At 64.1% G+C, this 57,671-nt stretch carries 53 protein-coding genes and 1 pseudogene (2 of these 54 running past the window's edge); 40 read left to right on the top strand and 14 right to left on the bottom strand.

Going from position 1 to position 57,671, the window contains the following annotated elements; all coding sequences use genetic code 11:
• The 9 genes from B7E02_RS06820 to B7E02_RS06860 all read left to right on the top strand — a co-directional run.
• Positions 1-2,221, top strand: the 3' portion of a protein-coding gene (locus B7E02_RS06820; protein WP_080794209.1) for a hypothetical protein. Its footprint begins 1,157 nt before the window's first position; the window shows 2,221 of its 3,378 coding nt (coding positions 1,158-3,378); its start codon lies off the left edge, out of view; its stop codon occupies positions 2,219-2,221.
• A gap of 100 nt (positions 2,222-2,321) precedes the next feature.
• The gene (gene ftsY, locus B7E02_RS06825; RefSeq protein ID WP_080794211.1) at positions 2,322-3,887 is read left to right on the top strand and encodes a signal recognition particle-docking protein FtsY; all 1,566 of its coding nucleotides are present in this window, start codon (positions 2,322-2,324) and stop codon (positions 3,885-3,887) included.
• 254 nt (positions 3,888-4,141) lie between these two features.
• Positions 4,142-5,347, top strand: coding sequence for an IS110 family RNA-guided transposase (locus tag B7E02_RS06830; protein WP_080794035.1), 1,206 nt, complete (start codon positions 4,142-4,144; stop codon positions 5,345-5,347).
• Between the two features lie 399 nt (positions 5,348-5,746).
• On the top strand, positions 5,747-7,063 hold the full coding sequence (locus tag B7E02_RS06835; RefSeq protein WP_080794213.1) for an ammonium transporter: 1,317 nt from the start codon (positions 5,747-5,749) through the stop codon (positions 7,061-7,063).
• A gap of 41 nt (positions 7,064-7,104) precedes the next feature.
• A complete protein-coding gene (gene glnK, locus B7E02_RS06840; protein ID WP_080794214.1) occupies positions 7,105-7,443 on the top strand; it encodes a P-II family nitrogen regulator GlnK in 339 nt (112 codons plus the stop codon).
• Positions 7,444-7,489: 46 nt separating this feature from the next.
• Positions 7,490-9,568, top strand: a complete 2,079-nt coding sequence (locus B7E02_RS06845) for a [protein-PII] uridylyltransferase (RefSeq protein ID WP_080794217.1) — start codon at positions 7,490-7,492, stop codon at positions 9,566-9,568.
• A 98-nt stretch (positions 9,569-9,666) separates the two neighbouring features.
• On the top strand, positions 9,667-11,265 hold the full coding sequence (gene ffh, locus B7E02_RS06850; protein WP_080794219.1) for a signal recognition particle protein: 1,599 nt from the start codon (positions 9,667-9,669) through the stop codon (positions 11,263-11,265).
• Between the two features lie 86 nt (positions 11,266-11,351).
• Positions 11,352-12,209: an ABC transporter ATP-binding protein gene (locus B7E02_RS06855; RefSeq protein ID WP_080794221.1), complete on the top strand. Its 858-nt coding sequence runs from the start codon at positions 11,352-11,354 to the stop codon at positions 12,207-12,209.
• Positions 12,206-13,075, top strand: coding sequence for an ABC transporter permease (locus B7E02_RS06860; protein ID WP_080794223.1), 870 nt, complete (start codon positions 12,206-12,208; stop codon positions 13,073-13,075). The genes B7E02_RS06855 and B7E02_RS06860 overlap by 4 nt, the downstream gene beginning before the upstream one ends.
• On the opposite strand, the gene B7E02_RS06865 is transcribed toward B7E02_RS06860, so the two are convergent.
• Entirely contained in the window at positions 13,072-13,548 is a 477-nt protein-coding gene (locus B7E02_RS06865) for an ankyrin repeat domain-containing protein (protein WP_080794501.1), read from the bottom strand. The two genes, B7E02_RS06860 and B7E02_RS06865, sit on opposite strands and share 4 nt — an antisense overlap.
• 287 nt (positions 13,549-13,835) lie before the next feature.
• On the opposite strand from B7E02_RS06865, the gene rpsP reads away from it, so the two are divergent.
• Positions 13,836-14,351 carry a 30S ribosomal protein S16 gene (rpsP, locus tag B7E02_RS06870; protein WP_080794225.1) on the top strand — a complete coding sequence of 172 codons (516 nt, stop codon included), beginning with the start codon at positions 13,836-13,838 and terminating at the stop codon, positions 14,349-14,351.
• A 55-nt stretch (positions 14,352-14,406) separates the two neighbouring features.
• Here the strand turns inward: rpsP and B7E02_RS06875 are convergent, their stop codons facing one another.
• Genes B7E02_RS06875 through B7E02_RS06885 form a run of 3 tightly spaced genes read right to left on the bottom strand, consistent with a single transcriptional unit; the run spans position 14,407 to position 15,553 of the window.
• Positions 14,407-14,751 (bottom strand): cupin domain-containing protein, encoded by a 345-nt coding sequence (locus B7E02_RS06875; RefSeq protein WP_080794227.1) that lies wholly within the window; start codon positions 14,749-14,751, stop codon positions 14,407-14,409.
• Positions 14,748-15,104, bottom strand: coding sequence for a cupin domain-containing protein (locus B7E02_RS06880; protein WP_080794229.1), 357 nt, complete (start codon positions 15,102-15,104; stop codon positions 14,748-14,750). The genes B7E02_RS06875 and B7E02_RS06880 overlap by 4 nt, the downstream gene beginning before the upstream one ends.
• Positions 15,101-15,553, bottom strand: a complete 453-nt coding sequence (locus tag B7E02_RS06885) for a hypothetical protein (RefSeq protein ID WP_143336669.1) — start codon at positions 15,551-15,553, stop codon at positions 15,101-15,103. Before B7E02_RS06885 ends, B7E02_RS06880 begins: the two co-directional genes overlap by 4 nt.
• A 90-nt stretch (positions 15,554-15,643) precedes the next feature.
• Here B7E02_RS06885 and rimM point away from each other — a divergent pair, with 90 nt between their 5' ends.
• Positions 15,644-16,159, top strand: a complete 516-nt coding sequence (gene rimM / locus B7E02_RS06890; RefSeq protein WP_080794233.1) for a ribosome maturation factor RimM — start codon at positions 15,644-15,646, stop codon at positions 16,157-16,159.
• 16 nt (positions 16,160-16,175) lie between these two features.
• On the opposite strand, the gene B7E02_RS06895 is transcribed toward rimM, so the two are convergent.
• Positions 16,176-16,799: a DUF4232 domain-containing protein gene (locus B7E02_RS06895; RefSeq protein WP_080794503.1), complete on the bottom strand. Its 624-nt coding sequence runs from the start codon at positions 16,797-16,799 to the stop codon at positions 16,176-16,178.
• Positions 16,800-16,873: 74 nt separating this feature from the next.
• Between B7E02_RS06895 and trmD the strand changes: the two are divergent.
• From trmD to B7E02_RS06915, 4 genes and pseudogenes are all read left to right on the top strand, one after another.
• Positions 16,874-17,765, top strand: a pseudogene (trmD, locus tag B7E02_RS06900) (tRNA (guanosine(37)-N1)-methyltransferase TrmD).
• A gap of 51 nt (positions 17,766-17,816) precedes the next feature.
• Complete coding sequence (locus B7E02_RS06905) at positions 17,817-18,506, top strand: DedA family protein (RefSeq protein ID WP_080794236.1); 690 nt, start codon at positions 17,817-17,819, stop codon at positions 18,504-18,506.
• A complete protein-coding gene (locus B7E02_RS06910) occupies positions 18,499-18,870 on the top strand; it encodes a hypothetical protein (protein ID WP_080794238.1) in 372 nt (123 codons plus the stop codon). The genes B7E02_RS06905 and B7E02_RS06910 overlap by 8 nt, the downstream gene beginning before the upstream one ends.
• Positions 18,871-18,908: 38 nt before the next feature.
• Positions 18,909-21,194 carry a Tex family protein gene (locus B7E02_RS06915; protein ID WP_080794239.1) on the top strand — a complete coding sequence of 762 codons (2,286 nt, stop codon included), beginning with the start codon at positions 18,909-18,911 and terminating at the stop codon, positions 21,192-21,194.
• Here B7E02_RS06915 and B7E02_RS06920 read toward each other — a convergent pair.
• Positions 21,172-21,702: a GNAT family N-acetyltransferase gene (locus B7E02_RS06920; protein WP_245802184.1), complete on the bottom strand. Its 531-nt coding sequence runs from the start codon at positions 21,700-21,702 to the stop codon at positions 21,172-21,174. The genes B7E02_RS06915 and B7E02_RS06920 overlap by 23 nt on opposite strands.
• Before the next feature lie 270 nt (positions 21,703-21,972).
• Here B7E02_RS06920 and rplS point away from each other — a divergent pair, with 270 nt between their 5' ends.
• Positions 21,973-22,314, top strand: a complete 342-nt coding sequence (rplS, locus tag B7E02_RS06925; RefSeq protein WP_080794241.1) for a 50S ribosomal protein L19 — start codon at positions 21,973-21,975, stop codon at positions 22,312-22,314.
• 112 nt (positions 22,315-22,426) lie between these two features.
• On the opposite strand, the gene B7E02_RS06930 is transcribed toward rplS, so the two are convergent.
• Together B7E02_RS06930 and B7E02_RS06935 are read right to left on the bottom strand one after the other, a co-directional pair.
• Positions 22,427-23,605, bottom strand: coding sequence for an HNH endonuclease signature motif containing protein (locus B7E02_RS06930; protein ID WP_080794242.1), 1,179 nt, complete (start codon positions 23,603-23,605; stop codon positions 22,427-22,429).
• A gap of 179 nt (positions 23,606-23,784) precedes the next feature.
• Positions 23,785-25,533, bottom strand: coding sequence for an ABC transporter ATP-binding protein (locus B7E02_RS06935; RefSeq protein ID WP_245802185.1), 1,749 nt, complete (start codon positions 25,531-25,533; stop codon positions 23,785-23,787).
• 78 nt (positions 25,534-25,611) lie between these two features.
• Between B7E02_RS06935 and lepB the strand changes: the two genes are divergently transcribed.
• The 7 genes from lepB to B7E02_RS06970 all read left to right on the top strand — a co-directional run bounded on the left by lepB (position 25,612) and on the right by B7E02_RS06970 (position 31,689).
• Positions 25,612-26,391: a signal peptidase I gene (lepB, locus tag B7E02_RS06940; protein WP_080794244.1), complete on the top strand. Its 780-nt coding sequence runs from the start codon at positions 25,612-25,614 to the stop codon at positions 26,389-26,391.
• Positions 26,392-26,433: 42 nt separating this feature from the next.
• On the top strand, positions 26,434-27,084 hold the full coding sequence (locus tag B7E02_RS06945; RefSeq protein ID WP_080794508.1) for a ribonuclease HII: 651 nt from the start codon (positions 26,434-26,436) through the stop codon (positions 27,082-27,084).
• On the top strand, positions 27,081-27,386 hold the full coding sequence (locus tag B7E02_RS06950) for a DUF2469 domain-containing protein (RefSeq protein WP_080794246.1): 306 nt from the start codon (positions 27,081-27,083) through the stop codon (positions 27,384-27,386). The genes B7E02_RS06945 and B7E02_RS06950 overlap by 4 nt, the downstream gene beginning before the upstream one ends.
• A gap of 146 nt (positions 27,387-27,532) precedes the next feature.
• On the top strand, positions 27,533-27,901 hold the full coding sequence (locus B7E02_RS06955) for a YraN family protein (RefSeq protein ID WP_080794248.1): 369 nt from the start codon (positions 27,533-27,535) through the stop codon (positions 27,899-27,901).
• Entirely contained in the window at positions 27,891-29,411 is a 1,521-nt protein-coding gene (locus B7E02_RS06960; protein ID WP_080794250.1) for a YifB family Mg chelatase-like AAA ATPase, read from the top strand. Before B7E02_RS06955 ends, B7E02_RS06960 begins: the two co-directional genes overlap by 11 nt.
• Complete coding sequence (gene dprA, locus B7E02_RS06965) at positions 29,408-30,598, top strand: DNA-processing protein DprA (RefSeq protein ID WP_080794253.1); 1,191 nt, start codon at positions 29,408-29,410, stop codon at positions 30,596-30,598. Before B7E02_RS06960 ends, dprA begins: the two co-directional genes overlap by 4 nt.
• Positions 30,599-30,810: 212 nt before the next feature.
• On the top strand, positions 30,811-31,689 hold the full coding sequence (locus B7E02_RS06970; RefSeq protein ID WP_080794256.1) for a tyrosine recombinase XerC: 879 nt from the start codon (positions 30,811-30,813) through the stop codon (positions 31,687-31,689).
• 8 nt (positions 31,690-31,697) lie between these two features.
• On the opposite strand, the gene B7E02_RS06975 is transcribed toward B7E02_RS06970, so the two are convergent.
• Entirely contained in the window at positions 31,698-32,171 is a 474-nt protein-coding gene (locus B7E02_RS06975; RefSeq protein WP_080794259.1) for a M23 family metallopeptidase, read from the bottom strand.
• A 371-nt stretch (positions 32,172-32,542) separates the two neighbouring features.
• On the opposite strand from B7E02_RS06975, the gene rpsB reads away from it, so the two are divergent.
• The 5 genes from rpsB (at position 32,543) to B7E02_RS07000 (ending at position 37,075) form a co-directional block, all read left to right on the top strand.
• Positions 32,543-33,379 (top strand): 30S ribosomal protein S2, encoded by an 837-nt coding sequence (rpsB, locus tag B7E02_RS06980; protein WP_080794261.1) that lies wholly within the window; start codon positions 32,543-32,545, stop codon positions 33,377-33,379.
• Between the two features lie 220 nt (positions 33,380-33,599).
• Positions 33,600-34,427, top strand: a complete 828-nt coding sequence (tsf, locus tag B7E02_RS06985) for a translation elongation factor Ts (protein ID WP_080794262.1) — start codon at positions 33,600-33,602, stop codon at positions 34,425-34,427.
• Positions 34,428-34,672: 245 nt separating this feature from the next.
• Positions 34,673-35,404, top strand: a complete 732-nt coding sequence (pyrH, locus tag B7E02_RS06990; RefSeq protein WP_080794264.1) for a UMP kinase — start codon at positions 34,673-34,675, stop codon at positions 35,402-35,404.
• An 84-nt stretch (positions 35,405-35,488) separates the two neighbouring features.
• Positions 35,489-36,046, top strand: coding sequence for a ribosome recycling factor (gene frr, locus B7E02_RS06995; protein WP_080794266.1), 558 nt, complete (start codon positions 35,489-35,491; stop codon positions 36,044-36,046).
• Positions 36,047-36,190: 144 nt separating this feature from the next.
• Positions 36,191-37,075 (top strand): phosphatidate cytidylyltransferase, encoded by an 885-nt coding sequence (locus B7E02_RS07000; RefSeq protein ID WP_080794267.1) that lies wholly within the window; start codon positions 36,191-36,193, stop codon positions 37,073-37,075.
• Between the two features lie 20 nt (positions 37,076-37,095).
• On the opposite strand, the gene B7E02_RS14660 is transcribed toward B7E02_RS07000, so the two are convergent.
• A complete protein-coding gene (locus tag B7E02_RS14660; protein WP_245802186.1) occupies positions 37,096-37,557 on the bottom strand; it encodes a LapA family protein in 462 nt (153 codons plus the stop codon).
• A gap of 95 nt (positions 37,558-37,652) precedes the next feature.
• Between B7E02_RS14660 and rlmN the strand changes: the two genes are divergently transcribed.
• The 3 genes from rlmN (at position 37,653) to B7E02_RS07020 (ending at position 41,228) form a co-directional block, all read left to right on the top strand.
• Positions 37,653-38,750, top strand: a complete 1,098-nt coding sequence (rlmN, locus tag B7E02_RS07010) for a dual-specificity RNA methyltransferase RlmN (protein WP_080794268.1) — start codon at positions 37,653-37,655, stop codon at positions 38,748-38,750.
• Positions 38,751-38,845: 95 nt separating this feature from the next.
• Positions 38,846-39,652: an ABC transporter ATP-binding protein gene (locus B7E02_RS07015; protein WP_080794270.1), complete on the top strand. Its 807-nt coding sequence runs from the start codon at positions 38,846-38,848 to the stop codon at positions 39,650-39,652.
• Positions 39,645-41,228, top strand: a complete 1,584-nt coding sequence (locus B7E02_RS07020) for a hypothetical protein (protein ID WP_080794272.1) — start codon at positions 39,645-39,647, stop codon at positions 41,226-41,228. Before B7E02_RS07015 ends, B7E02_RS07020 begins: the two co-directional genes overlap by 8 nt.
• An 82-nt stretch (positions 41,229-41,310) precedes the next feature.
• On the opposite strand, the gene B7E02_RS07025 is transcribed toward B7E02_RS07020, so the two are convergent.
• Entirely contained in the window at positions 41,311-41,739 is a 429-nt protein-coding gene (locus B7E02_RS07025) for a DUF2631 domain-containing protein (protein WP_080794273.1), read from the bottom strand.
• A 244-nt stretch (positions 41,740-41,983) separates the two neighbouring features.
• On the opposite strand from B7E02_RS07025, the gene dxr reads away from it, so the two are divergent.
• The 6 genes from dxr (at position 41,984) to B7E02_RS07055 (ending at position 50,110) form a co-directional block, all read left to right on the top strand.
• Complete coding sequence (dxr, locus tag B7E02_RS07030) at positions 41,984-43,150, top strand: 1-deoxy-D-xylulose-5-phosphate reductoisomerase (protein ID WP_080794275.1); 1,167 nt, start codon at positions 41,984-41,986, stop codon at positions 43,148-43,150.
• Between the two features lie 21 nt (positions 43,151-43,171).
• On the top strand, positions 43,172-44,386 hold the full coding sequence (locus B7E02_RS07035; RefSeq protein WP_080794276.1) for a M50 family metallopeptidase: 1,215 nt from the start codon (positions 43,172-43,174) through the stop codon (positions 44,384-44,386).
• A gap of 155 nt (positions 44,387-44,541) precedes the next feature.
• Positions 44,542-45,720 carry a flavodoxin-dependent (E)-4-hydroxy-3-methylbut-2-enyl-diphosphate synthase gene (gene ispG / locus B7E02_RS07040; protein WP_080794278.1) on the top strand — a complete coding sequence of 393 codons (1,179 nt, stop codon included), beginning with the start codon at positions 44,542-44,544 and terminating at the stop codon, positions 45,718-45,720.
• A gap of 76 nt (positions 45,721-45,796) precedes the next feature.
• Positions 45,797-47,677, top strand: coding sequence for a penicillin-binding transpeptidase domain-containing protein (locus B7E02_RS07045; protein ID WP_080794280.1), 1,881 nt, complete (start codon positions 45,797-45,799; stop codon positions 47,675-47,677).
• A 50-nt stretch (positions 47,678-47,727) separates the two neighbouring features.
• Complete coding sequence (gene map / locus B7E02_RS07050) at positions 47,728-48,612, top strand: type I methionyl aminopeptidase (RefSeq protein WP_080794282.1); 885 nt, start codon at positions 47,728-47,730, stop codon at positions 48,610-48,612.
• A gap of 16 nt (positions 48,613-48,628) precedes the next feature.
• Entirely contained in the window at positions 48,629-50,110 is a 1,482-nt protein-coding gene (locus tag B7E02_RS07055; RefSeq protein ID WP_080794284.1) for a cobyric acid synthase, read from the top strand.
• On the opposite strand, the gene B7E02_RS07060 is transcribed toward B7E02_RS07055, so the two are convergent.
• The 3 genes from B7E02_RS07060 to B7E02_RS07070 all read right to left on the bottom strand — a co-directional run bounded on the left by B7E02_RS07060 (position 50,050) and on the right by B7E02_RS07070 (position 53,421).
• Positions 50,050-50,808, bottom strand: a complete 759-nt coding sequence (locus B7E02_RS07060; RefSeq protein WP_080794285.1) for a hypothetical protein — start codon at positions 50,806-50,808, stop codon at positions 50,050-50,052. The two genes, B7E02_RS07055 and B7E02_RS07060, sit on opposite strands and share 61 nt — an antisense overlap.
• Before the next feature lie 77 nt (positions 50,809-50,885).
• Positions 50,886-52,283: a mycothione reductase gene (mtr, locus tag B7E02_RS07065; RefSeq protein WP_080794286.1), complete on the bottom strand. Its 1,398-nt coding sequence runs from the start codon at positions 52,281-52,283 to the stop codon at positions 50,886-50,888.
• A gap of 70 nt (positions 52,284-52,353) precedes the next feature.
• Positions 52,354-53,421 (bottom strand): alpha/beta hydrolase, encoded by a 1,068-nt coding sequence (locus B7E02_RS07070; RefSeq protein ID WP_080794288.1) that lies wholly within the window; start codon positions 53,419-53,421, stop codon positions 52,354-52,356.
• A 415-nt stretch (positions 53,422-53,836) separates the two neighbouring features.
• On the opposite strand from B7E02_RS07070, the gene mqo reads away from it, so the two are divergent.
• The 3 genes in view from mqo to B7E02_RS07085 are tightly spaced (at most 40 nt apart) and all read left to right on the top strand, a layout consistent with a single transcriptional unit that may run on beyond the window.
• On the top strand, positions 53,837-55,339 hold the full coding sequence (mqo, locus tag B7E02_RS07075) for a malate dehydrogenase (quinone) (RefSeq protein WP_080794290.1): 1,503 nt from the start codon (positions 53,837-53,839) through the stop codon (positions 55,337-55,339).
• 7 nt (positions 55,340-55,346) lie between these two features.
• Positions 55,347-57,167, top strand: a complete 1,821-nt coding sequence (locus B7E02_RS07080; protein WP_080794291.1) for a VWA domain-containing protein — start codon at positions 55,347-55,349, stop codon at positions 57,165-57,167.
• A gap of 40 nt (positions 57,168-57,207) precedes the next feature.
• Positions 57,208-57,671, top strand: partial view of a VOC family protein gene (locus B7E02_RS07085; protein ID WP_080794293.1) — the 5' portion only. Its footprint extends 418 nt past the window's final position; only the first 464 of its 882 coding nucleotides appear in the window; its start codon is at positions 57,208-57,210; its stop codon lies beyond the right edge, outside the window.

A 57,671-nucleotide genomic window follows, 5' to 3' on the forward strand; every position in this document is an offset into this window, starting at 1 on the left:
GGTGGATGCCCGCGGACTGGCCTCATTGAAGGTCAACCAGGAGGTCCGCTGCATCGACCCCCGGCGCCGCGTGGCCTTCCACCACCCCGCCGAACTCGTTCCCCATGTGCGTTCGGCCTCCGGACTCCCGCTCTATTCGCAGTCCCTGGTCGCGGAGTTCCCCGAGACCCAGAGTGGCAGGGATGAGACGTGGATGCTGTCGATCTCCGCCTTCGCGGGTGTGGGCAGCGCAGGCGAGGAGATCGCCGATCCCGAACCACTCGAGGTGCCTGCGGAGGGCGGGCTGTTCTACATCTTCGATCCCGAGGCCTACGACGCCCCCTGGGTCGGCGAGTACCTGGTGCGTCTGCGCGGACCCCGAAACGAGTCCTTCCGCCATGAGTTCGCCATCGTGGAGGGGATGACCACGGAGTTGGAGATCGCCGGATCGGGAGCCTCCTTCCGGATTCCGACCACCTCCGGTTTGAGCGAGGCATCACTGAGGGTGCGCTCGGGGGAGAAGCACTTCACCTCCGAACCGCGCCGGGTGGAGGTCGGTTCCACAGACCCCAACGCCGGTTTCGTCATCACCACCGATGAGGGCGATCAGATGCCCCTGCGCTTCATTCCCCCGCAGATCGCCATCGAACTGCCGCTGAACACCGAACCGCCGATGTGGCGGGTGACCCGCACTGTGTGCGGACCACGCGATCTCGATGGCTTCGGCGAGCTGCGGATCCGCCCGGGCGTCGGGGTAGGGGATCCACGGATCAGCGTGCGCAACCACCACGGATCCCCGCTGCGGACGGTCAGGATGACCACTCCCGACGGTGGGCGCACCTGGGTGGCCGGCATGAGGGAGATCGCGGCGAGTACCTTCGTCATGCCGCGGGGTTCGATCGAGTTCGAGTGGACGGACTTCGGTGCCGATCGTCGAGTCTCGGTGACCATCGCGGTGATCGACAAGGTAGAGCACACCACGGGCATCACCGTTGAAGACGGTGAACTGGTCCTCGAGAACCTGGCACCCGGCCGCACGCTCAGCGCATGGGTCTGGCCGGCAACCGCGCCGTGGATCCGCGCCTTCGACATCGCGGTGGGCGGACCCCGCGTCGCTCTGCCCGCCCAGCTCGTGGCAGCGGGTGATCTGATCGTCCAGCTGCACACCGCAGATCCCTTCACCACGCTGCTCACCCCGCTGTCCCCCGGGCGATCCGCGATCACCGTCGCCCAGGAGGGTTTCTACCGGGATCAGGCCGAGGACTTCGCACAGCTCTCCGCGTTCTTCGGCCACGAGGCGGAGGAACCCCCGGTCTCAGACTCGGTGGTTCCCGCTCTGTGGGACGTGGCCCATATCTGGTCCGAGCAGGGAACCGTCGAGCACCTGCCGGTGATCCACGCCGCCCTGCGGGCCCATCCCGCCGCGGCACTTCGTGGTTTGTCCGCATCGCTTGTCCCGGCGGCGGCACAGCCGGGCAAGATCATCTCCTCCGGCCTCGCTGCGTCACCATTCACCACCGATTCCCCGGCAACGGAGATTCACCGCACCGCGTGGATCGGTACCCTCCAGCTGCTCGGAGCGCTTCCCCATGCCTACACGCAGGCGGAGGAGGTGGGAAACCGCTCACCGTTGCTGCCCATTCTCGGACAGCTGGAGGAGGTGGCGGGAAGGAATATTCTCTACACCCTGGCCACCGGGCGGGATTCCACGCTGGATACCGCCTGTATTGACCAGTCGACGGTGGCCATCGCCGGAATGAACGAGGCGCAGCAGGCGGCACTGCTGGAGATGTTCTTCAGCAACGCCGATATCGTCCCCGGTCCGCTCATGCAGGACAGCACCAGGCTGATGGCCGTCTTTGAAACCTTCAAGAAGCGTGACCAGCTCCGCGAGGTACTCGAGACGGAGGGCCTGATCAAAACCGCCGTTGACCTTCTACGTGCCATGCGCGGAACGCAGCGGCAGCTGTACTCCTCGGCGCGGATCCGCTTTGACAAACTCGACGGGGTCAACACCGAGGAGGTGGGCAACAAGTGGGCGCTGACACCGGTGGTGTCGCTGGTGTTCGCCCTGTCCTCGCGGATGCACGCCCACGGGCTGATGGGAAAGACCCGCACGCTCGACAGGGCGGCGGGGGGATGGGGCAGGATCGCCGATATCGTGCCCGACCTGGTCACCGGTGATCTGATCTCGGCGGAGGCCATGGTGCTCGGGGTGAACTACCCCGGACTGGTGGACTAGCGCCGGAATCTGCGCTTCCCGGAAGGAGATTTGAATCTTTTGCCCGGAAAACCCGGGCGGTGCCATGTACTCGGGTGATAAACCTGCCACTATGGAGGGCATGGATGCTACCTTCTGGATCATTGGCCTAGTCGTCCTCGCCGTTCTCGTGATCATCGCAGTGCTGATCATCGGGAAGAGGCGGGGCGAATCGAAAACCGTCAGCTTTGAGAAGCCGGATGAGCCCAGGGAGCTCACCCAGCAGGAGAAATCGGGCAACTACCAGGCACAGGGGGGCTTCAGCTTCGCTCCCGCAAAGCAGGAGGAGAAGGAGCCGGTCCTGCTCGGGGAGCAGCAGCCCGAGGTGGTCCAGGCGCCGGAGGAGGACACCGATTCCTTCCCCGTCCAGGAGTCCGATGAGGCCCCGGTGATCGCTGAGGAGGTCACGGTCGAGGAGGCGTCGGTCGGGGAGATCATCGACGGGCCCTCGGGGGAGGAGGCTTCCGTCGAGGAGGCGTCGGTCGGGGAGATCATCGACGGGCCCTCGGGGGAGGAGGCTTCCGTCGAGGAGGCGTCGGTCGGGGAGAATTCGGTCGAGCAGATCATCGCGGAGCCGGAAGCCGGCACTCCGGTCCCCACTCCCGAGGAGGTGGTCGAGGCCGCGGAGGCCGCACAGGTCACGGCTGAGTCGGCGGAGGCCGCCCTGGAGCAGACCCCGGTGCCGGAGACGGAGCCGGAGCCGGCTCCCGAGCCACTCGATGAGATCGCCCCGGCCGCCGGTCGTATCGGCAAGCTGCGCGGTCGGCTGGCCCGCTCGCAGAACGTGTTCGGCAAATCGGTTCTCGGGATTCTCACCGCGGGTGATCTTGATGATGAGGCCTGGGAGGACATCGAGGCCATGCTGATCAAGGCGGACCTGGGAAACAACGTGACCATGAGAGTCGTCGATGAGCTGCGGGGCAAGATCGCGGCCAACGGCGTGTCCAATGAGGCGGAGGCGCGTGCGATGCTGCGGGAAACGCTTATCGACGCCTGCCGTCCCGACCTCGACAGGGCGATCAAGGCGATGCCTTACGAGGGCAAGCCCGCGGTGGTCCTCGTCGTCGGTGTCAACGGCACCGGAAAGACCACCACCACCGGAAAGCTGGCGAGAGTTCTCGTGTCCATGGGGCACAAGGTGCTACTCGGGGCAGCTGATACCTTCCGAGCGGCGGCCGCTGATCAGCTGGAGACCTGGGGTCGGCGCGTGGGCGCGGACACCGTGCGCGGGGCGGAGGGGGCCGATCCGGCATCGGTCGCCTTTGATGCGGTGGCCAGGGGTGTCGAGCAGCAGGCGGATGTCGTGCTGGTCGACACTGCGGGCAGGCTGCACACCTCCACCGGTCTGATGGATCAGCTCGGCAAGGTCAAGCGTGTGGTGGAGAAGAAGGCCGTCGTCGACGAGGTGCTTCTGGTCCTCGATGCCACGGTGGGGCAGAACGGAATGCAGCAGGCGAGGATCTTCTCCGAGGTTGTCGATATCACCGGCGTGGTGCTGACGAAGCTCGATGGCACCGCGAAGGGCGGAATCGTGTTCCAGGTGCAGGAGGAGCTCGGTGTGCCCGTCAAACTGGTCGGCCTGGGCGAGGGCGCGGATGATCTGGCACCATTCGAGGTGGAGGGCTTCGTGGACGCGTTGCTCGGGTAGTCCCGTTACTTTGATGGTGTCCCCATAATGGGGATAGTCGCTGGGCCCGGTATGGCTTATTTCCCCTGTAGTTACCATGATCCGGGGGGTGTTGTCGCCGGGCTACCAGGACACCCGTTGACTGCTGATAGGGACACGGACGAGTCACTCGACTCAGTTCTCTTTTGTAACGTGGGTGCCAGCATCGGATGTCGAGACACCAGCGACGAGGTTTGACCTGTCACTGTTGCTCCGACACCACAAGGAGGCCGGCCATGACCACCGGCACCATCGACGTCACCATCGGATTAGACGTCGGCAAAACCGCCCACCACGCCTGCGCCATGCTAGCCACAGGCGAGATCATCTACGACAAACCCCTGCCCCAGGACGAGGATCAGCTTCGCAAGGTCTTCACCGACCTCCAAGCCTGCGGCACCGTCCTGGTGGTCGTCGACCAGCCCAACACCATCGGTGCCCTGCCCATCGCCGTGGCCCGGGACGCTGGCTGCTTCGTCGGCTATCTACCCGGCCTGGCGATGCGCAAAGCCGCGGACTTGCACCCCGGCCGGTCGAAGACCGACCGGCGGGACGCATTCATCATCGCTGATACCGCCCGGACGATGCCGCATACCCTGCGGGCCGTGGACCGGGACAACGAAGTCCTCTCAGCGCTGAAGATGCTGTCCGGGTTCGATGACGACATCGCCAAGGACGCCACCCGCACCATCAACCGGCTGCGTAGCGTGCTGACCCAGATCTACCCGAGTCTGGAACGAGCCCTACCGGGCAGCATCATCACCCGACCTCTGGTGCTGGACATGCTCATCCACTACGGCGGGCCAACAAGGTTGAAGAAGGCCGGTTACCAGCGGGTACACACCTGGATGGCCAACCGATCGAAGAAAGACCCCACGAAGCTGGTCGACGCGATCTTCGACGGACTCAAAGCCCAGACCGTCGCCGTACCTGGCACCACTGCCGCTGAGGTGGTGATCCCGCAGCTGGCGACCAACATCAAAGCCCTGCTGGAACAGCGGAAAACCATTGCTGATCAAGTAGAGGAACTGTTGGCTGAATTCCCTCTTCACCAGGTCTTGATATCCATGCCGGGAATTGGCATCAAGACCGCCTCCAACATTCTCCTCGCTGTCGGCGACTGCTCCGACTTTCGGTCAGCCGGCCACCTGGCAGCGTATGCGGGGATCGCCCCGGTGACACGAAGATCCGGCACGTCCATCCGAGGTGAGTTCCCGGCCAGATCCGGTAACAAACGGTTGAAAAACGCCCTGTTCTACTCGGCATTCGCATCGATCCGGTTCCATGAACCATCCAAGACCTACTACGAGCGGAAACGGGCCGAGGGTAAACGACATAACGCTGCAGTGATGTGCCTGGCCAGACGCCGGTGCAACGTCATCTACGCAATGTTGACCCGGGCCGAGTTCTTTAGGGAGATCCCCGCCAGAGTTGCTGCGTAGCCCACCTTCACCACGATCAGCTGGTCGACGCGAGTACGCCGGCCAGCTGCTCAACCACGCCCATCATCAGAATCGGGAGCTACCCCCGAAATGCTTTCCTGAATACAGGGCCTATCCCTTGACAAAAACATAGGGACACCCCCCGGGACCGCATCGCTTGCGCGTGCCCCCGCGGCGCGCGGTGGTTAGAGCAAGTGATGTAATTAACATTGGCTGCGAATTACCTGTTGGGATATTGAAATTCTGTGCTTGGCGGAGGCCCCTCGCGGGGGCTGATGGGGCCGGGCTATTGAAAAAGGAACCTGTCGGTCTATAGTTAGTTTCGGTACGGGAGGGCCCCTCCCTGAACCTCGCACCCACGCACAAGTGAAACTTTTTAATAAGGAGGTCGTCCTCGCCATGACCGCTGACCAGATCGCAGCAGCTTCAGGCAACTCAGCCTGGATGCTCATTTCCGCATCGCTCGTCCTTCTCATGACACCCGCACTCGCATTCTTCTACGGTGGCATGTCACGGCAGAAGTCCGTGCTCAACATGATGATGATGTCCTTCGGGACCATCGGCGTGGTCTCCGTGATCTACGTCCTGTGGGGCTGGTCGATGTCCTACGGCACGCAGAGCCTCGGAGGCATCGTCGCCAACCCGTTCGAGTTCTTCGGACTCAAGGACTCCATCCTCGATGCGGAGGGCAATTACATCGAGGGTGCCAATGGCTACCCCAATATCGTCGACATCGGATTCCAGCTCACCTTCGCCGTTATCTCGACGGCCCTTATCTCAGGCGCCCTCGCAGAGCGCGTCAAGTTCTCCACCTGGCTGGTGTTTTCCGGCGCCTGGGCCACCCTGGTTTACTTCCCACTGGCACACATGGTGTGGGGCGGCGGGCTGCTTTCCCACAATGAGACCGGCTTCTCCTCCTGGATCTTCGGCGCAACCGACGGTGAGGCGAACATCGCCCCCATCGACTTCGCCGGTGGCACCGTGGTTCACATTTCAGCAGGTACGGCGGCACTGGTGCTCGCCCTGATCGTCGGCAAGCGTCGCACCTTCGGTGAGACCATCGCTCGACCCCACAACCTCCCCTTCGTCATGTTGGGTGCGGCACTGCTGTGGTTCGGCTGGTTCGGATTCAACGGTGGATCGGCCTTCGCTGCCGACGGACTCGCGGGACTCGCCTGGCTCAACACCACAGCCGCGACGGCAGCGGCGATGCTCGGATGGCTGGCCGTGGAACGTCTGCGCGACGGCAAGGCCACCTCGCTCGGCGCAGCCTCGGGCGTGGTCGCCGGACTAGTGGCGATCACCCCGGCGGCCGGTGCACTGAATCCGGTGACCTCCCTTATCCTCGGCGCAATCGGTGGCGGCCTCGCCTGCCTCGGCGTCGGACTGAAGTACCGCTTCGGTTTCGATGACTCGCTCGACGTCGTCGGTGTCCACCTGGTCGCGGGTCTGTGGGGCACCATCGGTGTCGGTCTGCTCGCCTCCGATGTGGGTTGGTTCACCGGTGGTGGCTCTGAGGGATTCAAGCTCTTCATCGTCCAGATTGTGATCGCTCTGGTTGCGGTCATCTTCGCCGGCCTGGTTACCACCGTGATCGCCCTGGTGATCAAGGCGACCATCGGATGGAGAATCACCGACGAGCAGGAACAGCAGGGCATTGACACCTTCCAGCATGGTGAGTCCGCTTATGACACCGCCGGCCCGGAAATCCGTTAGATTCTAGAAGAGCACCGCAACCAGCTTGAGGAGAAGAGAAAATGAAACTGGTCACCGCAATCGTCAAGCCCTTTACCCTTGCCGATGTTAAGGAAGCGCTGGAGCAGGCAGGTGTTCACGGGATGACCGTCACCGAGACGCAGGGCTTCGGACAGCAGAAGGGCCACACCGAGGTCTACCGCGGCGCAGAGTATGCCGTGGATTTCGTCCCCAAGGTCAAGATTGAGGTCATCGTCGGCGATGCACAGCTCGACGAGGTCATCAGCGCCATCGTGGAAACCGCACGCACCGGGAAGATGGGGGACGGCAAGGTCTGGGTCACCACCGTTGAGGATCTCGTCCGGGTCCGCACCGGGGAGCGCGGTGAGGACGCGGTCTAGGTCGCTGGTCCACATAGACACATAGACGGTCAAGACAGCATCTGAGATGAAAGATCCCGCCCAGCTTCGCCGTGACGCAGGAGAAAAGGCCCTGGCACTGCTGGGCGGCCTGACCCTTCCGGAGGAAACGGCCCTCGCGGCCACCGGCTCGCTCGCCCGCGGTGAGATGACGCCCTACTCCGATCTGGATTTGATCCTGCTGCACCCGCCGGGGGAGACACCCGCCGGGGTGGAGGATCTCTGGTACCCGATCTGGGATGCCAAGATGCGGCTCGACTACTCGGTGCGCACCCCGGCTGAGTGCGAGGCCATGATCTCCGCCGACTCAACGGCCGCGCTGGCCATGCTCGACCTCAGTTTTCTGGCCGGTGACCCGGAGCTGTTCACCGCAACCCGCGTCGCAGTGGTCAACCGCTGGCGCCGCGAGGTGAACAAGAACTTCAACGCCGTCGTGGAGACGGCGATCGCCAGGTGGCGCCGTTCCGGATCCGTGGTGGCCATGACGCGGCCCGATCTCAAGCACGGTCGGGGCGGGTTGCGGGACTATGAACTGATCAAGGCCCTGGCACTGGCCCAGTTGTGTGATCCCCCGAAGTTGGAGAGCGAACACCGCCTGCTCCTCGACGTCAGAACACTGCTGCACGTCCATGCGCGGCGCTCACGGGATGTGCTCGATCCCGAGTTCGCCGTCGATGTGGCGCTCGACCTCGGTTTCGCCGATCGCTACCACCTCTCCCAGCAGATTGCCGATGCCGCCCGTTCCATAGACGATGAACTCAACCGGGGACTGTCCACCGCACGGAACATGCTTCCCCGGCGCAGCGGTTTCGGTCTACGCAGGCAGGAGCGACGACCCCTGGATGTCGATGTCGTCGATGCCGGGGGAACCGTGGCGCTGAGCCGTCACCCCGATCTGGGCGATCCCTGCCTGCCGCTCCGCGTGGGCGCCGCCGCGGCGAAGACGGGGCTGGCCGTTGATGAGTCGACCTGGCGGCGGCTGCAGGCCTGCCCCGAACTTCCCGAACCCTGGCCCGCCGCGGCGGCCAGCGATTTCTTCCGGGTCCTCTCCTCCCCTGAGCACACACGCAGGGTGGTCACCCAGATGGACCACTTCGGCCTGTGGACCCGCTACGTTCCGGAGTGGGACCGCATCCGGGGCATGATGCCCAGGGAGCCCTCACACATCTCGACCATCGACGAACACAGCCTGAACACCGTCGCCGGTTGCGCCGAGGAGACCGTCACCGTGGCCCGGCCGGACCTGCTGCTGCTCGGGGCGCTCTACCACGACATCGGAAAGGGCACCTCCCGCCCGCACGAGCAGGTCGGTGCCGAGATGGTGGCGCGTGCCGCGGCCCGCATGGGATTAAACCACCGCGACCGGGCCTGCGTGCAGACGCTGGTCGCCGAGCACACCACCATCGCGCGCATCGCCGCGCGTACGGATCCCAACTCCGAGGAGGCGCTCGAGGAGCTTCTCGACGCCATCCGTTACGATCTGGTCACCCTCAACCTCCTCGAGGTGCTGACCGAAGCGGACGCCAGGGCGACCGGACCTGGGGTGTGGAATCCGCGTCTGGCGCGGGCGCTCGACGTGCTGTGCACCAGGGCGCGGGCGCGGCTTATCGACGCCCATCCCGTACGTCCGATCGTCGCGCACAAGGGGCCCCTGGCGCTGGAGGACAACAATGGAGTGCACACCGTCTACTGGCAGGGGGAGGATCTCAGCCGTATCCTCAGCGTGATCGCGGCCAAGGGCTGGGTGGTCGATGAGTCACGCCTGGTCCGGGAGGGGGGATGGAGGGGAGAGTTCGATGTCCGCGCCAGCGGTCCCTCCGACTTCAATGAACAGACCTTCATCCAGTCCTACAAATCCGGCGTCTACACCAAGGTCCCAATACCCGAACCCGGAATCACCGCGACCTTCTGGTTCGGCAACACGATAGAGGTGCGCACCCAGCTTCGGGTGGGCGCGATCTTCGCGTTGATCGACGCGCTGCCGCAGTGCCAGTGGATCTCGTCGAGCACCCCGGGGGCCACCCTGATCATTCGCGCGGGCCTGGTCCCCGGCTTTGATCGGGCCACCGTTGAACGTGACGTGATGAAGGTCCTGGCAGGTGGGTGACCCCTGGCCACGGAGCCGGAAGTGACCGGGACACCGTCGAACCGCTAGCATAGGGGGATTAGAAACCCCGCACTCTAGAACCAACTGGGAGTTCATTCGTGTTTGAGTCACTGTCCGATCGGTTGAACAATGCCCTCAAGGGCCTTCGTGGCAAAGGCAAGCTCACCGAGGCAGACATCAATGCCACCACCCGTGAGATCCGGCTGGCCCTGTTGGAGGCCGACGTCTCCCTGGTTGTCGTGCGCGGATTCATCAAGCGCATCAAGGAACGTGCCGTTGGTTCGGAGGTCTCCCAGGCACTCAATCCCGCTCAACAGGTAATCAAGATCGTCAACGAGGAGCTTGTCCAGATCCTCGGCGGGGAGACCCGAAGGCTCAATCTTGCCAAGAATCCGCCCACGGTGATCATGCTGGCGGGTCTCCAGGGCGCGGGTAAGACCACCCTGGCCGGAAAGCTCGCCAGGCACCTGGTCAAGCAGGGCCATACCCCCATGCTCGTCGCCTGCGACCTCCAGCGTCCCGGCGCCGTCCAGCAGCTGCAGATCGTCGGCGAGCGCGCGGGCGTACCCACCTTCGCACCCGATCCGGGCACCAGCATCGATTCCCTGGAGCATGAAATGGGCACCAGCCATGGCGATCCGGTCGCCGTGGCGAGGGCGGGAATCGAGGAGGCGAAACGGAGCAAACATGATGTGGTCATCGTCGATACCGCGGGTCGCCTCGGCATCGATGAGACGCTGATGACCCAGGCCCGCAACATCCGCGATGCCGTTGATCCCGACGAGGTCCTCTTCGTTATCGATTCAATGATCGGTCAGGATGCCGTGGACACCGCCGAGGCGTTCCGCGACGGTGTCGATTTCACCGGCGTGGTGCTGACCAAGCTCGACGGTGATGCCCGCGGTGGTGCGGCCCTGTCGATCCGCGAGGTGACAGGCAAGCCGATCATGTTTGCCTCCACCGGTGAGAAACTCGAGGATTTCGATGTCTTCCACCCCGAGCGCATGGCCAGCCGCATCCTCGGCATGGGCGATGTGCTCTCCCTGATCGAGCAGGCCGAGGCCGTGATGGATCAGGACAAGGCCGAGGAGGCGGCGAAGAAGCTCGGCAGCGGCGAGCTCACGCTGGAGGACTTCCTCGACCAGATGCTCATGGTTCGGCGTATGGGGCCCATTGGCAACATCCTCAAGATGCTTCCCGGTGGTAAGCAGATGCAGGACATGGCCGATATGGTCGATGAAAAGCAGCTCGACCGCATCCAGGCGATCATCCGCGGGATGACCCCGGCGGAACGCGCGGATCCCAAGATTCTCAACGCCTCGCGTCGCAAGCGAATCGCGAACGGCTCCGGCGTTAAGGTCTCCGAAGTCAACCAGCTGGTTGAACGCTTCTACGAGGCCAGGAAGATGATGGGCAAGATGGCCGGCCAGTTCGGCATGGGCGGGATGAACCGCAGCGCCACCAAGAAGCAGGCGAAGGGCCGCAAGGGCAAGAACGGCAAGCGCAAGCCCGCCAAGAAGGGGCCGACCCAGCCGAGGATGCCCATGGGTGGAATGCCCGGTATACCCGATATGGCGGAGCTGCAGAAGCAGCTCGGTGGCGGGGCGGTCCCCGGCGCCAAGGGCATGCCGAAGCTGCCAAAGGGCATGGAGGGCATCGACCTGAACAACCTGGATTTCGGACAGGGCAAGAAGTAGGACTCCGGGGTACGCTCAGGATGCATTGAGTTATCACGGGTGCGTTCTTCCGGGCGCCCGTGCCTGCGTTCCGGAGGTGATGCTGGGTGACGGCTATTTTGCGTGTCAGGGATCTGGTGAAGAGCTACGGTTCGCTCACCGCGGTGGACGGGCTGTCCTTCGACGTGTGGGGCGGGATGATCTTTGCCTTCCTCGGATCCAACGGAGCCGGGAAGACCACCACGATCTCCTGTCTCACCGGGATCATCTCCGCGGATTCCGGGACGGTTGAGATCGCGGGCCCGGCGTCGCAGATCGGTGTGGTGTTTCAGCAGTCTGTCCTTGATCCGCTCCTGACGGCGCGGGAGAACCTTCAGACAAGAGCTGGACTCTACCCGGGGGTGGCCCCGGGCCGAATCGAGGAGGTCATTGAGAGCATCGGGATCGGTGAATTCGCCGACCGCCGCTACGGGGTGCTCTCGGGCGGGGAGAAGCGTCGAACCGATATCGCCAGGGCGTTGCTTCCCGATCCCGCGGTCCTCTTTCTCGACGAACCCACCGCGGGCCTTGACCCCCGCTCGCGCCACCAGGTCTGGGACAGTATCAACGCACTGCGCACGGAGACCGGACTGACCGTCTTTCTCACCACGCACTACATGGAGGAGACCGAGATTGCGGATCAGGTCCTGATCATCGACCGCGGGCGCAAGGTTGCGGAGGGGACACCCCTTGAGCTTCGTGGCCGCTACACGCGGACCCAGCTGACCATGCGCGTTGCGGACGCGGCGAGCACAGCCACGGGTCTTCCTGGAGCGCGGGCCGACGGGGATCTGGTTCACCTCGAGGTTGCCAGCGGTCTGGAGGCGGCCCGAATCGCCACCGCTGTCGAGGGGGTCCTGGATGTCGAGATCCGGCACGGATCCATGGATGAGGTCTTTCTCGCGGTAACCGGAGGTCGAGCGTGATCCGGACATTGGTGCACAGGCATCTGATCTGCTTCTTCCGGGACCGCTTCGCAGTGTTCTTCTCCATCCTCGGGGCCCTGATCCTGCTCGGTCTGTACGTTCTGTTCCTGGGAAAGATGCAGATAGACGCTCTTTCCGTGCAACTTCCCACGGAATCGAGACCGGCCGTGGAGAGCTTCATCCTGAACTGGGTCTTTTCCGGGATCATCATCAGCTCATCGATCACGGTTCCGCTGTCGGCCCTGGGGATTCTGGTGGAGGATCGGATGCAGGGACGGATCAAGGACTTCCTGGTCTCCCCGGTCTCGCGGACCCAACTGACCATCTCCTACCTCGTGGCGTCGGTGATCATCACCATGGTCATCCTCCTTCTCGAGGTGGCGGTGGGCAGCGCGGGCCTGGCGATTTCGGGCCACCGCCTGCCATCTCTGGGGGGCTACCTCCGGCTCGGTGTGGTCCTCGTCCTTCTCACCGCCGTGTTCTCCGCGATCGGGGCGTTCATGATCACCCTCGTCAGCACCCAGGGCGGAATGTCTGCACTGTCGAGCCTGGTGGGTACCCTCGCCGGTTTTCTCGCCGGCGCCTACATTCCACCCATCGCACTGCCGACGATGGTGGTCTCCGTGATGAATCTGTTTCCATTCGCCCCTGCGGCGATGCTGTTGCGGCAGTCGCTGGTCGCTCCCTCACTTGCGGAGATCGGATTCCCCGAGGACGCGCTCCGGGAGATCAGCGTGGGATACGGGCTCAGCGCCGTGTCCTTCGGTCTGGAGGTCACCCCGGCCCTAGCCGTGGGGATCGTCGCGGGGTGGGGCCTGGTTTTAGGTGGGATCGCGCTGTTGAGGATGCGTTCGGTGGTTCGTTAGAGCATGTCATCGGGGCTGACGCCGGAGCTGTCCCGTCTATGGCAGTCCGCTCCCGCGCGGAGCAGGATCTCCACGGCCGCGGAATCGGGGAGATTGTGCGCGCAGGCGTACCACAGCGGGGTGCGGTCGCGGTCATCCGGCGCATCGAGGTTCGCCCCGGCGTCGATGAGTATCTCGATGATGCCGTCATCACCCTCGATCGCCGCGTAGTGCAGGGCGGTCAGTCCCGTGGGATCGGTAATCGCGGAGTCCGCTCCCATGTCCAGCAGGCGGGCGACGAACAGGAGGTTACCCGCCTCGGCTGCGCGCATCAGGACCGTACGGTCCTCCTCATCGCGAGCGTCGGGGCCGGCGAAGGCCAGCAGGCTGTCCAATTGGGCGAGGTCACCGGTCAGGAGGAGATCCCGGTAGCGTCCACCGTCGATGTAGTTGATCAGATTCCGGTCGTTGTTGCCGGGGGCAGTCGGAAGCACACCGCCCAATCTACTGCCGTTTCCGGTCCCGATCAATCGTCGTGGCTGCGGGGTGGGCGTCGTCAAGCGGTCCTGTGCACCGAGATTTCTGTTTTCTCCGTCCACGGGCTAGAATTGACAGGGTTGTCTGCGCCCAATGTGGCGCGAAGGCACAAGACTTTCCTGCGTAACACCGCCAGCGACCACGGTCGCCCGGTACGTCACGCGCAGGTTAAAACAAGGGTTGAACCGGTCCACCAGCAAGAGGTGGGTGTCTGTACTGCCCAGTGACCACGTGAGGAAAACACATGGCTGTCAAGATTAAGCTCCAGCGTCTCGGAAAGATCCGTACTCCGCATTACCGTGTCGTCATCGCCGATGCACGCACCAAGCGCGACGGTAAGGTCATCGAGAACATCGGCATCTACGAGCCGAAGCGCGACCCGTCCATCATCAAGATCGACTCCGAGCGGGCACAGTACTGGCTCTCCGTCGGCGCCCAGCCGACCGAGGCCGTTGCCGCTCTGCTCAAGGTGACCGGTGATTGGCAGAAGTACAAGGGCATCGACGGTGCCGAGGGCACCCTGAAGGTGGCCGAGGAGAAGCCGTCCAAGCTTGAACTGTTCAACCAGGCACTGGCGGAGGCCAACAACGGCCCCACCGTCGAGGCCATCACCGAAAAGAAGAAGAAGGCCCGCGAGGATAAGGAAGCCAAGGAGGCCGCCGAGAAGGCTGCCGCCGACAAGGCCGCCGCCGACAAGGCCGCCGCCGCAGAGGCCGAGGCTGAGGCACCCGCTGAGGAAGCTGTCGCCGAAGAGGCATAGGTCCCGGCACTGCGAATCGCTCCGTCACCATCTCCATCGTGGTGGCGGAGTTTTTCTATACCCGCTCAGCGGTGAGCAAGATCAGCAGCATGACCGCATCGTGCCCAGCTGTGGCGGGGAGGTCTACACGGTGTGTGACGCCACGGTCCAGATGCACGACCGTGCCTCGGCCGAGGGTGACGGTTTCCCCCCCACTGCTGAAGGACTGGGTGCCGCTTATCGCACTGACCACGATCGGATGCGCGGCGTGGTGATCCCGAAGCGATTGTCCCGGACGGAAGGTGAACACGATGAGGTTCGCACCATCGACCCGGAGCGGACTTTGTGCCGCAGGTCCCGTTCCGCCCGGTGCGGGGGTCGCGGCGAGGATATCCACAAGGGAGATGCAGGGGGAGGTCATGAGGGGGTGCGCCTATCGTGTTTCAGATGGGTGAGCAGGATGACGGCGGTTTCCGTTGAGGGCTCCGGGCAGGAGAGATGGTGGGTGATTCCGGCGTCAAGGTGGAGGATGGAACCGGCCGTGAGTCTGATCGAGTGCCCCTCGACGAGAAAGCCGATGCAGCCGCTGAGGCAGTGCACGATGATGGGGTGTCCGACGTGGTGATCACCGAGAACTTGACCGGGGCTGAAGGTGAAGCAGATGATGTCGATGTCCGCGGTCCTGAGAACCCGGCGGGTCGCAGGTAGTCTCCGGTGCGCATCGGCGGGCGGGGTCTCGTTCTGCAATTGGATCAGCCTCACACCTTGGATCATGCAATCCTCCCGAAGATGATCCCGACCCCTCCGAGGTTGTCCCGGTGGGCAAGGAATGTCGAGGGCATATTCAGTACCCGCGCCCGCAGCTCCGGTCGGTGCAGGAGGTTGAACAGCACTTTCGCGGTGCGCGATAGACCCTCGTCCCTGAAATTGTGCTTCGGTGTGGGCAGCGCCATGTCCGCACGGTGCAGCCTCACCGGTCCGAATCCCGCCCGAGCGGACAGGTCGATCCATTCGGGGAAGGCGACCGAGCGGGCGTTGACCCTTATGGCGCGGGCGTGGTCGGCCGCTGGGATCTCCCTGACCGTGACACCGGGGCCGGGTGTGAACTCGGCCACGGCCCGGCCGCTGACATCGAGGTCGGCCAGGAGGAATTCAAAGGTCTCCCGCTCGCCGGTTCGCTGCGCCGGCCGGTCCGACCCGGGGACGGTCACTCGTGGTCGCATGGGGGTGACATTAGTTGAATTTGCGCGGATAAACCAGTGTTTAATGGGCTCCGGTGTCCGGGCGGATCCGGTGGCATAGAATCTGACCTCATGAGTCACGAGGTGGAGCTGCAGATCGGCAGGGTTGTTAAATCCCACGGAATCAGGGGTGAGGTAGTGGTCGAGGTGACAACCGATGAACCCGGGATCCGGTTTGCGCCGGGTGGGGTACTCGAGGGCAGGCAGACCGGCAGGCTGCATTCCCTGACCATCGACGCCGCCCGTGCCCACCAGGGCAGGCTGCTGATCAAGTTCGCCGAGATCCCCGATCGTACGACCGCCGACTCCCTTCGCGGAACGAGGTTCTTCGCCCCGCCCCTGGAGTCGGAGGACGATGACGACGGATTCTATGACCACGAACTGGAGGGACTGCGGATCATTCACGCGGGAAAGGACATCGGAGTGGTCGGCGGGGTCCTACACGGTCCCGCGGGGGAGACCCTCGAGGTCACCCTGGAGGGTGGTCGGGAGGTTCTCATTCCCTTCGTCCACGCCATCGTCCCCGAAGTGGATCTCGAGGCGGGCACCGCGACCATCACCCCGCCTGAGGGGCTCCTCGAACTCTAGACCCGACCGCCGGACATCACAGCCGCACGGGCTGGACGGAGAGGAGCTCGCCCTCCGCGGTGCAGGCGCTGACCGAATCCAGGGGGAGATAAACCGATTCGGTTTGGCCCGGAGGGTAGACACGCAGGCCGTCGGCGGGGACGAGTCCGCAGTCATTGAAATTCTCCGCCCGGGTGATCCTGAGCGGGGAGTACGCCGTGGCTCCCGGCGCGAGTTCGATCTCCGAGGCCGGCACCCCCTCCCGGACGGCGGGTAGGCCAAGCTGGGTTCCATTGCCGGAACCGACGAGACTCACGCCGGGGAAACCATTGAGTGTGCACGGCTGCTGCGCGGTGTTGGTGAACCCGATGTCGAACAGCATGCTTCCGGCGGCGCCCTGTTGGCTGAGGATCCCTATATCCATCCCGCCGGTGGCGCAGGGCTGCGGTTCCCCTGATGCGGGGGTCGAGGTCACCGGGGTCGAGGTCACGGCGGTGGTGCTCGCGGTGGTTGAGCCGGCGAATTCGGAACCGGACGTGGCGGTGGCGGATGAGACCGTGGTGGTCACCACCGCGGGATCCGGCTCCGTCCCCGAGCACGCGGAGAGCAGCACAACCCCTGCGAAGCTCAGGACAATCGAGGATCGGTATGTGGGCTTCATGCCTCCACGCTAGGTCACTTGGTAGGTTTAATGCCGTGAGTTCCGCCGAAAACGCTGAAAAACGCCACCTCCGCATGGATGTTGTGACCATCTTCCCCGAGTACCTGGATCCTCTCCGCCACGCCCTCCTGGGCAAGGCGATCGAGGAGGGGATCCTCGAGGTCGGCGTCCATGACCTGAGGCAATGGGCCAGTGGTGGACACAAGGCTGTTGACGACACGCCGTATGGTGGCGGGCCGGGAATGGTGATGAAACCCGAGGTCTGGGGTCCCGCCCTGGATGACCTCGCGGCGGGCAGGGTGGCGGCGCAGCCGCTGGATTCAGCGGTGCCGCACCTCAGGGCGGCGCGTCATGATGACCTTCTGGGCGTCGAAAAGCACTCCCCTGAGGCTACCCCCGGGAAGCCGCCCCTGCTCATCGTGCCCACCCCCGCCGGCTCGCCCTTCACCCAGGCCCGGCCGCAGGCGAACACGATGTGCTCCTCATTCGACCACCCCCGCCGGCTCGCCCTTCACCCAGGCCGACGCGCGGGAGTGGTCGAATGAGGAGCACATCGTGTTCGCCTGCGGCCGGTATGAGGGCATCGATCAGCGTGTGGTCGATGACGCCGCGAACCGCTACCGGGTGCGTGAGGTCTCCATCGGAGACTACGTGCTCATCGGAGGCGAGGTCGCGGTGCTGGTGATCGCTGAGGCGGTGGTGCGCCTGATTCCCGGGGTGCTGGGCAACCGCCGCTCCCACGAGGAGGACAGCTTCTCCGACGGGCTGCTCGAGGGCCCCAGCTACACCAAGCCGCGGGAGTGGCGCGGACTGAGTGTGCCCGACGTACTGCTCTCGGGCAACCATGCCAGGGTGGATCGCTGGCGGCGCGACCAGGCGCTGCTGCGCACCAGGGACCGCCGACCGGAGCTTATCGACGCCACCGAACTCAGCAGCACCGACCGTGCGGTCCTCGGACGTGACTGAGGGCATGGCGTATTGTTGGTCGGGAATCACGTCTCGGAAAGTGAAGGACACATGACTCAAAAACAGGAGCCTGAGCTTCCCGCGTTTCTGGCACAGCCGAAGAAGATGGACATCTTTCTCTTCGCTGCGCTGATGATCATGGGGATCTATTCCCTGGCGATGATCCCTCTGCGTGCCTGGCTGCTGACGCAACCGCTGGCCTACACCCTCCTGGTCGGCGGATACACCAGTGCGGTCCTCGGCGGTGCGAACGCCTCCGTGGGCAACGGACACGCCGCCGTGTACCTGCTGTGCACGGTCGTCGGTGCGATCAAGTTCATGCCGATCTACTGGTTGATGGGGCGACGGTGGGGCATGGAGTTCATCGACATGTCCCTGCAGTACATGCCCAGGGCGAACCGCGTGTTCCGGAGGGCGGTGGACAGTGAATCGACCAGCCTCTACGGCTGGACGCTGGCGCTGATTCCCTTCGGCTATCTTCCCGGGCCGGTCCCGGGCACGGTGGTCAATGCCGTCGCCGGTCTGCTCCGGATCCGGCTGAGCGTGATGCTGGCACTGAACATCATCAGTGTCCTGGCCGTCAACGGCCTGATGATGTGGTTGGGCTACAGCTTCGGCGATCAGGTCCTGGAGGTGGTCAAGGTGGTCAACCGCTATCTGTTGTGGATCACCATCGGGCTGCTTGTCCTCGTGTTCCTCCGGGCGCGTCGCAAGGTGCAGGGTGGAACCCCGAATGCGTGAGGTCTCCACCGATCTGAACATCCTCATCACCCCCACCGAGTGGGAACGCGTGTCCCGAAGCCTGCCGGAGGAGCTGGGAAAGGCCGGGTACGGGGTCAGGGACATCCACGCCGAGGTGGTCGATCTCACCTGCGAGCCGGACAACATGCTGATCAGCCAGTTCGCGCAGGAGAAGGGTCGGATGCCGATCGTCGAGTCCCTGCACCGCGTGGTGATCAACGGCCACTCCGATCTGGGTCTGCGGGAGTTGACACGGGTCACCGTGGGCGCGCTGCCCGAGGGAACCTACTGGTACGGCTCCTCCTATGAGGGCACCACCGAGCCCGGGGTGAACGCGGCCTGCGCATGGCAGCACCGGGATTGATGGCGGTAACGCGCCACGGCTTCGCTAGAATCACTTGAATGTCATCCAACTCCATTGCCCGCACCATCGCCCGCGAACTCGGTATCAGGCAGGAGCAGGTCGATGCCGCGGTCGGCCTGCTCAATGAGGGCAACACCGTTCCCTTCATCGCCCGCTACCGCAAGGAGGCAACCGGTGGCCTCGATGACACCCAGCTGCGCCAGCTTGAAGAGCGCCTGGGATACCTACGGGAGCTGGAGGAGCGGAAGCAGACGGTGCTCACTGCCATTGAGGACCAGGGAAAGCTCACCGATGATCTACGGGCGCTGATCGCCGGCTGCGAGACGAAGGCACGACTCGAGGACCTCTATCTTCCCTTCAAGAAGCGACGGAAGACCAGGGCGGACACCGCCCGTGAGGCGGGCCTCGAAGAACTGCTGAACACGCTAATCGACGCCCCCGGCACCGACGCCGCCACCGCGGCCGCGGCGTTCATCACCGAAGGATTCGAGGATGCCAGGAAGGTCCTCGACGGAGCCCGGGCGATCCTGATCGACCGCTTCGCACTCGATGCGGATCTCGTTGGCGAGGTCCGCGAGAGGATGTACACCACCGGGACGATGGGTTCCTCCGTCGTCGAGGGCAGGGAGACGGAGGGTGCGAAGTTCAAGGACTACTTCGAATTCTCCGAGCCCTTCACCACCCTGCCCAGCCATCGCATCCTCGCCCTGCTGCGCGGGGAGAAGGAAGGGGTGCTCCACCTCGAGCTGGGAGCCGGCGAGGACACGGTCTACGAGGGCATGATCGCCGATCGCTTCGATTTGGACACCCGCACCTCCGGTTGGCTGGGGGAGGCCGTCCGTTGGGGCTGGCGCACGAAACTCTATGTCTCCTCCAGCCTGGACGTGCGCATGCGGCTGAAGGAAAGGGCGGAGACCGCCGCGCTCGAGGTGTTCGCCACCAACCTCCGCGATGTCCTCCTTGCGGCACCCGCCGGACAGCGTGCCACCATCGGCCTGGACCCGGGCTTCAGAAACGGTGTGAAGTGCGCCGTCGTCGATGCCACCGGCAAGGTCCTCGACACCATCATCGTCTATCCGCACCAGCCGCAGAACAGGTGGAACGACGCGGTGCGGGACCTGGCGGGCCAGTGTGCCACCCATGGCGTGGATCTCATGGCCGTGGGCAACGGCACCGCCTCCCGCGAGACGGAGAGACTCGCCGGCGAGGTGGCCGATCTGATCAAACAGGCCGGAGGGAAGCGTCCGACACCGGTTGTCGTCTCTGAATCCGGTGCCTCGGTCTATTCGGCAAGTGAGCTGGCGGCCAGTGAATTTCCCGACATGGATGTCTCACTGCGTGGGGCGGTCTCGATCGCGCGTCGCTTGCAGGATCCACTCTCCGAACTGGTCAAGATCGACCCCAAGGCCATCGGAGTGGGGCAGTACCAGCATGACGTCAACCAGTTCGCGCTCGCCAGGACACTCGACGGTGTGGTCGAGGATGCCGTCAACGCCGTCGGGGTGGATCTGAACACCGCCTCCGTACCCCTGCTCGAACGGGTGGCAGGGATAACCGGAACGTTGGCGAAGAACATCGTCGAGCACCGTGACGACCACGGCGCATTTCCCAACCGCAGGGCCCTGCTCAAGGTTTCCCGACTCGGGCCGAAAGCCTACGAGCAGTGCGCCGGTTTCCTCCGTATCACCGGCGGAAAAGACCCTCTCGACGCCTCCGCCGTGCACCCCGAGGCCTACCCCGTTGTCCGCCGCATCGAGGCCGCCACCGGACTCGGGGTGGGTGACCTGCTGGGCAACACACGTGTGCTGTCAGGTCTTGACCCGGCCGATTTCGCCGACGAGACCTTCGGGATCCCCACCGTCAGTGACATCATCGCGGAACTGGATAAACCCGGCAGGGATCCGCGGCCGGAGTTCGCGACCGCCACCTTCAAGGAGGGGGTGGAGAAGATCTCCGACCTGGTACCGGGGATGGTCCTCGAGGGTACCGTCACAAACGTCGCCGCCTTCGGTGCATTCGTCGATGTCGGGGTGCACCAGGACGGACTGGTGCACGTCTCCGCGATGAGCGACAAGTTCATTTCCGATCCCCGCGAGGTGGTCCGTTCCGGGCAAGTGGTCAGGGTCAGGGTCATGGAGGTCGACGTTCCGCGCCAGCGCATCGGATTGTCCCTCCGGCTCACCGACGAACCCGGGGCACCCGCAGGACGGAAGCCGACGCGCGGACACCGGGGCGGAGGAAAGGGCAACCGTGGTGGAAACGGTGCTACGGCCTCGAAGGGCGGTGCAATGGCGGAGGCCCTCAAGCGGGCGGGCCTGAAGTAGTCGGGTGGATCATCGCCATCCGTGGTGCCGTATCGAGCCCCACCTCGGCTTCGTGTTCCCGGATCGCCCGGAGTTCCGGACCCCACGCATGCCGGGGAAGCTCCACGAATCCGAGTGCGCTGTAGAGCGGGGCGTTCCAGGGTACATCCCTGTAGGTGGTCAGGGTCACCCCAGCATAGCCGCTGGACCGGGCGAGGCGGAGGCCGAACCGGACCAGCGAGGTGCCGATTCCTTGGCCGCGGAAGCGGGGGTCCGATGAAACCTGCTCAATGTGGAGATTTTCGTCGGCCTCCCTCAGCCAGAGCCATCCCCGCGGCTCGGATTCATCCCCGTCCACAGACACGAACACCCGACCAGAGGAGATCTCTTCCCCCAACAGTTTCTCCGGGGGCGGGGGATCATCCGCGACGAAATCCATTCCCACCCCTCGGAAAAGCACACCGGTATCACGCTCAATCCGCTGAATCACCGGGATGTCTGACATTTTCGCCAGTCTGATGGTGGGCATGAACGTAGATCATATGTGCAACCGGGGGTCCGGTCGCCGCATCGTGGCGGGCGGAGTGTCCGTGGTGTTCGCGGTCGTCGGTGAGCGCCAGGGATTTGAGTTCCCGTGCCCAGCTGTGGGATAATCCTACGGTTGACTGTGCATATCCCGGCCCTGGCCGGAAGACGTGGCAGCGGCGCAATTTGAAACGGATAAGAACCGGCCGAGCGCCCCAAACCTGGGGAAGTGCCGCCAGGCTCCTCTTTCCCTGACTGTCAAAGGACTGTTTACATGAACATTCTGGATAAGGTTGACGCACAGTACCTGCGCAACGACATTCCTGATTTCCGCCCCGGTGACACCCTCGACGTTCACGTCAAGGTCATCGAAGGCTCGACCACCCGTACCCAGCTTTTCAAGGGAATCGTCATCCGCCGCCAGGGTGGTGGCATTCGCGAGACCTTCACCGTGCGTAAGGTTTCCTTCGGAATCGGCGTCGAGCGCACCTTCCCGGTCCACTCCCCGAACATCGAGAAGATCGAGGTCACCCGTCGTGGTGACGTCCGTCGCGCCAAGCTTTACTACCTGCGCGAGCTGCGTGGTAAGGCCGCACGAATCAAGGAAAAGCGCTAATCATCAGCGACAGACCAGTGAACTGAACATCACTGACCGGCCCCCGTGCCCTCACTCAACTTGAGGGGCGGGGGTTTTCTTCTGACACTTTCTTGCCTCGGGATCCGCGGCGCTAGATCCGCAGCCCCCGGGCCCGGATGCCCGCGAACCGCTGATCCATCCGTGCCCGCATCTTCTGCCCCCAACGCCCGGTGGGCATTTCCTGCGCCAGTGGCCCCTGTGGTGTGCTGTACATCGCGGTGTTGCACGGCCCGATCCATCTCATATCACCGACGGAGGTCATGTCGGCACTGAGCCGACCATCCGTTTTCATATTGTGGTGATGTCTGCACAGGCACTGCAGGTTCCAGGCTGTCGTCGGTCCACCCTCGTCAAAGGCGATGACATGATCGAGATCGCACAGGTCGGCGGAGATCGTGCACCCCGGATGTCTGCAGGTACCGTCCCTGGCGACGACATAGGCACGCAACAGGGCACTCGGGGTGTATCCGGATTCCACCCTAGTCGCGACCTCGTCGATTTCGGTGACCTTCTCCGCCAGTCCGCACATTCGCCGGGAATCAGCCTGGCTGAGGTACCCCACCTGGGGTATCCAGGAGACCCCGCCGACCAGAGGTGTGTACAGGTACTGGGTTATCCGGACCGGGGCCTTGGCATCGAGCAGCTTCTTCAGCCCATCGATGAGATTGGTCGGGGACAGCGATTTCAGGGCCTTGTGGAGCCGGGTTCCGTCGATGGCTGAGATCGCCCCACGGAAGGTCGTCATGCCATCCCGGTGCCGGAGCTCCAGGAACTCCCCATCTCGGTGTGGGGTGCATGAGCTCTTTCCGGTGTTTCCGCTGAATGCGGAGTCGAGCTCCTTGATCCACATCGTGATCTGGCGTGCGATGGAAGCGGCCTCGGGGAGGATCTCCCCGGGGTTGCGCGGAGTGAGCCGCTCGACGATACGGACATCGAGGGTCGCCCAGTGGGAGGGTTCCGCCTGGGCGACGGCCTCCATGATCCGCGCCAGGAAGGCCAGGGAGAGGAAGAAGTGGTTCTCCTGCACGATTCGGAGGTTGGGGAGATTGTCCATGGCCTCCATTGCCGTAATGGCGAGTTTGATCGTGTGACGGGATTCGCCGGTGATGCGCTTGAGTTCGAGCAGGAGACTGTCGGCATCAAGGTCATCGCGGTTGCACAGAAGCAGCGCCCAGCGCTGGTGCTGATGCCTTGTGAGCTCATAGTTCGTGGCTGATTCCGGGTTGGCAGGGTCCTGGTGGGAGTAGTAGACCGTGGAGTGCACCTGCATTCCCTCCTTTCTCAGTATGCGGTGCCTCCGACTCTATTTCGAACTGGTGACCTATCCCAGATTGGTGTGGCCACCCTGTGGATAACTCGTGCGGAGACTCGGTTATCCACAGAGGCGTCAGACAGAACGCCGTGTTTCCCTGATCTCCCAGGCGAGAAAACCGATGGCTGCCGCGAGAACTACTCACCCAGCAGCTGACGGGATGCCAGATCCCTGTACATCGGGCTGTCGATCATCAGTTCTGAATGTGTCCCGGTGGCCACGACCCTGCCCTGGTCAATGACGATGATCTGGTCTGCATCCGTGACCGTGGAGAGTCTGTGCGCGACCACCACGAGGGTTCGGTCCGCGGAGGCGGCATCGATCGAGTCGAGGATGAGCTGCTCGTTCTGGGAGTCCACCGCGCTCGTGGGTTCATCGAGAAGCAGGATGGGCGCGTCCATCAGCAGCATTCGGGCGAGGGCGAGACGCTGCCGCTGACCGCCGGACAGGCTCAGTCCGCGGTCGCCGATCACGCTGTCCAATCCATCTGCCTCCTCGAAGCGTCCGCGGAGGTTGACCTGGTCCAGAGCCCACCAGCACCGTTCATCGCTTGCCGCCGACCGACCGAGCAGCAGGTTCTCGCGCACCGTGCCCGCGAGGACTGCCGAATCCTGTTCGACGTAGCCGATAAGCTTCCGGGTGGAACTCCGGGAGAGCTCCGCGGTGTCCTGATCGCCGAGAAGGATGCGACCGGAGTCGACGTTGTAGAACCTCTCGATCAGTGCGAGGGTTGTGGACTTGCCGGATCCGGAGGGACCCACCAGCGCTGTCTTCTTTCCGGCGGGGATATGGAAGCTGACGTTGCTGAGCACATCGGTTGAGCCATCGTAGCTGAAGGTGACATCGTCGAAACTGAGATCATGGGCGGGTCTGGCCTCCCGGCCGTCGCGGGGCTCGGGTGGCTGCCTCATAATTTGCTGAATGCGCTCAATCGCGCCCATGGCCGAGCGAACCGTCGTGATTGCCTGGAATACCTGGGCCAGGGGCATGGAGACCATGAAGAGGTAGAGAACGAAGGAGACGAGATCGGCTACCGAAATGTCACCGGAGGCCACCCTGGCCCCGCCGATGCCGAGCACGATCAGGAAACTCGCCTGCATGGCCAGGCCGGTGGCGGGGTAGAGGGAGGCGTCCACGCGGGCGATCCTGATGCCCATGCGGTAGGCGGCCTCCGCGTCCGCTGTCAGCCCCTTCTCCACCCTGTCCTCCGAGCCGGTGGCACGGATGGTGCGCACCGCACCGAGCGCCCGATCCATTCCGGCACCCAGGGCACCGACCGATTCCTGGGCTCTGGTGGTGTACTTCTGGATCAGCGAGGAGGCCGAGATAACGACAACCAGGGTCAGGACCACCACTGCCAGGACGATCAGTAGCATCAGCGGGTCGATGAGCGCCATGAGCACCACCGCTCCGATCATGGTGACCACCCCGCCGATGGCGTCGATAAGCCCGCCCGTGAATGCGGATCGGATGAGGGTGGTATCGGAACCGAGACGGGTGACCAGGTCTCCGGAGCGCTGGGTGTCGTAGACCCGGATGGGAAGTCGCAGCAGACGCCCCACCAGGTCCCTGCGCGTGCCGAGCACGGCGGATTCCGCCGTGCGGGTCATCACATAGATCTGGAGGCCTGAGGTCAGCGAGGACAGCACGAGCAGTCCCACCAGCACCCAGATCAGGTTCCCGGTCGTGGATGTCCCGACGCCGGACACGATCCTGTTCACCACCATCGGCTGCAGCAGTCCAAGCACCGCACCGATCAGGGACAGCACCAGTGCCAGGGAGAGAGCCGCCCGGTGGCGGGCGAGCATCGACAGCAGCACCCGGAAGGGTGTGGATCCGGCCTCCACCGCTGGTGCCGGTGTTGTTGTATTCTGCTCTGTTTTCACATTTTGCCAGTGTATTCCTATCGGCGCGGGCCGTACCTGAGGTGGGGGTCGGCGGCCTCGCTGCTAAAGTTGTCGGGTGTGACCGATTCCTCAAGCGCATCCGAGTCCACTCCCGAGAATTCCGGCAGAAACGGTGACGTGGGCAAGAAGAAGGCCGCCAGGCAGACTCCCTGGTACATCGAGATTCCCGTCGTGGTGGTGCTCACCCTTCTGGTCGTGTTCCTGCTGCAAACCTTCGTGGGGCGGCTGTACATGATTCCCAGTGGGTCGATGGAACCGACCCTGCACGGTTGTGAAGGTTGTACCGGTGACCGCATCCTCGTCGAGAAGGTCTCCTATTACTTCGAGGATCCCGAACCGGGTGACGTCGTGGTCTTTGAGGGGACCGATTCCTGGAACGTCAATTTCACCACCCAGCGTTCCGATAACACCGTCATCAGGGGTTTGCAGAATCTCGGTTCCTATGTCGGACTCGTCGCCCCGGATGAGAATGACCTCGTCAAGCGCATCATCGCCACCGGGGGACAGACAGTGTCCTGCCAGGAGGGCGATCCGGGGGTGATGGTTGACGGCAGCGTCGTCGATTCCAGCTTCACCCTGCAGCCGGCGCAGTACCCGATTGATCCCCGTTCCGGCTCGGAGGCCTGCGGCGGCGAGTTCTTTGGGCCCATCACCGTTCCCGAGGCGAACTTCTTCATGATGGGCGACAATCGGACCAATTCCGCGGACTCCCGCTACCATCTCGGGGATCAGTATCAGGGCACCATCCCGGAGGACAATATCAAGGGCAAGGTCCGGGCGGTCGTCCTGCCGCTCAGTCGCATCGGCGGCGTCAGTGATCCCGACATTCAGGAATAGGACAGCTTGTCGACGCCCGATGCAGCCTTCCCTCACCCACCCCTGCGGAGGCTGAAGCAGCTGCGCACCTACGAGGTTGCACTGTCGCGCCGGGGACTCGGGCCGGTCGCGGGAGTTGATGAGGCGGGTCGTGGTGCCGCCTGCGGACCGATCACCATCGCCGCCTGCATCATGCCGGATGAGCCGATCGCGGAGCTGGCGATGCTCACCGATTCGAAGAAGCTGACGGCGGCGGCGCGGCGCAGGCTGCTTCCACTCGTGAAAAAACACGCGCTGAGCTGGTCCGTGATCAGCATCTCCGCCCTGGAGATTGACCGGCGCGGGATCCAGTCGGCCAATATCTCAGGTATGCGTCGGGCTGTCGCGGCACTGGGGACGAGACCCGGGTACGTCCTCACCGATGCGATGCGCGTCTCCGGGCTGGGATGTCCCTCGCTCCCGATCATCGGCGGAGACGCTTCGGCCCGCTGCATCGCCGCCGCCAGCGTACTGGCGAAACAGACCCGGGACTATCTTATGGATGACATGTCCGAACGCTTTCCCGGGTACGGTCTCGCGGCCCATAAGGGGTACGGAACGAAGGTGCATATGGACGCGGTGCGCCGTCACGGCGGAACACCTGAGCACCGCTATAGTTATGCCAACGTGGCGAAGGCGCACGCGGATTGGTTATCAACGGAAGGTGGAGCATGAGCGCTGAGGAACTCGACAACTACGAGGCGGAAGTGGAGCTGTCGCTGTACCGCGAGTACCGCGATGTGGTGAGCCAGTTCTCCTACGTTGTGGAAACCGAGCGTCGGTTCTACCTGGCAAACGCCGTGCAGCTGATTCCGCACAACAGTGGCAATGATGTCTACTACGAGGTGCGGATGTCGGACGCGTGGGTGTGGGACATGTACCGTTCGGCGCGCTTCGTGCGCTATGTCCGTGTTATCACCTACAAAGATGTCAATATCGAGGAACTGGACAAGCCTGAGATCATCATTCCTGAATAGCTCCCGTCAACCCGCCGGGTGCGGAAACTGTGGATCGTTGTTATTCATCCACAGAAAACTCCCACGGCGTCCGCGGCCCTGTTGTGCTGTTGCGCCCGATGCATGTCTGATCGGGAGCAACAGCATTTCTTCACATAGGGGGTTTGATGAAAACGTACAGGCAGCGGCTGGGTGAGCTCGGGGAGGACCATGTCACCGAGCACTACATCCGGAGGGGGGCGTTGATTAGGCAGCGAAACGTCTCCTTTCCGGTGGGTGAGATAGATCTGATCGTTGAGGAGCCCGATGGCACCGTCGTCTTCGTTGAGGTGAAGACCCGGAGCGGTCCGGCCTTCGGCGTCGTGGAGTCGGTGACGCCGCGCAAGCTCGGCAGGATGCGCCGGGCCGCGGCAGCGTGGCTCAGACTCCGGCCGTACGTACCGGTGCGCTTCGATGTGGTCGCCGTGACCATTGATCCGCTCACCGGGGCCACGACCCTGACCACCTTCGAGGGGGTGGAACAAGGTGCTCGGTAGAGCGCGGACCACCGCCCTTGTCGGGGTGACGGCGACGCTCGTGAGGGTGGAGGCCAACATCGGCGCGGGCCTTCCGGGTACCTTCATCGTCGGACTGGCGGACGCCTCAATCTCGGAGTCGCGCGATCGGATCCGGACGGCCTGCGTGAACAGCGACCTGGGCTGGCCAAGAACCAAGGTGATAATCAGCCTCTCACCCGCATCGATGCGCAAGTCGGGTTCCCACTACGATCTCGCCATGACGGTGGCTGTGCAGGCCGCTCACTGTCGTGAACCCGAGGTCCTCCGGCGTGCGGAGGACACCGTGTTCCTGGGGGAGGTCGCACTGGATGGCACCCTGGTTCCGGTCAGTGGTGTGGTTCCCTCGCTCATGGCGGCTCTTGACGACGGCGACGCGATGGTGGTCATCCCGCACGGAAACCGTGCCGAGGCGTCGCTGCTGGAGTCCCCCAGGGTTGTCGTCGCCGGGCATCTCAGCGAGGTGATGTGCTGGTTGCGCGGCGAGGTTGAACTGCCGCGGACCCAGGCGGCACCGGCCATGGCGGAGGTCACAGTGCCGGACATGCGGGACGTGGTGGGGCAGCCCCGGGCCCGCTTCGCTGCGGAGATCGCGGCGGTTGGTGGTCATCACATGCTGATGATCGGTCCACCCGGATCCGGGAAGTCGATGATCGCCGAGCGGCTACCGGGGCTTCTCCCGCGACTGGATCCGCAGCAGCGGCTCGAGGCGACGGCGGTGCATTCGGTCGCTGGCCGTACCTTCAACGGTCCGGTCATCGCCCCGCCCTTTGTGGCACCCCACCACAGCGTCACCCGCGCCGCGCTGCTCGGCGGTGGTGCCGGGAACCCGCTGCCGGGCGCCGTCAGCCTGGCCCACCACGGTGTACTTTTCCTCGATGAGGTCAGCGAGATTCCCGCGGCGACCCTGGACACCCTCCGCACACCACTGGAACACAACCGGGTCCGGATCGTGCGCTCGAAACAGGACACCACCTTCCCCGCACGGTTCCAGCTGATCCTCGCAGCCAATCCGTGCAGGTGCGGGGCAGAGCATCCCCAGGACTGCACCTGTACCGGGGCGGTGCGCGCGCACTACCTCTCCAACCTCTCGGGACCGTTGAGGGACCGAATCGATGTGCACGTGAGAACCCATGCCCGCGGTGCCATTCTCGGCAGTGCGGAGGAGGAGTCCAGTTCCGTCATCGCGGACAGGGTCGCCGCCGCCCGCTCGCGGTCACTTCACCGGTGGTCGCGCAACGGAATCGGGGGTTGTCTCAACTCTTCGGTGGATCCTCACCGGCTTCGACGCGAGTTCCCCGCCGATGAGCAGGCGATGGCGTATCTCACCGTTTTCCTCGCGAATGGAAGCATCTCCCAGAGAGGGGTTGACCGCACCCTGAAACTTGCCTGGTCCCTGTGCGATCTGGAGGCGGGGGCACGACCCAATCTCGATCATGTCGCGCGTGCACTGGATCTGCGCGGCGTCGAGTCCGGGGCGGTCGCCGCATGAGCAGCGAAAGAAGGCGTGCGTGGGCCTATCTGTCCAGGGTGGTTGAGGGCCCCAGCGCATCACTGCAGCGGCTTCTGGGCGCGGGCCGTGATGTGGAGGAGATCGCCGGTGGGATCAGGAGACGTGAACCGTGGCTGGGTGAACTGCTCGGAGCGACCGAGTCCCGCCACAGCCTCGACACCGCTGACCTCGACCTCGCCACCGCGGCGGGTATCGGTGCCAGGCTGATCACCGCCGAGGACGAGGAATGGCCGCACGAGGAACTCGATCAGGCCTTCGGTTTCGCCTCCTCCGGTCACAGTGAGCATCTGCGCAGCTACCAGAGCGATGCGGTGCCACCTCATGTGCTGTGGGTGCGCGGCGGCAACCTGCGTGCGGCCAGCGCCAGAGCGGTGACGATCGTCGGTACGCGTGCGGTGAGCCGCTACGGCGCCGAGGTCACCTCCATGCTCACCGAGGACCTCGTCGCCCATCAGTGGGCTGTCGTCTCCGGAGGTGCGCTCGGCGTGGACACCATCGCACATACCGGTGCACTGAGGGCGGGCGGATGCACCGTTGCCGTTGCGGCCTGTGGTCTGGACAGGTCCTATCCCGCGAGGAATGGTCGACTGTTCGAGCAGGTGGTGGAGTCGGGGAGCGGGGTGCTCGTCAGTGAGTACCCGCCGGGAGTTCCGCCACAGCGGCATCGTTTCCTCACCCGAAACCGCCTGGTGGCCGCCCTGACCGGGGGAACCGTGGTCGTCGAGGCGGCATGGCGCTCGGGCGCCCTGAACACACTGAGCTGGGCCAGTGGTCTCGGGAAGGTGGCCATGGCGGTTCCCGGGCCGATCACCACGGCGGGCTCGCGTGGATGCCACGAGAGGATCCGCAACGGGGAAGCGGAGCTCATCGCCGGTGGTGCCGACGTCAGAGCTCTGCTCGAGGCTCTAGGTGAGGTGGATGCGCAGGGGCAGCTGGAGATGGAGTTCGCCGCCTCGCCGGTCCAGTCGCTGAGCAGAAATGAACTGCGGGTCTTCGATGCGCTGAGTACGCGGCCGCGCGAGGCAGGAGAGGTTGCGGCCGAATCCGGACTGTCACTTCCCCTGGTCATCCATCTTTTAGTGGAGCTTGACAGTCGCCGTTTGATCAGGAGGGTGGGCACAAAGTGGGAGCGCATCTTCAATCCGGGGATGGTGGCAGAGGAATAAAAAGGAATAAAAAAGCCCTCACCTATTGCCAAGCGTCGAAACGGTGTCTAAAGTGGGTGAGGCAAGCCTAAGTAAAGTTCTCCAGGGTTCGGGCTGGTTCCCTGGTGAGCGGGGCGCCGTGTGGCGCTAGGCTAATGCACTATGGGTGAGTCAGATCGGAAGGTGCCACGCTTCGAGTCGAAGCGTGGCACCTTCCGTCTCGGACGGGTGGGATGGCAATGAATGAGTTTGAGCCGGCGATCGAGGATTTCTGCGAACACCTCCGCCTCGTCCGGGGCCGTTCGGAGGCCACCGTCCGAGGCTATCGATCGGACCTTGTCGGCATGGCCGAGGATCTCGGCGGTTTCGGTGACTTCAACCTGACGCAGCTGCGCGCCTGGCTCGGGCGTGCGGCGGTAGCTGGTAAATCACGAAGCACCCTCGCCAGAAGAACGGCCTCGGTCAAGGCGTTCTCCACCTGGGCGGCCAAGAACTCGCTAATCGACGCCGACGTCGCCGCCCGGCTGGTGAGCCCCGGGGTCCACCGTGAGCTGCCGAAGGTGCTGGGCACGGAGCAGGCCGGGGATCTGGTGGGCAACGCCGACTCCCACAGTGAATCGGAGTTCCTCCGCGACAGTGCCATCCTTGAGCTGCTCTACGCCACCGGTATGCGGGTCTCGGAACTCTGCGGGCTCGACATCGCAGACGTGGATCTGCACCGGCAGCTGGTCAAGGTGCTGGGAAAGGGCGACAAGGAACGGATGATCCCCTTCGGTGACGCCGCGGGGGACGCGGTCGAGAAGTGGCTGGGCGTCCGTGACGGCATGGCGGTTGTCGCCACTGCGATGTTTGTCGGTGCCCGGGGGCGCAGAATCGATCCGAGGCAGGTCAGGCGCATAGTTGAAAGAGCAGCGGTGGTCTCCGGTGTGGGGCCGCTGTCCCCGCACTCGCTCCGGCACACCGCCGCGACGCATCTGCTCGATGGGGGGGCCGACCTGCGCGAGGTCCAGGAACTGCTCGGGCACTCCTCCCTTCAGACCACGCAGATCTACACCCATGTCAGCTCCCAGCGGCTGTTGGAGGCCTTCAAGCGGGCGCACCCGCGCGCGTGACCGGTTTGTCAGGCGTCGACAAGCGGTTTGAGGCGGATCGTGGGGGCGGGCAGGAGTCCGATGGGATTGATGTAGTCCCCGTCCCGGCGGGCACCCCACTGCAGGCCGGGAAACGCGGTGGTCGGATGGCCGAGAACGCCGATTACATCTCCCTCCTCGATCCTGTCACCCGTACCGACCAGCGGGTGGACGGGTTGATAGGTTGTGCGGATTCCGTCCGGATGGTCGATGGAGATCGTCGGGGTTCCGGCGACGTCTCCGCTGAATGCCACCGTCCCGGGACCTGCAGCCAGCACCCGGCGCCCGACCTGCAGATCGAGGTCCACCCCCCGGTGTCCCGGAAGCCAGTTCCTGGCCGGTTTGTCGAAGCTGCGCAGGACCCGGCCAGCACGGGTCTGCCCAGTGGCCGGGTTGACGTAGGCATCGGCGGCGGGGATGGGAAGCAGCAGGATGGTGATCAGTGCGCTCAGAATCGTCCTCATGCTCTCGATGTTGGTGCCGCGGGGCCCCGGCGGGCAATGGCGGGGTGGAGGCCCTGTGGAAAATGGTGGGGAAGTGAAGGGTGTGGGTGCGTCCCGGGGGTTTTATCCACAGCGCGGAAGTTTCCTTTTGGAACTGCAGGTCAGGGGATGTAGGCTTGGCAACAGCAGTGTGTCCGGGTTCATTGACGTGTCCCGGATGTATTGACTACGCGCGGCGGTGTCGTCGGCCCTCGGCCCATGACATCTGATCATCGAGGTCCCGGGAGTACGCGCTCCAGGGTGATAAATCGGGAACCCGTCGCTAGGGTGCAGGATAAAAACCTGCACAACTCCCTCAAAACCGAAACTAGAACTTAAGAAAGGGGCTTAACATGGCAGTCGTAACCATGCGAGAGCTTCTCGATGCCGGTGTCCACTTCGGCCACCAGACCCGCCGCTGGAACCCGAAGATGCGTCGTTTCATCTTCACCGAGCGCAATGGCATCTACATCATCGATCTCCAGCAGACCCTGACCTACATTGATCAGGCGTTCGAGTTCGTCAAGGAAACCGTCGCCCACGGCGGAACCATCCTCTTCGTTGGTACCAAGAAGCAGGCACAGGAAGCCGTCCAGGTCGAGGCCGAGCGCGTCGGAATGCCCTACGTCAACCACCGTTGGCTCGGCGGCATGATGACCAACTTCCAGACCGTGTCCAAGCGCCTGAACCGCATGAAGGAACTCCAGGCGATGGATGCGGCCGAGGACGGCTACCAGGGCCGCACCAAGCGCGAGATCCTCATGCTCACCCGCGAGCGCACCAAGCTTGAGCGCGTCCTCAGCGGTATCGCCGAAATGACCCGCGTGCCCTCCGCACTGTGGGTCATTGACACCAACAAGGAGCACATCGCGGTCGCCGAGGCTCACAAGCTCAACATTCCCGTTGTGGCCATCCTCGACACCAACTGTGATCCCGATGTCGTCGATTTCCCGGTCCCGGGCAATGACGACGCGATCCGTTCGACGGCACTGCTCTCCCGCGTCATCTCCACCGCGGTGGAAGAGGGCAAGAAGGCACGCGAGGAGCGCCAGCTCGCCGCAGCCCGTGAGGCCGCCGGCGACAGCAACGTCGACGAGGCGCCCGTTTCCGAGGAAGCTCCGGCACAGGCCGAGGAGGCCGCTGTGGCTGAGGCCGCACCGGCAGCTGAGCAGGAGACCGCAGCTGAATAGGCTGTAGGCCCGCTTTGCTCGAAAGCCCCCACGTCGACGGAATACCCAAGTAAACATCGCCCTTCGCCGTGGGGGCTTTCGCCCACCGATTCGCCCGCCACGTAGCCCGAGGCCCCCGGGGTACCTGTCCCGGTACGGCGGGCGGTCAGGGCCGCAGTGCCCTAACCTTAAGACTTGTCACGTACCAGAAAAACCAAACACAAGGAGGATCGCCCCCACCATGGCGAACTACACCGCAGCGGATGTGAAGAAGCTCCGCGAACTGACCGGTTCCGGCATGCTCGACTGCAAGAAGGCTCTCGACGAGGCTGCAGGCGATTTTGACAAGGCCGTTGAGATCCTGCGCATCAAGGGCGCAAAGGACGTCGGCAAGCGTGCCGAGCGCAACGCCACCGAGGGCCTGGTCGCAGTGTCCGGCAACACCATGGTTGAGATCAACTCCGAAACTGACTTCGTTGCCAAGAACGCTGAGTTCAAAGACATCGCCAAGGCGATCGTCGAGGGTGCGGCCGCCGCCGGCGCCAACTCCCCGGAGGAGCTCGCCGCAGCGGATGTCAATGGAAAGACCGCAGCCGAGGTGCTCCAGGAGCTCTCCGCGAAGATCGGCGAGAAGCTTGAGCTGCGCCGTGCGGTCACCCTCGACGGTGACCACGTGGCCGTCTACCTCCACCAGCGTTCCGCGGATCTTCCCCCCGCGGTTGGTGTTCTCGTTGCCTACACCGGTGAGGGCGAGGCCGCAGAGGCTGCCGCACGCCAGGCCGCCATGCAGGTCGCCGCCCTTAAGGCCGCCTACCTGACCCGCGAGGACGTTCCCGCCGAGATCGTGGAGAAGGAGCGCGCCATCGCCGAGCAGATCACCCGCGAGGAGGGCAAGCCGGAGAAGGCCATCCCGAAGATCGTCGAGGGTCGTCTCAACGGTTTCTACAAGGAGAACGTCCTGCTTGAGCAGGCATCCGTCTCTGACAACAAGAAGACCGTCAAGGCGCTGCTGGATGATGCCGGCGTGACCGTCACCTCCTTCGCCCGCTTCGAGGTCGGACAGGCCTAGGAAAGCAGGAGCTTTCTCGGACTCCGGTCCCTGATACAGCCCCGCACATCATTGATGGGCGGGGCTTCAGCCGTGCCCCGAGCGGCGCTGATTCGGCGAAATCCCCGGCCGGCCCCCGGGCACGGCCATGTAAGATTGAATCCCAGAACGAGGAATCTAGCACTGCGGCGGCTGTCGCCCGCGGTCAACGAACTGCAATGTCAGATAGATTTCCAGATATTCCTATGTGTAAGGAGAATTTCACGGTGTCCACCTCCAGTGAACAGTCCGGTTCCGGTTATAAACGGGTGATGCTCAAACTCGGAGGTGAGATGTTCGGCGGTGGCAACGTCGGTGTCGATCCCGATGTGGTTGACAACGTCGCCCGTCAGATTGCCGAGGTGGCCAGGACCGGAGCAGAGATCGCCGTGGTCATCGGCGGTGGCAACTTCTTCCGTGGTGCCGAGTTGCAGCTGAGGGGCATGGACCGTGCGCGCTCGGACTATATGGGCATGCTGGGAACGGTGATGAACTGCCTCGCACTCCAGGATTTCCTGGCTCAGCACGGCGTCGAATGCCGTGTCCAGACCGCCATCAACATGGCGCAGGTGGCCGAACCCTATCTGCCGCTCCGCGCCGAGCGCCACCTTGAGAAGGGCCGCGTGGTCATCTTCGGCGCGGGAATGGGCATGCCCTATTTCTCCACCGACACCACCGCGGCGCAGAGGGCATTGGAGATCGGTTGCGATGTCCTCCTAATGGCGAAGGGCGTCGACGGTGTCTACAGCGCCGACCCGCGCACCAACCCGGATGCGGAGCTCTTCTCCGAGATCACCCCCAAGGAAGTGATTGAAAAGGGTCTCCGGGTCGCCGATGCCACCGCCTTCAGCCTGTGCATGGACAACGACATGCCGATTCTGGTGTTCAACCTTCTCACCGACGGCAACATCGCCCGCGCGATTGGCGGCGAGCGTATCGGTACGCTCGTGAAGTCCTGATAGATTTACAGGGAAACGCTGACGTTCCCGAGGCGGTCTCAGCAGGGAGCGCCTTCATTTGCGAATGCACAGGAGAAAACACTCATGATTGACGAGATCCTTTTCGAGGCCGAGGAGCGGATGTCCGCCACGGTCGAGCACACACGTGAAGATCTGACCACCATCAGAACCGGACGCGCGAATCCGGCGATGTTCAACGGTGTTGTTGCCGAGTACTACGGTGTCCCCACACCGATCACACAGATGGCGACGGTGTCTGTTCCGGAGCCGCGCATGCTCCTGATCAGACCCTACGAGCAGAGCGCGATGGGGGAGATCGAAAACGCCATCCGGAACTCCGACCTCGGCGTCAATCCCACCAACGACGGTCAGGTTCTGCGGGTGACCATCCCCCAGCTCACGGAGGAGCGTCGCAAGGAGATGGCGAGGCTCGCGAGGTCGAAGGGTGAGGACGGGAAGATCGCCATCCGGAACATCCGCCGGAAGGGCAAGGATCAGCTGAAGAAGCTGCAGAAGGACGGCGACGCCGGCGAGGACGAGGTCGTGGCCGCAGAGAAGGAACTGGACAAGGTCACCGGCCGATACGTGGAGCAGGTCGATGAAGTGGTCCAGAAGAAGGAGAAGGAACTCCTCGAGGTCTAGAGTGATCCCTGCCGGTATCGGGGGCCGCCGTCCCCGTGGTGGCACGACACCGCGACGGTGTGCGGGCCCGCCGAAGGCTGCCGCGGCAGGATCAGCGTGAACCCAGCGACGATGACCGATCTAGGTGACGATCAAGGAGAGCCCATGAGCGAACCGGGAGAACACATCCGGGCCATGAGGATGCCCAAACCGAGGAACAGCGCCGGCCGCAATGTCGGCGCGGCGATTGGCGTCGGAATCGGGCTCGGGCTCCTGGTACTCCTTGGCATCATTTTAAGCCCCTGGGGCTGGTACCTGGTGGTCGCCGGGGCCGTCGCGGTGGCTACCTGGGAGGTGGGGGGCAGGCTCAAGGAGGCCGGCTACCACCTGCCCATGCCGATCATGATAATCGGTGGTCAGGCGATGGTGTGGTCCTCGTGGAAGTTCGCCGCCTCCGGAATCCTCGCGGCCTTCGTCGCCACCGTGCTCGTCCTGATGTTCTTCCGGATCTTCTACAACGGCCCCGACAAGGAGGCCAGGAACTATCTCCGGGACACCTCGGTGGGTATTTTCGTCCTCACCTGGATTCCCCTCTTCGGCAGTTTCGCCGCGATGCTGTCACTGATGGCCAACGGGGACATACCCGGCACCTATTTCATCATCACCTTCATGCTCTGCGTCATCGCCTCGGATGTCGGGGGATACGTCTCCGGTGTGTTTTTCGGTTCGCATCCGATGGCCCCGCTGGTATCGCCCAAGAAGTCGTGGGAGGGATTCGCCGGCTCCGTCGTCCTCGGGACCTCGGTGGGTATCCTCTGCGTGAATCTGCTGCTGCACCACCACTGGTGGCTGGGGGGATTGCTGGGGATCGGCCTCGTGGTCTGCGCCACCCTCGGCGACCTCGTGGAATCCCAGTTCAAACGTGATCTGGGGATCAAGGACATGTCCGATCTTCTGCCCGGACACGGAGGGCTGATGGACCGGCTCGACGGAATGCTGCCCGCGGCCATGGTCACCTGGCTCGTCCTCAGCGCGGTCAGCAGCGTCTGAGCGCTCGGGCGGGCGGCGGCCTAAAAGGCCTTGCGGAGCTTCCTGATCTGTCGGCGGTACTCGAACATCCGGACGCCGCCGACCAGCGCCATGATCAGTGCGCCGGTGATCGCGGCGAGGAGAAACCCGATTCCCGCGGGGAACTGGAAGCTCCACGCGAACAGAGTCAACTCAACCGGAGTCTGATTCTGCAGGATGAAGACGAGCAGGAGGATTAGCAGGAGAGCCCCGACGATCAACGCCACCCAGGTTCCGCCGGCAAAGGTCCGTGACGGGGTCCGGGGTGCCTCTCGGTGCTGCTCCTCGACATCATGTACCTTTTCATCGCGGACCGCCGGTACAGGTGCCGTCACCTCAGACCGGGTACCCGGGGCGTCATCGGCGGGATCACTGACATCGCCGGCACCGGGAATTCCGGGATCGTATCCGGCGTGAGTATCCTCGGGGAAGGCGTCATTCGGAGACTGCGGTTGATTGCTCATAACTGCCATTGAACAAGCTATTCCGGCGTGGTGCCACATAAACACGGGTTTACGGTTGAACGATTTGATAACGTTCGTGCAAGAATGGGTTCATTATGGCTACACCCCTACCCCTTGTATTTTCCGCACCGAAACGCGGCATGCCGCCGAAGCACTGGGCGGACCTTGATCACGAGGCCCGCATCGAGGCGCTCGCCGAACTCGGCCTGCCCAGGTTCCGGGTCGACCAGATCGCCCGCCACTACTACGGCAGGCTCGAAGCCGATCCCCTGACCATGACCGACCTTCCCGAATCCGCGCGAGTGGCGGTCCGGGACGCACTCTTCCCCGAGCTCATGTCCCCCGTCCGAGTCCTCGACGCGGACGATGAGGAAACCCAGAAGACCCTCTGGAAGCTGCACGACGGCACCCTCCTCGAATCCGTGCTCATGCGCTACCCGGATCGGGCGACCCTGTGCATCTCCTCCCAGGCCGGCTGCGGAATGGCCTGCCCCTTCTGTGCCACCGGTCAGGGGGGATTGGATCGCAACCTCTCCACCGGTGAGATCGTGGATCAGGTCCGCAACGCAGCATCCACCATGCAGCGCAGCGGTGGTCGCTTGTCCAACGTCGTGTTCATGGGCATGGGTGAGCCGCTCGCCAACTACAAGCGCGTCGTCTCCGCGGTGCGGCAGATCACCCGGCCCGCACCGGAGGGTTTCGGCATCTCCCAGCGGAGCGTGACCGTGTCCACCGTCGGACTGGCCCCGGCCATAAGAAAGCTTGCCGACGAGGACATGTCCGTCACCCTGGCGGTTTCCCTGCACACCGCCGATGACGAGCTCCGCGATGAGCTGGTCCCCGTGAACAACCGCTGGTCGGTCGCCGAGGTGCTCGATGCAGCTGCCTACTACGCCGATCGTTCCGGTCGGCGCGTCTCCATCGAGTACGCACTGATCAGGGATATCAATGATCAGCCCTGGCGCGCGGATCTGCTGGGCAAGAAGCTGCACCGGGCCCTCGGCTCCCGCGTGCATGTCAACCTGATCCCGCTCAACCCGACCCCGGGATCGAAGTGGGATGCCTCACCGCGGGAGCGGCAGGATGAATTCGTCCGCAGGGTCATCGCACAGGGTGTTCCCTGCACCGTGCGTGACACGAAGGGCCAGGAGATCGCGGCCGCCTGCGGTCAGTTGGCAGCCGAGGAGAGGTAGTTGTAGCAAAACCCCATCGGGGTCAAGGGGCCGGACCTCTGATAGCCTCGGGCGGTACAACTGTGAAGACACCGCTGCTGAGAGGTCGTGTAACCATGTCTGATCCCGTCCCGAGGATCTGTCCGACTGATCCGAGTACCCAGGCCCTGGCTGTCCGCGGGCTGACAAAGGAATACGGCGGCCACCCGGTTGTGGATACCCTGAACCTCGACATACCCCGGGGTGCGATCTACGGAATCGTCGGGCCCAACGGGGCGGGAAAGACAACGATGCTGTCCATGGCCACCGGACTGCTGAGGCCCACCCGTGGCACCGCATGGATCGCCGGGCACAATGTCTGGGAGGAACCGGGGCCCGCGAAGCGCGCCATGGGGCTCCTCGTCGATGGTCTGCCGGTCTTTGACCGGCTCTCCGGTCTGGAGCTGCTCACCTACGTGGGGGCGCTGCGCGGGATCGAGGGGAGCGTCGTCAAGCAGCGGACAGGGGAGCTTCTCGACGCCCTGGGCCTCAGCGACGCGGGACCGAAGCGGATCGTCGACTATTCCGCGGGCATGACCAAAAAGATCCTGCTTGCGCAGGCACTGCTGCACAATCCAGAGGTGCTCGTGCTCGACGAGCCACTCGAGGCGGTGGATCCGGTCTCGGCGCAGCTTATCCAGCAGATTCTCCGCAACTTCGCCGCGGCGGGGGGAACGGTCGTGCTCAGCTCGCACGTGATGACCCTGGTCGAGGGGTTGTGCGACCACGTCGCGATCATCAACGAGGGCCGGGTGACGGTGTTCGGCCACGTCGACGAGGTGCGTTCGGGTCGGACCCTCAATGATGTGTTCATCGACGTCGTCGGAGGGGGCAGTCTGGCCGAGGGGTCCCTGGGTTGGCTGGGAGGGGGCACCGATGACTAGAACGCTGCTGAAGCTGCAGGCCACCCTGTGGAGACGTACCGTCGCGGGGAATGGCTCCTCCATAGCCATGATCGTGATCGTCTCCGTCTACGGGCTCATCGGCCTGTTGAGCATGTCGGCGCTGCTGGTACTGGGCATCGATGAGGGCCGGACCGGGGTGCTGGCCGGCGTCGTCGCTATGGGTACCTTCGCCTATGTGGTCGCCGCGGTGATGTGGCCCTCCGGTGAGGGACAGTTGAGCGCGGACAGTTTCGCCACCCTGTCCATCGGAGCCAGGGAGCTCCTTCCGGCGTTCGCAATCTCCACCCTGATGCAGTCCCGCGGAATTCTGGCGGTGCTGTGCACGGTGGTCACCGCGGTCGTCGCCTCCATCATGTATCCGCTTGCGCTCGCCCCCGTCATTTGGATCATGCTGCTGCTCGCGCTGGTGATGACACTGCTGCTGGGGGAGCTGGTCGCCTCCCTGGCCACGGGATCCTCCAGCAGAATCAGCAAGGAGCGGGCCGGTGTCTACGCCACGGTCGGGTTCTTCGTGCTGATTATCGGTTACCAGCTGCTGGCGGGCAGCGGGGCGATGCAGCACCTCGATGTTTTCGGCCGGGCCGTGCGATGGACCCCCTTCGCCTCCACCGCGGGTGCCGTCGAGGCGGCCGAAGAGGGACGGTGGGCGATGGCGGCGGTCTTCCTCGGACTCAGCCTGGCGTATCTCGGCCTCGGTGCATGGCTGTGGCGCACACTCGTGGAGAGGGCACTGAGTGCACCGCTGGATCGCGGGGGACGGTCCGGTCCGGGCAGGGAGCGCAGGCACCGGGAATCCGACTCCGTTCTGTTCCTCCCCGGTGTTCCGCACAACGCGGGGGGAGCGGTGTACTCGCGCGCGATCCGCTACCTCTTCCGGGATTCGCGGCTGCTGTCCTCCCTGCTCATCTTTCCTGTGTTCACCGTGCTGTTCATCGTTCAGGGTGTCACCATCGGGGAATTCATCATGTATACGGGCCTGGTGTTCGTGGCGATCTTCGGTGGCTCCGTCGCGGTCAACGACTTCGGATACGACGGATCGGGAATCTGGGTCAACATGTCCTCCGGAGCCTCGACGCGCTCACTTCTCCTCCCCCGGCACTGGGCATCGGTGACCCCCGCCGCCGTGTCCATTGCCATCTACTCCGTTATCGCCCTCAGCATCGCGGACAACCGAGTGGTCCTGCTGCTGGTACTGGGTATCACAGTGGGAATTTTCCTGACCACCGCCGCGGTCAGTCTGTTCACCACCGTGTTCAACCCCTTCGCCACAGCACGACCGGGAACCAGCCCGTGGGGCGACAAGAGTGGCTACTCCGGTGCCGCCTTCATCTCCGCCTTCGCCTCACTGCTGCTGGGTTGGGTGCCTTCCCTGCCCGCCATTGCCGTGACCTCAATCGGATACCAGTCGGAGATGCCATGGGTCGTCCTCGCGGGTCAGATCCTGGCCATTGCCATCCCGGCAATCCTCTATGCGGTCGTCGTGCGGCTGTGTCTGAAGAGGGTGGATGCGAGAATGCCGGAGATCTTCGACAAGGTCAAGCGCAGCGTCGGGTAGGACGGAACAAGCCGGATTCAACAGGAAAAAACCACCCCCCGGCGTCGGGCCGGGGGGTGGGGAAGTACGGAAGAGGGGACCGCTACTTCTCCTCAATGATGCGCAGATGCGACACGCGCGCGGGATCAATGTTGATGGACCGCAGCTGATTATCGGTGAGGTTGTCCCAGGTCCCCGACAGCGTCGCCTGATCGTAGGTCCAGTCGGGTTCGACATGGCCCACCGGCTGGTTGCGGGCGGTCACCGTGCGCACCTGGCTCAGCTTCGGCTCGAAAAGGTGGATGACGAGCCCGATCGCGACCAGTGCGGCGATGGTGAGCAGCCAGATGGTCTCCACATGACCGTGGTGGTTGCCGAAATTGAAGCCGAGCAGGAAGAGAACGGACACCCATCCGGAGATCTGGATGGCGTTGCGCCCGATGTCGTGCCAACCCCAGCCCGCGGAGGGCTCGTCGAGGGTGGAGACCCCGTTGTAGATCTCGGGCTCAATCGTGTGGGAGGAACCGGCCACGTTATACTCCTTCATTCGCCCACCCGCCGGGGATCCCGCCGGGAGGGCACCTACAGAACTTGGTTTAAGTCTCTCCATGTTCTCATATTTCGCCCGGTCACGCGAAAGGCCTCCGCAATGAATGTCCCCGGACGGCCTCCCGAGCTGGGCGAATTGCCGGCGCCCACCCGCTGAGGACGTGAGACCAACTTTCTATCCGCCCCAAACGGGTGTAGTGACATCGCCGTGGATCGAAGGTGCAACAATGGTCAGGGTGAGCAAAAAGATCCTGATTCTCGGAAGTACCGGTTCCATCGGCACCCAGGCGCTGGAGGTGATTGCCGCCAATCCGGAGGGTTTCCAGGTGGTGGGCATCGCCGCCGGAGGTTCCGATCCGGGCCTGATCATCGCTCAGGCGCGTGCACTGAACCTGTCTCCGGATCGGGTTGCGGTGGCCCGGGAGTCGGCCGCGGCCGAGGTTTCCGAGGCACTGGGGGGAGCTGTCATCTCGGGGCGCGATGCGGCGCGCACACTCGTCGAGAACTCCGATTCCGATACCGTTCTCAATGCCCTGGTCGGCTCCCTGGGTCTCGCTGCCACCCTGGCCACCCTGGAATCCGGCGCCACCCTGGCGCTGGCGAACAAGGAATCCCTGGTTGCGGGCGGGGACCATGTCATTTCCAGGGCCGCACCTGGGCAGATAGTCCCGGTCGACTCCGAGCACTCCGCGATGGCGCAGTGTCTGCGCAGCGGAACCGACGCCGAGGTCGACCGCATCGTCCTCACCGCCTCGGGCGGACCGTTCCGGGGCTGGAGCCGACAGCGGATGTGGGATGTCAGCCCCGAACAGGCCGCGGCGCACCCCACCTGGTCGATGGGTCAGATGAACACGCTGAACTCCGCAACTCTGATTAACAAGGGACTCGAGCTTATCGAGGCGAGTCTGCTCTTCGGCGTCGGGCCGGATCGCATCGACGTCACGGTACATCCACAGTCCATCATCCATTCCATGATCACCTTCGTCGACGGCGCAACAATCGCGCAGGCCTCCCCGCCCTCGATGAAGCTGCCGATCGCACTGGCTCTGAACTGGCCGCACCGTCTGAGCGGGGCGCAGCCGGCGCTGGACTTCACCAGCGCCCACACCTGGACCTTCGAGGCGGTGGACAACCTGGCCTTTCCGGCGGTCCAGCTGGCGCGGGACGCCGCAGCTGGCGGTGGCACCTTCCCCGCGGTGTACAACGCGGCCAACGAGGAGGCCGCCGCCGCCTTCCTCGCGGGACGCATCCACTTCCCGCAGATCGTCGATGTCGTCGATGAGGTGCTTCAGGCTTCTTCACAGTTTGCTGGTGTACCCTCAGGCATCGACGATATTCTCGCCACCGAGAGGGAGGCCCGCAGGCGGGCCAACCGGATCATCGATGGCTTGTAAGACTTAGAAGGAGCTCCCTCCGTGGCAGCGTATCTCGCCGGTGTAGTGCTGTTTTTTCTCGGTATTGCCGTCACCATCGCACTCCACGAGTGGGGGCACTACATTACCGCTCGAGCCTTCGGCATGAAGGTGCGCCGCTTCTTCATCGGATTCGGTCCCACCGTCTTCTCCTTCGGACGCGGCGAGACCCGCTACGGGCTCAAGGCCGTCCCCGTCGGAGGCTTCTGTGACATCGCCGGGATGACGGCGCAGGATCCCCTGGAGCCCGAGGAAAGCGACCGGGCAATGTATAACAAGCCGTGGTGGCAGCGCATCATCGTCCTGTCCGGCGGCGTGATCATGAACATCCTTGTCGGGTTCCTGGTTCTCTACGCCGTGGCTGTGAGCTCGGGCATTCCCAATCCGGATGCCGACCTGACAGCCACCGTCGGATCGGTCCAGTGCGTGCCAGGGGAGCAGAATCCGGATGGAACCCTGGATTCCTGTGTGGGGCGGGGACCCGCAGCGGACGCCGGCATCGAGGTGGGCGACCGCATTCTGGCCATCGACGGCACCGAGGTGTCTGATTTCACCGCCCTGCGCGATGAAATCCTGCTGATCCCGGGTGAGACTGCGGTGCTGAGCGTGGAGCGCGACGGACAATTGCGCGATGTCGACGTCCCCGTGGATGCGGTGACCCGCCTCGACTCCCAGGGAGCTGAGGTCATCGTTGGTGCGATCGGTGTGACGAACGCACCGGTTCCCGATGTGTACAAGAAATACGGACCCATCGAGGGACTGGGGGCAACGGCACGTTTCACCGGTGACATGTTCCACGCGACATGGGAGGGGCTGCTTTCCTTCCCTTCGAAGATCCCCGGTGTGGTCGCCTCCATCTTCGGTGCCGAACGCGACATCAACGGGCCGATGAGCGTCGTCGGTGCCTCCCGTGTCGGCGGCGAGTTCGTGGAGCGCTCAATGTGGGACATGTTCCTGATGACCCTGGCCAGCCTGAACTTCTTCCTGGCCCTGTTCAATCTGGTCCCCCTGCCGCCACTCGATGGCGGACACATAGCCGTGGTGCTCTATGAGAAGATTCGCGATCTGATCCGGAGACTCCGCGGGCAGAAGCCTGGCGGACCCGCCGACTACACGAGGCTGATGCCGGTGACGGTCGCCATGGCGGCCCTGCTGCTATCGGTCGGTGCCATCGTCATCGTTGCCGATGTGGTGAATCCGATCAGGGTTTTCGGCTAGATCGTCCACGGAAGCCCGCACCCTTGTTGATGCATCACAGTGCTAGACTTTCGGCCATACTGACCCACGGTTTGTTCATACCGCCAACCCGAACGTCCACGGCTGTACCCGGGCCCACCCTTCCCGGGGTGCAACCACCTCAAGGAGCATGAATCTTGTCAACCCAAATCGGACTCGGACTTCCCGCCAGCCCTCCGCCGGTCCTGGCACCGCGTCGTAAAACGAGGCAGCTGATGGTGGGGAAGGTCGGTGTCGGATCCGATTATCCGATCTCGGTGCAGTCGATGACCACCACGAAGACACACGACATCAATGCGACATTGCAGCAGATCGCGCAGCTGACCGCCAGCGGCTGTGACATCGTCCGGGTCGCGTGCCCCAAGACGGTGGATGCTGAGGCCCTTCCGATCATCGCGAAGAAGTCACCGATCCCGGTGATCGCCGATATCCATTTCCAGCCCAAGTACATCTTCGCAGCCATCGATGCCGGCTGCGCCGCGGTCCGCGTCAACCCCGGCAACATCAAGGAGTTCGACGGCCGCGTCAAGGAAGTAGCGAAGGCCGCCGGCGATGCGGGTATCCCCATCCGGATCGGAGTCAACGCGGGTTCCCTGGACAAGCGGATCATGGATAAGTACGGCAAGGCCACGCCCGAGGCGCTGGTGGAATCCGCGATCCAGGAGGCCGCCCTGTTCGAGGAGTACGGCTACGGGGACATCGCGATCTCCGTCAAGCACAATGATCCGGTCATCATGGTTGAGGCCTACCGCCAGCTCGCCGCCATTTCCGACTACCCGCTGCATCTGGGGGTCACCGAGGCGGGACCGAAGTTCCAGGGCACCATCAAGTCCTCGGTTGCCTTCGGATGGCTTCTCGGTTCGGGAATCGGAGACACCATCCGGGTCTCGCTGTCCGCGGACCCGGTGGAGGAAATCAAGGTGGGTGACCAGATTCTGCAGTCCCTGAATCTTCGGCCCCGCAAGCTCGAGATCGTCTCCTGCCCCTCCTGCGGTCGCGCCCAGGTCGATGTGTACACCCTCGCCGAGGAGGTCACCGCCGGTCTGGAGGGAATGGAGGTGCCGCTCCGCGTGGCCGTCATGGGCTGTGTGGTCAACGGTCCAGGTGAGGCACGCGACGCCGACCTCGGAGTCGCCTCGGGCAACGGTAAGGGCCAGATCTTTGTCAAGGGCGAGGTGGTCAAGACGGTGCCCGAATCGAAGATCGTGGAAACCCTGATCGAGGAGGCCATGCGCATCGCCGAGGACATGGACCCCGACGTGCTCGAGGCCGCCAGCGCCCAGGGGATGAAGCCAGAGGTCAAGGTCACCCGCTGAGCCTGGGTTCCGTACCCCCGGCCCGCTGACGGTGTCGGTCCTCCGGGGTGTCCCGCGACACTGCTAATCTTCACCCATGAAGATGGTCTGGGTTCGTTCCCTGCTGGCAACGGTGATTGTGACGGTGGTGGCGTCGATAAGCCTCGTCGCCTGCACACCGCGCCCCGAGGTCGCGGATCCGGTGGCGCAGGAGTTCCTCCGCGCCTGGTCGGACCGGGACTTCGATCAGGTCCGGGAGCTGTCGGATCAGGGAGACGCCGCCGCGAAGATGATCGGGGAGACCTACTCCGGTCTCCAGGCCGAGGACGTGGAGTTCACCCTGGATTCCGTGGACAACCGCGACACCGTGGCCACCGCCAACTATCACGTCACCTGGAAGCTGCCCAGGGAACGTGAGCTCAGCTACGGCACCTCGATGACGCTGACGAAGATGCGCGATGAATGGACGGTGCGGTGGCAGCCCACCATCGTCCACCCCGGTCTCGGGGCGAATCAGCATCTGGAGCTGCGTCCCGTCGAGGCACAGCGCGCGAATGTCATTTCCTCTGATGGCGCCCCGGTGCTCCAGCCTGGAAAGACCTACAGGATCCTCATCGATCCCGCCCAGGCGGGGGATACCCGGGTAGTTCTGCACCGCCTGGCCCGCTCCCTTGATGATGCCCATGCCCGTGACCGGAGCGTGAACACCATCGATGTGGACTCCATCCTCCCGGAACTCGGCACCGGCACCTATTCGGTGACCGTGATCAATGAGGCCCAGGGGGCGATCGTCGAACAGGAGCTGGCCGGGGTCCCGGGTCTGATCTTCAACGACGAGGCCGCCATGGTTCCCACCGACCCCGGCTTCGCCCCGGACATTGTCTCGCGCGTGTCCAGAATCGTCGATGAGGATCTCGATGGCTCGAACGGCTGGCGTGCCTCCATCGTCACGGAAAACGGTGCGATCATCGATGATGTCGCCTACAACGCCCCCGAGCTGGCCCCCAGTGTGAAGATCAGCCTTGACCACGACGTGCAACGGGCCGCCCAGGAGGCAGTCGACCTCCGTCAGGACATGAAGGCGATGCTCGTGGCGATCCGTCCCTCCACAGGCGAGGTTCTCGCCGTCGCCCAGACCAGGGAGGCGGACAAGGACGGTGACGTGGCACTGATGGGCATGTATCCGCCCGGCTCGACCTTCAAGATCATCACGGCCACCGCGGGCATCGAACACCGTGGACTGACCCCCGACACCATCGTGCCTTGCCCCGGCTCGATGAACATATACGGCCGCATCGTGAATAACTACAATCAGTTCTCGCTCGGAAACACATCCCTGAACCGCGCCTTCGCATCATCGTGCAACACCACATTCGCCGACGTCTCCACAAATCTCGACCCCGGTGTGCTCAAGGAGGTGGGCAAACAGTTCGGACTGGGAATCGATTACACAATCCCCGGCCTGGACACCATCACCGGCAGTGTGCCGGTGGGCGAGGTGACCCTCGACCGCACCGAGGCGGGCTATGGTCAGGGACTGGATTTGGCGAGCCCCTTCGGCATGGCACTGGTGGCAGCGACGGCCGCCGCCGGCAAAACCCCGGTCCCGACGCTGATCTCCGGGCATGAAACGGTCCCCAGCGAACAGGTCACGCCTCCCGATCCGGCGGCCATCGACCAGCTGCGGACAATGATGGCCTCGGTGGTCAACTCCGGTACCGCCAGTGGCATGCGGCAGCAGGGCGGGCAGATCTACGCCAAGACCGGCGAGGCCGAGATCAATGAGGGCTCGCACGCCTGGTTCACCGGCTACCGCGAGGATGACATCGCCTTTGCCACGCTGGTTGTCCTCGGTGGAGGTTCGGAGACCTCCACCGCGGTCACGGACCACTTTTTCATCCGGCTCGACGAGATGCGTGCGGCACGGCAGAACCGCATAGAGCCAGCGGTCGCGGAATCCCCGGCGATCACCGGCTGAGCGGAACACCGCCGGTGCCGAGTCACCACCGCGGTGGAGGGGGGACTAGCATGGTCTCCATGTCTACACTGCGAGCGCCCATTGTCCCGGGAAAGCCGACTCCGATCAGGGAGGTCCCCGCATCCATTGAGAGACCGGAATACGTATGGAAGGACGAGGTCCAGGAGGCGATGGGGGAGCCGTTCGTCCAGCCGCCGGAGGTGATCGAGGCGATGCGGAAGACTTCGCGGATCGCCGCGAACTCCCTCAAGGTCGCAGGTGAGGCCGTCCGTCCCGGCATCACCACCGATGAACTCGACCGCATCGTGCACGAGTACACCTGCGATCACGGGGCCTATCCCTCGGATCTGGGCTACCGCGGATTCACCAAATCCACCTGCATCTCCCTCAACGAGATCGTGTGTCACGGAATACCGGACTCAACGGTGATCGAGGACGGGGACATCGTCAACATCGATGTCACGGCCTTCAAGTACGGTGTCCACGGGGACTGCAACGCCACCTTCCTCGCCGGGAACGTCTCCGAGGAGCACCGCCTGCTGGTGGAGCGCACAAAGGAGGCCATGATGCGCGGAATCCGTGCCGCCAAACCTGGACGCGAGATCAACGTCATCGGTCGTGTGATCGAGTCCTACGCCAAGCGCTTCGGCTACAACGTGGTCACCGACTTCACGGGCCACGGCATCGGCACGACCTTCCACAACGGGCTCATCGTCCTGCACTATGACAGCATGCAGTACCGCGATCTCCTGGTCCCGGGCATGACACTGACCGTCGAACCCATGATCAACATCGGTTCCCTCGACTATGACATCTGGGATGACGGCTGGACGGTGCAGAACAGGGACCGGCGGTTCTCCGCACAATTCGAGCACACGATCGTCATCAACGAGGACGGTCCGGAGATTCTCACCCTTCCCGACGCCGACGTCTAGGAAGCACGATCACGCTATGTCCACGGGTAGCGCACTGCTGATTGCGGGTACCACCTCAGACGCCGGAAAGTCCGTCATCACGGCTGGACTGTGCCGCGCCTTCGCCCGCGCAGGACTTCGTGTTGCGCCCTTCAAGGCGCAGAACATGTCCAACAACTCCATGGTCACCCCCGACGGTGGGGAGATCGGACGGGCCCAGGCCCTCCAGGCCTTCGCCTGCGGACTCGCACCCTCCGTGGAATTCAACCCGATCCTGCTCAAGCCCGGCTCCGACCGCCGCTCCCAGCTGGTGGTCATGGGGCAGGCCGTCGGCGACGTCGGCGCCAGGGACTATGTCGAGCACAGGCTCGGACTGCGCGAGGTCGCCACCACGCAGCTCGACGCGTTGAGGGAGCGTTTCGACGTCGTGGTGTGCGAGGGGGCGGGGTCGCCCGCGGAGATCAACCTCCGCAGCACGGACGTGGCCAACTTCGGCCTGGCGCAGGCCTCCGGGATGCCGGTCTACATCGTCGGCGACATCGACAGGGGAGGGGTGCTGGCGCACCTCTTCGGCACCCATGCGATTGTCTCCGCCGAGGACCGCGCACTGATCAGGGGTTTTGTGATCAACAAGTTCCGGGGGGACCCGAGCATCCTCGAGCCGGGACTGACCGAGCTGGAGAAACTGACCGGCGTGCAGACGAAGGCCGTGATCCCCTACATTGACGGACTCTGGATCGATGCGGAGGACTCACTCCAGGCTCCGGTCGGCCGGGTGCTCGGTTCCGCCCCGGCACTCGGTTCCCAGCGCCTGCGTGTCGCAGCGATCCGACTCCCCAGAATCTCCAACAGCACCGACGTGGAGGCACTGGCGGTGGAACCGGGCGTGACGGTGACCTGGGTCACCGACGGTGACAGCATCGAGGATGCCGATCTGGTGGTGATACCCGGTTCCAAGGCAACGGTGTCGGACCTTGGGTGGCTGCGATCCCGGGGACTCGACACGGCCCTGAGACGGAGGGCCGGGAGAAACGGGCCCATCCTCGGCATCTGCGGGGGTTTCCAGATGATGGCGCGGAGCATCGATGATCCCGTGGAATCCCGGGCCGCGGCGCCCGTTGCGGGGCTCGGGCTCCTTGACCTGGACATCCGTTTCGAAGCTTCAAAAACCCTGATCAATCACGGTGACGGATCCTACGAGGTCCATCACGGACAGGTTGGAAGAAGCGCCGAAACCCCATGGATCGGAAATGAGGGCGCCCACCGTGGCGCGCTGTGGGGTACCCACCGCCACGGATACCTGGAAAATGACTGCTCGCGCCGGGAATTTCTGACGGCGGTCGCCGGGGCTGCGGGAAAGGATGGCTTCATCGTCAGCGGGGATGCCTCCTTCGACGGCAAGCGACGGGCCCAGCTGGATCTGATCGCCGATACGATCGAGAGCCACTGGGATCTCGATCAACTTCTGGCGGAGGTGAGCACTCCGGCGAACGTGGCCAGAAGCGCGGCGAACAGGTAGGCCCAGGCAACGAACACCGGTGAGACAACCGGGAGGGGCACGGACAGTGGAAGCAGCGCGAGAATGATGGTGTAGGCCATCGCCGGGAGCATCACGCCGGCGGACAGCGCGATCAACCATCCGCTCAGGTGCCTCGGGGGAGCGGTGAGGGCCCGGATGATCGGGACCGCGCAGCCTCCGATGCAGATCAGCGCCGACACCGCGACCACCAGTGAGGTTGTCCAGGACACGGGCCCGAGCGAGAACCAGCCCGCCGCGGCCGCGCCGCCGACCGCCGCCAGGACCGGAAGAATCCATTTCGGCGGAAGCTGCCCCAGCCCACCGAGGAAGCACGCGAGCGCGGCCAGGGGGACCAGATAGAAGGACGAGACCTGCGCCGCGGTGAGCAGAACGGGGGAGGAACCTATCTTCGCCACGGCGGTGAGCAGACCGACGGTGAGGATGACCAGACCGCCGAGCGCGGAGAGCCACGGGTAGACCCGCGCCGGGAGATGGTGGCGCAGCTGGGCGATGACCGATGCCGCCCCGAGCGCGACCCCGGCGGCGGTGATCACCGCGTAGAGGCGGCTGCCAGGTATGAGCGATGCGGCGATGACCGCGAGCATGACCGCGGAGGCGGTGGCGATGCTGGTCGTGGCCGAGCGGATACTACGATCGGCGGGCTGAGGTGTGAGTGATTGGGATAGGGGGGTGTCCACTGGAGTCTGCGTTGCCTCTTCCACTGCGTACTGATCAGGGCGAGTACCAACATTACCCCTGCCGTACCCGGCGGAGGTTAGAACTCCAGACCGAGCAGCGCGTTTTCAATCACCTCGGGAAGGGCGGGGTGAATCCAGTACTGCGCGGTCGCCGCCTCGCGTACGTCGATGTTGAACGCCATCACCGTGATCAGCTGCTGGATCAGCGTCGAGGCCTGGTCACCGACGATGTGCGCACCGAGCAGCCGGCCGGTGCTGCGGTCGGCGATGAGCTTGACAAAGCCAGTGGCATCCTCCATCGCCCACCCGTAGGCCACATCGGAGTAGTTCTGGATCTTGACGGTGATATCCAGTCCCTGTTCGCGTGCCGCGGCCTCGGTCAGTCCAACCTGTGCGACCTGCGGATAGGTGAACACCGCGGAGGGTACGAACTCGTGCGGCATCTCCTGGAGATTCCCCGGATTGAGCAGATTGTGCCGGACGGTCCGCATCTCGGCATTGGCCACGTGCTTGAGCTTGTAGGGTGAAGAGACATCCCCGAGCGCCCACACGCCGTCGGCGGTGGTGCGCCCGAAGGCGTCGACCCTGATCCGGCGCCCGTCCATCGCGATGCCGCCACGGGCGAGATCCATCCGGTCGCCATTGGGTGTGCGACCGGTGGCCACGAGCAGCACCTCGGCATCGATGTCCCCGCCACCGTCAAGGGACACCCGTACGCCGCCTCCGTCGAGGTTGCGTGCCGCGGTGACCGACGTGTTCATCCGGACGTCGTAAAGCGTCCCGGCGACCTCGGCCACTCGCGCTGAAACATCGGCGTCGGCGCCTCTGAGCAGCACATCGCTGCGGTTGAGCAGCGTCACCCTGGTGCCGAGTGCGGAGAAGACGTGGGCGAACTCCAGCGCGATGAAACCGCCTCCGATGATCACCATCGATTCGGGAAGTCTCGGCAGCCGCATGATGTTGTCATTGGTGTGGTAGCGCACACCTGATTCGGCGATGACCTCCGGGATGTAGGCGCGTGAACCCGCGGCGATGACGATCTGATCGCCTGAGATCAGCCTCTCCTCACCGGCGATTCCGGTTGCCAGGGTGCGTTCACCGACGAAGCGGGCGTGCATGTCATAGACGTCGATGTTCGGGGTCTCCGACCCCCTCCGGTACTCCTCCCCGCCGCGGGCGATGGGATCGATTCTCCGGGCAAAGACCCTGTCGACGATCGCGGGCCAGTCCACGGCGTTCAGCGTCGCGTCCAGGCCGTAGGTTGAGGCCCTGCCGATCTCCCGGGCGACATCGGCGGCGTAGACGTACATCTTGGTGGGAATGCACCCGACATTCAGGCAGGTTCCGCCGAAAGTCCCCTTTTCTACGATGGCGATGGATTTACCATCGAACTCCGGGCCGGGAATGGAGTTTCCGGATCCCGTGCCGATGATGATGAGATCGTAGTGCCTGACCTCGACGGGGGAGGTGCTCATGGGGTGTCTTCTCCTGTGCAAGTGGATGAAAGGGAAATCATACGCCGGGGCCGTAGCCGTGGCTTCCCCTTCAACGCTGTTCACCGGGAGTTTCTTCCCGGCGGCGGTGCCTGCCCAGCCAGGAGTTCATGGTCTCATAGGCGGCGAACCGTGCGTGTTTGAGTGAGAGGAAGACATCGTGTCTGGCCCCGTCGATGGGACGGATGGTCACCCGCGCGGGATCACCGTTGAGGTGTGGTGCCCATGTCCTGATCTGATCCACATCGAGAACCGCATCGGCGGTGTCCGTGGCGGCCGAGTAGCTGCGGGAGTGCCAGGACCGGGCGGAGCACAGGGTGAGCACGTCCACACCGACATCCACCGAGTCGCCGTGTACCCTGCGCTGACCCGCGATGATCGCCCTCAGCCAGCCGAAGTACTTCCGGTGCCCCGTAATCGGCTTGAAGGTGGTGTTGAAGTCCCATTCCCCATGGGCACTGATGTGAATTGAACTACCGTAGATGCCCAGATTGTCATTGGGAAGGGCCAGCCGCGGAGCGGTCCTGCCCAGGATGTTGATCACCGGGGTGGAGATCCTCACCAGTGCGCGGGGATACATCAGATCCAGCCACGGGCTGTTGAGGACCAGGCAGTCGATGAGCCGGTGGCGTCCGGGATCGGTGCGGCGGAGATCATCGAGCCACAGTGCGGCGATGAGTCCGCCGGTGGAATGGGCGACCGGTGTCATGGTGGCGTGCGCGGCGGTGACCACATCGAGGGCGGCGTTGAGATCGACGAAGTACTGCGAAAGCTCGGTGGTGTAGTGCCAGGTCTGGCCCGGTCGGAAGGAGCGTCCGGTCTTGCGCAGATCGACGGCGTAGACGGCGTAGCCCTGCGCGTGGAAGTACTCGGCGAAATCCGTGTGGAAGAAATAGTCCGTCATCCCGGACACCAGTAGAAGAGCCGGCCTCTCGTGGAACCGGGTGGTTTCCGTCGGGGGCCGATAGCGAACGACCGTGGTCACCACGTCGGTCTCATTGTCAGGATCGGGCCCGAGCGGGATCGTGGTGGACTGGTAGCCGGGGCCGAGGATGTCATCGGACCATTCCGGAGACGTCGTGCGTTCAGAGTCCGGATGCGGTGTGCTGCGCTGAGTCATGAACTCCAGATTAGGCAGTCGGTGGCGCGGTCGCCGCCCGGTCGGTCACGCCCGGCCCGCAACCGGTGTGGGCTTTGCCCATCGGCTCGGTGAGGAGGTAGTCATACCTTTCGGAGCTTCAGCTGACGGAGAATCTGTGTTTTCGGCACCTGGGGGTGGTGGCGGGGGAGTTAAAGGTCACTAAAAGAGGAGAATTGTGGAGGAGGTTTAGTTACCCCCACGCGGACAGGCGTACACTAAAATGCCACGGACAACGTGTGCACACGTGCGCTTTTCCACGCGCACAGGGATAGCGCATCAGCGTTTCTAGGCGTCGCTCGGGGCCATTTCCACTGCTAAAGTCATCGGAAGCTGCCCTGCGGCGTTTTGTGTTGAGGTTCGACAGACTATACGCGGAGATATAAGGAAGTTGAAGATGTCAGATTCCCAGAAGAACGCACAGAAGGTCACCGACGAGGTCGATGTCGTCCTCGTCGGCGCTGGTATCATGAGCGCCACCCTCGGCGCGATGCTACGCCAGCTGGAACCGGGCTGGTCCCAGATCATTTTCGAGCGTCTGGACGGAGCGGCCCAGGAATCTTCCTCACCATGGAACAATGCGGGAACCGGGCACTCGGCGCTGTGCGAGTTGAACTACACCCCTGAGAAGAACGGCCGGATCGACATCTCCAAGGCGGTCGGCATCAACGAGAAATTCCAGGTCTCGCGTCAGTTCTGGTCACACCAGGTCGAACACGGAATTCTCTCCGACCCCCGCGAATTCATCAACCCGGTTCCCCACGTTTCCTTCGGCACCGGCGACGACCAGGTGTCCTACATCCGGCACCGCTATGAGGCGCTGAAGGATCACCCGCTCTTCCCGAACATGCAGTTCAGCGATGACACCGACACCTTTGCGGAGAAGCTTCCGCTCATGGCCGAGGGCCGTGACTTCTCCACCCCGGTGGCCATCTCCTGGATCAACGAGGGCACCGACATTAACTACGGTGCCCAGACGAAGCAGTTCCTGCACGCCGCGCAGGACGGCGGTACCGAGGTGCGCTACGGGCACGAGGTCAAGGACATCACCTCCGAGGGGGGCAAGTGGAAGGTCACGGTCAAGAACATCCACACCGGTGACACCCAGACCGTCCGCGCCAACTTCGTCTTCGTCGGAGCAGGCGGAATGGCACTGCCGCTGCTGCAGAAGGCCGGCATCCCCGAGATCCGCGGCTACGGCGGATTCCCGGTCTCCGGCCAGTGGCTGCGCTGCACCAACGAGGAGCTCATTGAAAAGCACGCCGCCAAGGTTTACGGCAAGGCATCGGTTGGTGCACCCCCGATGTCCGTCCCGCACCTGGACACCCGCGTCATCGAGGGTGAGAAGGGACTGCTCTTCGGCCCCTACGCGGGTTGGACTCCGAAGTTCCTCAAGACGGGCACCTACCTTGACCTGTTCAAGTCGCTGCGGGTGACCAACCTCGCATCGATGATCGGTGTCGGCCTCCAGGAGTTCGGCCTGACCAAGTACCTGGTCACCGAGGTGCTCAAGGATCAGAAGGCTCGAATGGAAGCACTGCGCGAGTACATGCCCGAGGCCAGGGACGAGGACTGGGAGCTGATCCACGCCGGCCAGCGTGTGCAGGTGATCAAGCCGATCGCGGGCCCGCGTTTCGGATCGCTGGAGTTCGGTACAGCGCTGATCAACAACTCCGAGGGCAGCATCGCAGGTCTGCTCGGCGCCTCCCCGGGAGCGTCGATCGCGCCCGCCGCCATGATCGAGCTGCTCGAACGCTGCTTCGGCGACCGCATGATCGAGTGGGGGGACAAGCTCCGCGAGATGGTTCCCTCCTACGGCAAGAAGCTCTCCGCCGATCCGGAACTCTTCGATGAGCTGTGGGCGTACACCCAGAAGACCCTGAAGCTCGAGCAGGATTAGACCGAAGGTGAGCAACTCCCCCGATCCCGGCTATCCCTTTTCGGCGATTGTCGGCCAGGACGATGTCCGGCTGGCACTGATTCTGAATGCGGTGTCGCCGAGGATCGGGGGTGTTGTCATCCGCGGGGAGAAGGGCACCGCGAAGACCACGACGGTACGCTCCTTCGCCCGGCTGCCCGGGGACGCCCCCTTTGTCAACCTGCCCCTGGGCGCCACCGAGGATCGGGTGCTCGGATCCATCGATGTGGAGTCGGTTCTGCGCAGCGGACACTCGCGCTACCGCCCCGGACTGCTCGCGGAGGCCGACGGCGGTCTGCTCTACGTCGATGAGATCAATCTGCTCACCGATCACCTGGTGGACGCGCTGCTTGATGCCGCGGCCAGCGGGCGCGTGAGCATCGAGCGTGATGGCGTCTCCCACTCCTCTCCGGCCCGGTTCATTCTCGTCGGAACGATGAATCCCGAGGAGGGGGAACTCCGCCCCCAGCTGCTGGACCGATTCGGGCTGTCCGTGTCGGTCGCCGCGTCCGCCGATCCCGGGGAGCGTGCGGAGATCATCAGGCGCAGGCTGGCCTTCGAGGGGAATCCGGCGGCCTTCTCCACCGGCTGGCATGCCGCGGACGAGGAGGTGTCGGGGAGGATCGCGGCGGCTTCCGCGGCCCTCGGCTCGGTGCGGGTCCCCGACGAGATCCTTAACACCATCGCTGAATTGTGTACGGCCGTCGGCGTCGAGGGCATGCGCGCCGATCTCGTGATCACCCGCACCGCAGCGGCCCATGCCGCCTGGTGCGGTCACGGCGAGGTCACCCTCGCCGATGTCGAGGTTGCCGCGAGGTTGGCGCTGCCCCACAGACGCACCAACGACGTCGAGCCACCGCTTGACGACGCCCCTCCCACCGACTCCGACGGTGAGCCGGAGGACAACAGCACTGAGGAGAGAGGGGAGGAAAGAGGGGAGGAAAACCCCGATGTTCCCGCGCAGCAGGACCCCCCGCAGACACCGTCCCCGGAGTCCGGTGGGAAACGCTCCACCGCACCCCAGGGTGACCCCTTCGCCGCACGACTGCTCACCCTGGATTCGCCTGGTGTGGAGGGATCGAGCCCGGGGCGGCGTTCGGCCGCCTATTCCCACCGTGGCGCCAATATCCGGGCCGTGTCCGGCGGACACGGGCTCAATCTCATCGGTACCGTTCGTGCCGCCGCCGACCGTGGTGCCCGGATCGTTGATTCAATGGTCGATCTTGAACCCCGCGACCTCCGCGGTTCCATCCGCCGCGGCAAGGAGGCCAACCTCATCGTCTTCGTGGTGGACACCTCCGGGTCGATGGCCGCGGCCAAACGCATCAGCTCCGTGACGGGTGCGATTAACTCTATGCTCACCGATGCCTATCAGCGCAGGGACAAGGTCGCCGTGATCACCGCGTCCGGTTCCGGTGCCCGCGTCGTGCTCCCCCCGACCGGTTCCATTGAACTGGCGCACCGCAGGATGAAGGATATTCCCGTCGGTGGGCGGACGCCGTTGGCGCAGGGCCTGATGGAGGCCGCGGATCTTTTGCGCAGGGAGCACCTGCGGGATCCGGGCCGCCGGGCGCTGCTGATCGCACTGACCGACGGCCAGGACACCTCCACCGCCGGCCTGCCCGGGGTCTCCGTTGCGGCTCAGCGCATCACCCAGCTGGGACTCTCGGGCAACATCGTCATCGATTGTGAACGGCGGGGGCGTATCCGTCTCGGTCTGGCCGCCCGACTCGCGGAGAGCCTGCAGGGTACCTGTATTGAACTCGAGGACATCAACGCCGAAAATCTCGTCGGGGTCATTAGCGCCTAAGCGGTGTGATTTGTAGCACAGCAGGCGTAGTATCGCCCGTATGCAGACAATCATTCCGGCCATCTGGTGCCAGGGCACCGCCGACGAGATGGCGCAGTTCTACCTTGACGCCTTCAGCACGGTTCCCGGCGGCGCGGAGGTCCTGGCACGGCGCACATATCCGGAGACCGGTCTGCTGGACTTCCAGAGACCCCTGGCGGGCAAGACGCTGACGGTGCAGCTGCGGATCGGGAACATGGAGATGACTCTGATCAACGCGGGCGGGGAGTTCACCCCGAATCCGTCCATCGGAATCATGCTGAACTTCGATCCCTCTGTGGATAAGCGGGCGGCACGGAACCTGGATGCGGTATGGGACAGTCTCGCGCCCGGCGGACGCATCCTGATCGAAAGGGCGGAGTATCCCTTCAGTCCGAGATACGGCTGGGTCGAGGACCGCTTCGGTGTCAGTTGGCAGTTCATCCTCACACGGCCGGAAGGAGATCCCCGTCCCTTCGCCATGAT

Source organism: Corynebacterium pacaense, from assembly GCF_900169525.1.
In the GTDB taxonomy this organism is placed as follows: domain Bacteria; phylum Actinomycetota; class Actinomycetes; order Mycobacteriales; family Mycobacteriaceae; genus Corynebacterium; species Corynebacterium pacaense.

Bases quoted from the DNA above. Each gene is read 5' to 3' on its own strand.
- B7E02_RS07045 (WP_080794280.1), top strand. From the start codon at position 45,797: ATGAAGATGGTCTGGGTTCGTTCCCTGCTGGCAACGGTGATTGTGACG.
- mtr (WP_080794286.1), bottom strand. From the start codon at position 52,283: ATGAGCACCTCCCCCGTCGAGGTCAGGCACTACGATCTCATCATCATC.
- map (WP_080794282.1), top strand. From the start codon at position 47,728: ATGGTCTCCATGTCTACACTGCGAGCGCCCATTGTCCCGGGAAAGCCG.
- B7E02_RS06955 (WP_080794248.1), top strand. From the start codon at position 27,533: ATGAAAACGTACAGGCAGCGGCTGGGTGAGCTCGGGGAGGACCATGTC.
- dxr (WP_080794275.1), top strand. From the start codon at position 41,984: ATGGTCAGGGTGAGCAAAAAGATCCTGATTCTCGGAAGTACCGGTTCC.
- B7E02_RS06895 (WP_080794503.1), bottom strand. From the start codon at position 16,799: ATGAAGCCCACATACCGATCCTCGATTGTCCTGAGCTTCGCAGGGGTT.
- B7E02_RS06835 (WP_080794213.1), top strand. From the start codon at position 5,747: ATGACCGCTGACCAGATCGCAGCAGCTTCAGGCAACTCAGCCTGGATG.
- rpsP (WP_080794225.1), top strand. From the start codon at position 13,836: ATGGCTGTCAAGATTAAGCTCCAGCGTCTCGGAAAGATCCGTACTCCG.
- B7E02_RS06915 (WP_080794239.1), top strand. From the start codon at position 18,909: ATGTCATCCAACTCCATTGCCCGCACCATCGCCCGCGAACTCGGTATC.
- mqo (WP_080794290.1), top strand. From the start codon at position 53,837: ATGTCAGATTCCCAGAAGAACGCACAGAAGGTCACCGACGAGGTCGAT.
- rlmN (WP_080794268.1), top strand. From the start codon at position 37,653: ATGGCTACACCCCTACCCCTTGTATTTTCCGCACCGAAACGCGGCATG.
- B7E02_RS07000 (WP_080794267.1), top strand. From the start codon at position 36,191: ATGAGCGAACCGGGAGAACACATCCGGGCCATGAGGATGCCCAAACCG.
- B7E02_RS06950 (WP_080794246.1), top strand. From the start codon at position 27,081: ATGAGCGCTGAGGAACTCGACAACTACGAGGCGGAAGTGGAGCTGTCG.
- B7E02_RS06875 (WP_080794227.1), bottom strand. From the start codon at position 14,751: ATGACCTCCCCCTGCATCTCCCTTGTGGATATCCTCGCCGCGACCCCC.
- B7E02_RS07070 (WP_080794288.1), bottom strand. From the start codon at position 53,421: ATGACTCAGCGCAGCACACCGCATCCGGACTCTGAACGCACGACGTCT.
- B7E02_RS06845 (WP_080794217.1), top strand. From the start codon at position 7,490: ATGAAAGATCCCGCCCAGCTTCGCCGTGACGCAGGAGAAAAGGCCCTG.
- rpsB (WP_080794261.1), top strand. From the start codon at position 32,543: ATGGCAGTCGTAACCATGCGAGAGCTTCTCGATGCCGGTGTCCACTTC.
- B7E02_RS06910 (WP_080794238.1), top strand. From the start codon at position 18,499: ATGCGTGAGGTCTCCACCGATCTGAACATCCTCATCACCCCCACCGAG.
- B7E02_RS06885 (WP_143336669.1), bottom strand. From the start codon at position 15,553: ATGCGACCACGAGTGACCGTCCCCGGGTCGGACCGGCCGGCGCAGCGA.
- frr (WP_080794266.1), top strand. From the start codon at position 35,489: ATGATTGACGAGATCCTTTTCGAGGCCGAGGAGCGGATGTCCGCCACG.
- rplS (WP_080794241.1), top strand. From the start codon at position 21,973: ATGAACATTCTGGATAAGGTTGACGCACAGTACCTGCGCAACGACATT.
- B7E02_RS14660 (WP_245802186.1), bottom strand. From the start codon at position 37,557: ATGAGCAATCAACCGCAGTCTCCGAATGACGCCTTCCCCGAGGATACT.
- B7E02_RS06880 (WP_080794229.1), bottom strand. From the start codon at position 15,104: ATGATCCAAGGTGTGAGGCTGATCCAATTGCAGAACGAGACCCCGCCC.
- B7E02_RS06970 (WP_080794256.1), top strand. From the start codon at position 30,811: ATGGCAATGAATGAGTTTGAGCCGGCGATCGAGGATTTCTGCGAACAC.
- tsf (WP_080794262.1), top strand. From the start codon at position 33,600: ATGGCGAACTACACCGCAGCGGATGTGAAGAAGCTCCGCGAACTGACC.
- B7E02_RS06975 (WP_080794259.1), bottom strand. From the start codon at position 32,171: ATGAGGACGATTCTGAGCGCACTGATCACCATCCTGCTGCTTCCCATC.
- glnK (WP_080794214.1), top strand. From the start codon at position 7,105: ATGAAACTGGTCACCGCAATCGTCAAGCCCTTTACCCTTGCCGATGTT.
- rimM (WP_080794233.1), top strand. From the start codon at position 15,644: ATGAGTCACGAGGTGGAGCTGCAGATCGGCAGGGTTGTTAAATCCCAC.
- B7E02_RS06930 (WP_080794242.1), bottom strand. From the start codon at position 23,605: ATGCAGGTGCACTCCACGGTCTACTACTCCCACCAGGACCCTGCCAAC.
- B7E02_RS07020 (WP_080794272.1), top strand. From the start codon at position 39,645: ATGACTAGAACGCTGCTGAAGCTGCAGGCCACCCTGTGGAGACGTACC.
- dprA (WP_080794253.1), top strand. From the start codon at position 29,408: ATGAGCAGCGAAAGAAGGCGTGCGTGGGCCTATCTGTCCAGGGTGGTT.
- B7E02_RS06905 (WP_080794236.1), top strand. From the start codon at position 17,817: ATGACTCAAAAACAGGAGCCTGAGCTTCCCGCGTTTCTGGCACAGCCG.
- B7E02_RS06830 (WP_080794035.1), top strand. From the start codon at position 4,142: ATGACCACCGGCACCATCGACGTCACCATCGGATTAGACGTCGGCAAA.
- B7E02_RS06920 (WP_245802184.1), bottom strand. From the start codon at position 21,702: ATGCCCACCATCAGACTGGCGAAAATGTCAGACATCCCGGTGATTCAG.
- B7E02_RS07015 (WP_080794270.1), top strand. From the start codon at position 38,846: ATGTCTGATCCCGTCCCGAGGATCTGTCCGACTGATCCGAGTACCCAG.
- B7E02_RS07055 (WP_080794284.1), top strand. From the start codon at position 48,629: ATGTCCACGGGTAGCGCACTGCTGATTGCGGGTACCACCTCAGACGCC.
- ftsY (WP_080794211.1), top strand. From the start codon at position 2,322: ATGGATGCTACCTTCTGGATCATTGGCCTAGTCGTCCTCGCCGTTCTC.